At 72.1% G+C, this 56,743-nt stretch carries 48 protein-coding genes (1 of these 48 only partly in view); 19 read left to right on the forward strand and 29 right to left on the reverse strand.

The window, feature by feature from the left end:
* Nucleotides 1-446 precede the first annotated feature (446 nt).
* Nucleotides 447-1,739 (forward strand): M64 family metallopeptidase, encoded by a 1,293-nt coding sequence (locus tag ACWD4A_RS09365; RefSeq protein ID WP_451191482.1) that lies wholly within the window; start codon nucleotides 447-449, stop codon nucleotides 1,737-1,739.
* Between the two features lie 79 nt (nucleotides 1,740-1,818).
* Here the strand turns inward: ACWD4A_RS09365 and ACWD4A_RS09370 are convergent, their stop codons facing one another.
* Nucleotides 1,819-3,156 (reverse strand): alpha/beta fold hydrolase, encoded by a 1,338-nt coding sequence (locus ACWD4A_RS09370; RefSeq protein WP_451191484.1) that lies wholly within the window; start codon nucleotides 3,154-3,156, stop codon nucleotides 1,819-1,821.
* A 147-nt stretch (nucleotides 3,157-3,303) separates the two neighbouring features.
* Between ACWD4A_RS09370 and ACWD4A_RS09375 the strand changes: the two genes are divergently transcribed.
* The 3 genes from ACWD4A_RS09375 (at nucleotide 3,304) to ACWD4A_RS09385 (ending at nucleotide 6,851) form a co-directional block, all read left to right on the forward strand.
* Nucleotides 3,304-4,677 (forward strand): helix-turn-helix domain-containing protein, encoded by a 1,374-nt coding sequence (locus ACWD4A_RS09375; RefSeq protein WP_451191485.1) that lies wholly within the window; start codon nucleotides 3,304-3,306, stop codon nucleotides 4,675-4,677.
* 324 nt (nucleotides 4,678-5,001) lie between these two features.
* Nucleotides 5,002-5,709 (forward strand): response regulator, encoded by a 708-nt coding sequence (locus ACWD4A_RS09380; RefSeq protein ID WP_451191486.1) that lies wholly within the window; start codon nucleotides 5,002-5,004, stop codon nucleotides 5,707-5,709.
* The gene (locus ACWD4A_RS09385; RefSeq protein WP_451191572.1) at nucleotides 5,709-6,851 is read left to right on the forward strand and encodes a sensor histidine kinase; all 1,143 of its coding nucleotides are present in this window, start codon (nucleotides 5,709-5,711) and stop codon (nucleotides 6,849-6,851) included. The genes ACWD4A_RS09380 and ACWD4A_RS09385 overlap by 1 nt, the downstream gene beginning before the upstream one ends.
* A gap of 11 nt (nucleotides 6,852-6,862) precedes the next feature.
* Here ACWD4A_RS09385 and ACWD4A_RS09390 read toward each other — a convergent pair whose 3' ends face one another.
* Nucleotides 6,863-7,231, reverse strand: coding sequence for an STAS domain-containing protein (locus tag ACWD4A_RS09390; RefSeq protein ID WP_451191488.1), 369 nt, complete (start codon nucleotides 7,229-7,231; stop codon nucleotides 6,863-6,865).
* 434 nt (nucleotides 7,232-7,665) lie between these two features.
* Between ACWD4A_RS09390 and ACWD4A_RS09395 the strand changes: the two genes are divergently transcribed.
* Both ACWD4A_RS09395 and ACWD4A_RS09400 read left to right on the forward strand, forming a co-directional pair.
* Entirely contained in the window at nucleotides 7,666-8,226 is a 561-nt protein-coding gene (locus tag ACWD4A_RS09395; RefSeq protein WP_451191489.1) for a sigma-70 family RNA polymerase sigma factor, read from the forward strand.
* Nucleotides 8,223-9,341, forward strand: coding sequence for a zf-HC2 domain-containing protein (locus tag ACWD4A_RS09400; protein WP_451191491.1), 1,119 nt, complete (start codon nucleotides 8,223-8,225; stop codon nucleotides 9,339-9,341). The genes ACWD4A_RS09395 and ACWD4A_RS09400 overlap by 4 nt, the downstream gene beginning before the upstream one ends.
* Nucleotides 9,342-9,362: 21 nt before the next feature.
* Here the strand turns inward: ACWD4A_RS09400 and purU are convergent, their stop codons facing one another.
* The 3 genes from purU to ACWD4A_RS09415 all read right to left on the reverse strand — a co-directional run bounded on the left by purU (nucleotide 9,363) and on the right by ACWD4A_RS09415 (nucleotide 13,207).
* Nucleotides 9,363-10,244: a formyltetrahydrofolate deformylase gene (purU, locus tag ACWD4A_RS09405; protein ID WP_451191492.1), complete on the reverse strand. Its 882-nt coding sequence runs from the start codon at nucleotides 10,242-10,244 to the stop codon at nucleotides 9,363-9,365.
* 97 nt (nucleotides 10,245-10,341) lie between these two features.
* On the reverse strand, nucleotides 10,342-10,788 hold the full coding sequence (locus tag ACWD4A_RS09410) for an SCO4402 family protein (protein ID WP_451191575.1): 447 nt from the start codon (nucleotides 10,786-10,788) through the stop codon (nucleotides 10,342-10,344).
* An 844-nt stretch (nucleotides 10,789-11,632) separates the two neighbouring features.
* Nucleotides 11,633-13,207 (reverse strand): hypothetical protein, encoded by a 1,575-nt coding sequence (locus tag ACWD4A_RS09415; protein WP_451191494.1) that lies wholly within the window; start codon nucleotides 13,205-13,207, stop codon nucleotides 11,633-11,635.
* A gap of 904 nt (nucleotides 13,208-14,111) precedes the next feature.
* Here ACWD4A_RS09415 and ACWD4A_RS09420 point away from each other — a divergent pair.
* A complete protein-coding gene (locus ACWD4A_RS09420; RefSeq protein ID WP_451191496.1) occupies nucleotides 14,112-14,414 on the forward strand; it encodes a hypothetical protein in 303 nt (100 codons plus the stop codon).
* A gap of 190 nt (nucleotides 14,415-14,604) precedes the next feature.
* Here the strand turns inward: ACWD4A_RS09420 and ACWD4A_RS09425 are convergent, their stop codons facing one another.
* Nucleotides 14,605-15,984: a transcriptional regulator gene (locus ACWD4A_RS09425; RefSeq protein WP_451191498.1), complete on the reverse strand. Its 1,380-nt coding sequence runs from the start codon at nucleotides 15,982-15,984 to the stop codon at nucleotides 14,605-14,607.
* 316 nt (nucleotides 15,985-16,300) lie between these two features.
* On the opposite strand from ACWD4A_RS09425, the gene ACWD4A_RS09430 reads away from it, so the two are divergent.
* Nucleotides 16,301-16,981 carry a bifunctional DNA primase/polymerase gene (locus ACWD4A_RS09430; protein WP_451191500.1) on the forward strand — a complete coding sequence of 227 codons (681 nt, stop codon included), beginning with the start codon at nucleotides 16,301-16,303 and terminating at the stop codon, nucleotides 16,979-16,981.
* A 9-nt stretch (nucleotides 16,982-16,990) separates the two neighbouring features.
* Here ACWD4A_RS09430 and ACWD4A_RS09435 read toward each other — a convergent pair whose 3' ends face one another.
* The 3 genes from ACWD4A_RS09435 to ACWD4A_RS09445 all read right to left on the reverse strand — a co-directional run bounded on the left by ACWD4A_RS09435 (nucleotide 16,991) and on the right by ACWD4A_RS09445 (nucleotide 21,123).
* Nucleotides 16,991-18,427, reverse strand: a complete 1,437-nt coding sequence (locus tag ACWD4A_RS09435) for an FAD-dependent oxidoreductase (protein ID WP_451191501.1) — start codon at nucleotides 18,425-18,427, stop codon at nucleotides 16,991-16,993.
* 90 nt (nucleotides 18,428-18,517) lie between these two features.
* Nucleotides 18,518-19,402, reverse strand: coding sequence for an alpha/beta fold hydrolase (locus ACWD4A_RS09440; protein ID WP_451191503.1), 885 nt, complete (start codon nucleotides 19,400-19,402; stop codon nucleotides 18,518-18,520).
* Nucleotides 19,403-20,430: 1,028 nt separating this feature from the next.
* Nucleotides 20,431-21,123: a metal-dependent transcriptional regulator gene (locus ACWD4A_RS09445; RefSeq protein ID WP_451191505.1), complete on the reverse strand. Its 693-nt coding sequence runs from the start codon at nucleotides 21,121-21,123 to the stop codon at nucleotides 20,431-20,433.
* A gap of 197 nt (nucleotides 21,124-21,320) precedes the next feature.
* On the opposite strand from ACWD4A_RS09445, the gene ACWD4A_RS09450 reads away from it, so the two are divergent.
* Nucleotides 21,321-22,076 carry an SIS domain-containing protein gene (locus tag ACWD4A_RS09450; RefSeq protein ID WP_451191507.1) on the forward strand — a complete coding sequence of 252 codons (756 nt, stop codon included), beginning with the start codon at nucleotides 21,321-21,323 and terminating at the stop codon, nucleotides 22,074-22,076.
* A gap of 13 nt (nucleotides 22,077-22,089) precedes the next feature.
* Here ACWD4A_RS09450 and ACWD4A_RS09455 read toward each other — a convergent pair whose 3' ends face one another.
* Together ACWD4A_RS09455 and pdxH are read right to left on the reverse strand one after the other, a co-directional pair.
* Complete coding sequence (locus ACWD4A_RS09455; RefSeq protein ID WP_451191509.1) at nucleotides 22,090-23,487, reverse strand: PAS domain-containing protein; 1,398 nt, start codon at nucleotides 23,485-23,487, stop codon at nucleotides 22,090-22,092.
* A gap of 352 nt (nucleotides 23,488-23,839) precedes the next feature.
* Nucleotides 23,840-24,544 (reverse strand): pyridoxamine 5'-phosphate oxidase, encoded by a 705-nt coding sequence (gene pdxH, locus ACWD4A_RS09460; protein WP_451191510.1) that lies wholly within the window; start codon nucleotides 24,542-24,544, stop codon nucleotides 23,840-23,842.
* 363 nt (nucleotides 24,545-24,907) lie between these two features.
* Between pdxH and ACWD4A_RS09465 the strand changes: the two genes are divergently transcribed.
* Entirely contained in the window at nucleotides 24,908-26,020 is a 1,113-nt protein-coding gene (locus ACWD4A_RS09465; protein WP_451191512.1) for a citrate synthase 2, read from the forward strand.
* 301 nt (nucleotides 26,021-26,321) lie between these two features.
* Here the strand turns inward: ACWD4A_RS09465 and ACWD4A_RS09470 are convergent, their stop codons facing one another.
* Nucleotides 26,322-26,477, reverse strand: a complete 156-nt coding sequence (locus tag ACWD4A_RS09470) for a hypothetical protein (RefSeq protein WP_451191514.1) — start codon at nucleotides 26,475-26,477, stop codon at nucleotides 26,322-26,324.
* Nucleotides 26,478-26,836: 359 nt separating this feature from the next.
* Here ACWD4A_RS09470 and ACWD4A_RS09475 point away from each other — a divergent pair, with 359 nt between their 5' ends.
* Nucleotides 26,837-27,775: a helix-turn-helix domain-containing protein gene (locus ACWD4A_RS09475; RefSeq protein WP_451191515.1), complete on the forward strand. Its 939-nt coding sequence runs from the start codon at nucleotides 26,837-26,839 to the stop codon at nucleotides 27,773-27,775.
* The gene (locus ACWD4A_RS09480; protein ID WP_451191578.1) at nucleotides 27,717-27,842 is read left to right on the forward strand and encodes a DUF397 domain-containing protein; all 126 of its coding nucleotides are present in this window, start codon (nucleotides 27,717-27,719) and stop codon (nucleotides 27,840-27,842) included. The genes ACWD4A_RS09475 and ACWD4A_RS09480 overlap by 59 nt, the downstream gene beginning before the upstream one ends.
* Nucleotides 27,843-27,860: 18 nt before the next feature.
* On the opposite strand, the gene ACWD4A_RS09485 is transcribed toward ACWD4A_RS09480, so the two are convergent.
* The gene (locus ACWD4A_RS09485) at nucleotides 27,861-28,346 is read right to left on the reverse strand and encodes an RICIN domain-containing protein (RefSeq protein ID WP_451191517.1); all 486 of its coding nucleotides are present in this window, start codon (nucleotides 28,344-28,346) and stop codon (nucleotides 27,861-27,863) included.
* A 214-nt stretch (nucleotides 28,347-28,560) separates the two neighbouring features.
* Between ACWD4A_RS09485 and ACWD4A_RS09490 the strand changes: the two genes are divergently transcribed.
* Nucleotides 28,561-28,953: a hypothetical protein gene (locus tag ACWD4A_RS09490; protein ID WP_451191518.1), complete on the forward strand. Its 393-nt coding sequence runs from the start codon at nucleotides 28,561-28,563 to the stop codon at nucleotides 28,951-28,953.
* Nucleotides 28,954-28,962: 9 nt separating this feature from the next.
* Here ACWD4A_RS09490 and ACWD4A_RS09495 read toward each other — a convergent pair whose 3' ends face one another.
* Both ACWD4A_RS09495 and ACWD4A_RS09500 read right to left on the reverse strand, forming a co-directional pair.
* Nucleotides 28,963-30,078 (reverse strand): serine/threonine protein kinase, encoded by a 1,116-nt coding sequence (locus ACWD4A_RS09495; protein ID WP_451191520.1) that lies wholly within the window; start codon nucleotides 30,076-30,078, stop codon nucleotides 28,963-28,965.
* A gap of 208 nt (nucleotides 30,079-30,286) precedes the next feature.
* A complete protein-coding gene (locus tag ACWD4A_RS09500) occupies nucleotides 30,287-31,096 on the reverse strand; it encodes an alpha/beta fold hydrolase (protein ID WP_451191521.1) in 810 nt (269 codons plus the stop codon).
* A gap of 58 nt (nucleotides 31,097-31,154) precedes the next feature.
* Here ACWD4A_RS09500 and ACWD4A_RS09505 point away from each other — a divergent pair, with 58 nt between their 5' ends.
* Complete coding sequence (locus ACWD4A_RS09505) at nucleotides 31,155-32,048, forward strand: AraC family transcriptional regulator (protein WP_451191523.1); 894 nt, start codon at nucleotides 31,155-31,157, stop codon at nucleotides 32,046-32,048.
* A 266-nt stretch (nucleotides 32,049-32,314) separates the two neighbouring features.
* Here the strand turns inward: ACWD4A_RS09505 and ACWD4A_RS09510 are convergent, their stop codons facing one another.
* From ACWD4A_RS09510 to ACWD4A_RS09545, 8 genes are all read right to left on the reverse strand, one after another.
* Nucleotides 32,315-32,653: a hypothetical protein gene (locus ACWD4A_RS09510; protein ID WP_451191525.1), complete on the reverse strand. Its 339-nt coding sequence runs from the start codon at nucleotides 32,651-32,653 to the stop codon at nucleotides 32,315-32,317.
* 73 nt (nucleotides 32,654-32,726) lie between these two features.
* Complete coding sequence (locus tag ACWD4A_RS09515; protein ID WP_451191527.1) at nucleotides 32,727-33,365, reverse strand: TetR/AcrR family transcriptional regulator; 639 nt, start codon at nucleotides 33,363-33,365, stop codon at nucleotides 32,727-32,729.
* Complete coding sequence (locus tag ACWD4A_RS09520; protein WP_451191529.1) at nucleotides 33,353-34,117, reverse strand: enoyl-CoA hydratase family protein; 765 nt, start codon at nucleotides 34,115-34,117, stop codon at nucleotides 33,353-33,355. Before ACWD4A_RS09520 ends, ACWD4A_RS09515 begins: the two co-directional genes overlap by 13 nt.
* 17 nt (nucleotides 34,118-34,134) lie before the next feature.
* Nucleotides 34,135-35,319, reverse strand: a complete 1,185-nt coding sequence (locus tag ACWD4A_RS09525) for an acyl-CoA dehydrogenase family protein (protein ID WP_451191530.1) — start codon at nucleotides 35,317-35,319, stop codon at nucleotides 34,135-34,137.
* Nucleotides 35,316-37,319: an acetyl/propionyl/methylcrotonyl-CoA carboxylase subunit alpha gene (locus tag ACWD4A_RS09530; RefSeq protein ID WP_451191533.1), complete on the reverse strand. Its 2,004-nt coding sequence runs from the start codon at nucleotides 37,317-37,319 to the stop codon at nucleotides 35,316-35,318. Before ACWD4A_RS09530 ends, ACWD4A_RS09525 begins: the two co-directional genes overlap by 4 nt.
* 44 nt (nucleotides 37,320-37,363) lie before the next feature.
* Nucleotides 37,364-38,965 (reverse strand): acyl-CoA carboxylase subunit beta, encoded by a 1,602-nt coding sequence (locus tag ACWD4A_RS09535; protein WP_451191534.1) that lies wholly within the window; start codon nucleotides 38,963-38,965, stop codon nucleotides 37,364-37,366.
* Entirely contained in the window at nucleotides 38,962-41,250 is a 2,289-nt protein-coding gene (locus tag ACWD4A_RS09540) for an acyclic terpene utilization AtuA family protein (RefSeq protein ID WP_451191536.1), read from the reverse strand. Before ACWD4A_RS09540 ends, ACWD4A_RS09535 begins: the two co-directional genes overlap by 4 nt.
* 87 nt (nucleotides 41,251-41,337) lie before the next feature.
* The gene (locus tag ACWD4A_RS09545; RefSeq protein ID WP_451191538.1) at nucleotides 41,338-44,376 is read right to left on the reverse strand and encodes an FAD-linked oxidase C-terminal domain-containing protein; all 3,039 of its coding nucleotides are present in this window, start codon (nucleotides 44,374-44,376) and stop codon (nucleotides 41,338-41,340) included.
* A gap of 454 nt (nucleotides 44,377-44,830) precedes the next feature.
* Here ACWD4A_RS09545 and serC point away from each other — a divergent pair, with 454 nt between their 5' ends.
* Together serC and ACWD4A_RS09555 are read left to right on the forward strand one after the other, a co-directional pair.
* Nucleotides 44,831-45,949, forward strand: coding sequence for a phosphoserine transaminase (gene serC, locus ACWD4A_RS09550; protein ID WP_451191539.1), 1,119 nt, complete (start codon nucleotides 44,831-44,833; stop codon nucleotides 45,947-45,949).
* A 60-nt stretch (nucleotides 45,950-46,009) separates the two neighbouring features.
* On the forward strand, nucleotides 46,010-46,417 hold the full coding sequence (locus tag ACWD4A_RS09555; protein WP_451191541.1) for a TIGR03668 family PPOX class F420-dependent oxidoreductase: 408 nt from the start codon (nucleotides 46,010-46,012) through the stop codon (nucleotides 46,415-46,417).
* Here the strand turns inward: ACWD4A_RS09555 and ACWD4A_RS09560 are convergent.
* Nucleotides 46,375-47,556, reverse strand: coding sequence for a helix-turn-helix domain-containing protein (locus tag ACWD4A_RS09560; RefSeq protein ID WP_451191543.1), 1,182 nt, complete (start codon nucleotides 47,554-47,556; stop codon nucleotides 46,375-46,377). The genes ACWD4A_RS09555 and ACWD4A_RS09560 overlap by 43 nt on opposite strands.
* 539 nt (nucleotides 47,557-48,095) lie before the next feature.
* Here ACWD4A_RS09560 and ACWD4A_RS09565 point away from each other — a divergent pair.
* Nucleotides 48,096-48,239 carry a hypothetical protein gene (locus ACWD4A_RS09565; RefSeq protein ID WP_451191545.1) on the forward strand — a complete coding sequence of 48 codons (144 nt, stop codon included), beginning with the start codon at nucleotides 48,096-48,098 and terminating at the stop codon, nucleotides 48,237-48,239.
* A gap of 570 nt (nucleotides 48,240-48,809) precedes the next feature.
* On the opposite strand, the gene ACWD4A_RS09570 is transcribed toward ACWD4A_RS09565, so the two are convergent.
* Nucleotides 48,810-50,066, reverse strand: coding sequence for an MFS transporter (locus ACWD4A_RS09570; RefSeq protein ID WP_451191548.1), 1,257 nt, complete (start codon nucleotides 50,064-50,066; stop codon nucleotides 48,810-48,812).
* Between the two features lie 26 nt (nucleotides 50,067-50,092).
* Complete coding sequence (locus ACWD4A_RS09575) at nucleotides 50,093-51,136, reverse strand: iron-containing redox enzyme family protein (protein WP_451191550.1); 1,044 nt, start codon at nucleotides 51,134-51,136, stop codon at nucleotides 50,093-50,095.
* Between the two features lie 632 nt (nucleotides 51,137-51,768).
* On the opposite strand from ACWD4A_RS09575, the gene ACWD4A_RS09580 reads away from it, so the two are divergent.
* Nucleotides 51,769-52,458 carry a GDSL-type esterase/lipase family protein gene (locus ACWD4A_RS09580; protein ID WP_451191552.1) on the forward strand — a complete coding sequence of 230 codons (690 nt, stop codon included), beginning with the start codon at nucleotides 51,769-51,771 and terminating at the stop codon, nucleotides 52,456-52,458.
* 71 nt (nucleotides 52,459-52,529) lie between these two features.
* Nucleotides 52,530-53,504: an aldo/keto reductase gene (locus ACWD4A_RS09585; protein WP_451191554.1), complete on the forward strand. Its 975-nt coding sequence runs from the start codon at nucleotides 52,530-52,532 to the stop codon at nucleotides 53,502-53,504.
* Nucleotides 53,505-53,579: 75 nt separating this feature from the next.
* Here the strand turns inward: ACWD4A_RS09585 and ACWD4A_RS09590 are convergent, their stop codons facing one another.
* The 3 genes in view from ACWD4A_RS09590 to ACWD4A_RS09600 are tightly spaced (at most 54 nt apart) and all read right to left on the reverse strand, a layout consistent with a single transcriptional unit that may run on beyond the window.
* Complete coding sequence (locus tag ACWD4A_RS09590) at nucleotides 53,580-54,431, reverse strand: geranyl diphosphate 2-C-methyltransferase (RefSeq protein WP_451191556.1); 852 nt, start codon at nucleotides 54,429-54,431, stop codon at nucleotides 53,580-53,582.
* A gap of 54 nt (nucleotides 54,432-54,485) precedes the next feature.
* The gene (locus ACWD4A_RS09595) at nucleotides 54,486-55,646 is read right to left on the reverse strand and encodes a family 2 encapsulin nanocompartment cargo protein terpene cyclase (RefSeq protein ID WP_451191558.1); all 1,161 of its coding nucleotides are present in this window, start codon (nucleotides 55,644-55,646) and stop codon (nucleotides 54,486-54,488) included.
* 11 nt (nucleotides 55,647-55,657) lie between these two features.
* On the reverse strand, nucleotides 55,658-56,743 hold the 3' portion of the coding sequence (locus tag ACWD4A_RS09600; protein ID WP_451191561.1) for a family 2B encapsulin nanocompartment shell protein. 336 nt of this gene lie beyond the right edge of the window; the window shows 1,086 of its 1,422 coding nt (coding positions 337-1,422); its start codon lies off the right edge, out of view; it ends in the stop codon at nucleotides 55,658-55,660.

Raw genomic sequence — 56,743 nt, forward strand, 5'->3', positions numbered from 1 at the left:
CCGCGGGCTCCCGCCCGCACTCCCACGGTCACACCGCGGCCCGGTTCGCACGGGGCTCCGCCCCGGACCCCGCACCACGCTCCGCGCGGTGTCCTCAAACGCCGGACGGGCTGAATTGCGCGGACCGTGGCAGCGAATGCGCGGGCCGGACCCGCAGACTCATGGCCTCGGCCGGCAAAACCAGCCCGTCCTGGGGGCACCTCCCAGCGGTAGCTGGGGGAGCTTGAGGACGCGGCCGCAGGCCGCCCCCGCCGCAGACGGCAGACGGCAGACGGCAGACGGCAGACGGCAGAGCACCTTGGCCCCGGCCCGGCCAGGGCCCCGCCGACCAGGGAAATCCCCCTCGGCCATTGCCCGTCGTCTCCCCAAGCCCTACGTTGAGCCGCGCCTCAACTGGACTTGACTCGCCGCTTAACAAGAGCCGCGAGGACTCGGGAGGACCCCCCATGCACAGACGAATATCCCTCGCGCTCAGCGCGACCCTGACGGCGGCGCTGGCCGCCGCGACCGCGCCCGCGGCCTTCGGCGACACACCGCCGGGGAGCCAACGGACGCAGCACGTCGAGTACTTCACCGGCCCCGACGGCCACCCCCGCCACACCACCGTCCCCGCGTCCCCCACGCCACCGCACGCCCTGCGGCCCTCCGTCCGCGGTGACGGCGATGTGACCCCGATCGTGCGGAACGGCCCGGTCGCCGACAAGTTGGACGTCGTGTTCATCGGCGACGGCTACACGGCGGGCCAGCAGGGCGACTTCCACGCGGCCGTCCGCGCCAAGTGGGCGAAGATGTCCGCCGTCGAGCCCTACGCCTCGTACCGGAATCTCTTCAACGTGTGGGCCGTCGACGCCGTCTCCCGCGAGTCGGGCGTCTCCGGGGACCCGGGCAAGGAGGTCACCAAGGACACCGCCCTGCACTCCGGCTTCTTCTGCGACGGCATCGAGCGGCTGCTCTGCGTCGACACCGGCAGGGTCGAGTCGTACGCGGCCCAGGCGCCCGCCGCCGACCTCGTCGTGGTCCTCGCCAACTCCACCAAGTACGGCGGCGCGGGCTACAACGACATCGTCTCCAAGGTCGGTTACGACGGCATCGCCACCGCCTCCTCGGACCACGCCAAGTCCGACCAGATCGCCGTCCACGAGACCGGCCACTCCCTCGGGAAGCTCGCCGACGAGTACCAGTACGACGAGTACGGCACCTACACCGGCGCCGAACCGGGCCAGGCCAACATCACCGAGCTGACCGCCGCCGAGATGACCGCCCAACGGCAGAAGTGGTACCGCTGGATCGGCCGGACCTCGCCGGACGGCGGGACGGTCGGCGCGTACGAGGGCGGCGGCTACTACCCCAAGGGGCTCTTCCGCCCCACCGACAACTCGATCATGCGGACCCTGGGGCGCGAGTTCAATCTGCCCGGCAGGGAGGCGATGATCGCGGGCTTCTACCGGCACGCGAAGGCGCTGACGAGCGACCGCCGCACGGACGCCGAGGTCGGCCGGAGCGAGCGGATCGCGGTCCGGCCGCCCGCCGACAGCGTGGTGGTGCGGTGGTACGTCGACGGGCGCGAGGTCCAGGACGCGCGCGGCCGGGTCTCGGTCACGCCCCGCTCGCTCGGCGTCCCGGCGGACGGCCACCCGCACCGGGTGACGGCGAAGGCGGCCGACACGACGCCGGCGGTACGGGACCCGGAGCTGCGGGACCGCATGCGGACCTCGCTGACCTGGCAAACGGCACGCTGACCCGGCACTGACGGAAGCGCCCCCGCGCGCACCCCCGCGCCCCCGCGCGCCCCCGCGCGCCCCCCCGCACCCCCTCGCGTCACGCCTCGTCGCGTACCAGGCGCAGCAAGTGGTCCAGCACCGCTCCCCCGCCCGCCCGTACCCCGTCGTGCTCGTACTCGTTCGTCACCCACGTGCGCAGGCCGCGGATGGTCCGCGCGGTCCGCAGTGAGTGTTCCGTGTCGACGTAGAGGTCGTCGTGGTAGACGGCGGCTGCGACGGGGACGGTGTTGCGGGCGAGCCGTTCCGGGTCGTACAGGCGCGGCCAGCCCTTGCGCTCGGCGAGGAGTTCGGCGGTGTGGCGCAGGGGGCGCAGGGCCGGGTGGGTGCGGAGCATCCAGGGGTGGACGGTCTCGCCGGTGAAGAGGAAGCGCGCGCCGGGCTCGAAGTGGCGGTCGAACTGGGGGAATTCGGCCCGTACGCGTTCGGCGGACCAGTGCGTCGCCTGCCCGTCCTGGGCATAAATGGCCTCATGGAGGATCGCGTAGAGCGGGCAGTGGGCGCGGGAGAGCACCGTGGCGACCGCCTCGGCGAACGCGTCGGACAGCCGCGGGCCCGCGACGGTGTCCACGAAGGCGTCCTCCAGGAGGTAGTGCAGCCGGTGCGAGCCGTCGCCGGTGCCGAGGAGGATGCCGAGCTGCTGGAAGGCCTCGACGGAGAGCAGCGTGCCGTCGGGGAGCACCTCCTCGCGGGTGGCGAGGTGGGCGGCGATGCGCCGGGCCGCCTCCTCGTCGCCGGGGTAACGCGCGTAGTGGGCGAGGGTCTTGTGCTCCATGCGGGGGTAGGCGGCGCGGTAGACGGTGTCCGCGTCGGCGTCGAGCGAGGGCAGGCCGCCGGTGATGAGCACCTCCGTCAGCCCTTCGGGTGCGTACGAGAGGTAGGTGACGGCGCAGAAGCCGCCGAAGCTCTGTCCGAGGACGGTCCAGGGGCGGCCGCCGGTGAGCCGGGCGCGGATCAGCTCGCAGTCGCGGACGATGGAGTCGGCCCGGAAGTGGGCGAGGTAGTCGGCCTGTTGGGCGGGGGTGCCGCGGAGCGGGAGCGTCTGCCGGTCCGCGGGGGTGGAGCGTCCGGTTCCGCGCTGGTCGAGGAGGAGGACGCGGTAGTCCTCCAGGGCGCGGTCGAGCCAGTTCTCGCGGCCGACCGGGCGGCCCGCGGCGAAGCCGGGTCCGCCCTGGAGGTAGACCAGCCAGGGCAGGTCGTCGTGTTCGCGGCGGGTGGCGACGACCTCGCGGGCGTAGACCCGGATGGTCTCGCCGCCGGGCTCGGCGTGGTCGAGCGGCAGGTCGAAGTGGTGATCGGTGAGGACGAGGCCGGGCTGACGGAGGACCGTCCCGCCGGTGCTCGTCGTGACGGCCGCCTCGCCGACGGTCTCCGGCATGGTTTCCACCCTGGTGTGCGCGGGCCCGGCCTGATGTCGGACGGACATCGGACAGGCATCAGTAAGACATCGAACCGCCGTGGACGGGCCCGGACGGGTTTGACTCACGGCGTGCATCGCTCGGCGTCAACCTATCGAGGGGCGGCAGTGGCGGAGAACAGCACCCACGGCACACGGGCGGACGAGCCCGCCGACATAGGCCGGCGCGTGCTGCGGCTGCGTACGGAGAAGGGCCTCACGCAGCGGCAGCTGGCGGAGCCCGCCTACACGGCCGCGTATGTGTCCACCCTGGAGGCCGGGCGGGTGCGCCCCTCGGAGAACGCCCTGCGCCACCTCGCGGAGCGTCTCGGCACCACGGTGGAGGAGCTCGCCACGGGCCGCCCGCCGCATCTGGCGACGGGGCTGCGGATGCGGCTGACGGACGCCCGCCGGACGCTGGCCACGGGGGCGGCGGAGGACGCCGCCGCGCTGTTCCGGGCGCTGCGGGACGAGGCCGCCGGGCTGGAGCTGGTGTCCGAGCAGGCGGCCGCGCTGCTCGGGCTCGGGGACTGCGCCCTGGAGACGGGCGATCTCGTGGCGGCCCGCGAGCACTTCGCCGCGGCGGAGCAGCTCCTGGCGGACGAGCCGCTGCCGCGCCGCGTCCCCGCGCTCCGGGGGCGCGCCACCGCCCACCTGCTCGCGGGGGAACTGCGTTATGCCTGCTATCTGCTGGAGACCGCGGTCGATGAACTGAACGCGTCGGGGATGCACGACCCGGACGCGCTGCTGCTGCTCTACACGGCGTCCATCGCGCCCTATATGGACATGGGGGCGCATGTACGGGCCGCGCACGCCGCGGAGCTGGCGCTGGCGCTCGCGCCCCAGGTGGACGATCCGGCGCTCGTCGCGAGGATGCACCGGGGGGTGGCCCGTACGCTCATCGCCGAGGGGCGCATCGCCGAGGCCGACGCGTCCCTGGCCAAGGCGCAGGAGCTCTACCGGCAGCTGCAGATCCGTACGGAACTGGCCCACTGCCACTGGATGCGCGGCTATGTCCGCGCGCAGGACGGCGATCTGGAAGGCGCGGAGAGCGAGTTGCGCACGGCCCGGGACATGCTGGCGTCCAAACGGGCCGCGCTGTTCACCGTGCAGGTGGAGGTGGAGCTGGCGGACGTGCTCCGGCGGCGCGGCAAGACGGACGAGGCGGAGCGGCTGCTGCGGCCGCTGCTGGCGCCCTCCGCGCTGGGTGCCGAGCGCGGTGCGGTCCACGCGGGCGGTGCGCACCGGCTGCTGGGCCTGATCGCGGAGGAACGCGGCGAGAACGAGACGGCGGAGGAGCACTACTGCTCGGCGCTGTCGCTGCTGGAACGGACGGGGGCGGCCGGCGATCTCGCGGACCTGTGCCGGCTGCTGGGGGACCTGCTGCGGCGCACCGGACGGATCGAGGCGGCGCTGGACGCGTACCGCACGGGGCTCGGGCACCGCGCGGCTCCGGGCACCACGACGCTGGGGCCCGCCCCGAAGGAACCGCCGTCGTTCTGACGCGCCGGACCTCGCCACGGACCCGGCCGGACCTCGCCACGGGCCCCGCCGGGCGGGGCCCCTCCGTGGAAGAAGCCGTCGCTTGTGGGGGACGCGGCGGAGTCCGCCACGGAGGGGCGGCACCAGGACTGTGCCCTGCCCGCGCCCCGCGCGCCATCCGTCCTGAGTCCGAAGCGACCCCCTCCGGTCGGCGGGGGTGCGTCATGGAGCGGACAAACCAGCGAGTGGAGCCTTACGCTCCGTTTCTATCCGCCTCTGTCGGGGCGGTGCGGCAGTCTGGAGACCCTCCGGACGGCAGAAGCGGACAGGAAGAGGTAGCGGTCGGTGATCCGTGTTGCGGTGGTGGACGACGAGCAGCTCGTCCGGTCCGGGCTGCGGATGATCCTGGGCACGGCCCCGGACATCGAGGTCGTCGCGGACTGCGGCGGGGGCGAAGCCGTGGACACCGTGCTCGGCTCCGCCCCGGACGTCGTCCTGCTCGACATCCGGATGCCGGACGTCGACGGGCTGACCGTCCTGCGCGCCCTGCGCGAGCTGCCCCGGCCGCCCGCCGTCGCCATGCTCACCACCTTCGACGCCAACGAGTACCTCGCCGCCGCACTGCGCGGCGGGGCCACCGGCTTCCTGCTGAAGGACACGGACCCGGAGCAGCTCGTCCAGGCGGTGCGGACGCTCGCGGCCGGGGGCAGCGTCCTCGACCCCGGGGTGACGCGGGCGGTCATCGGCGGCTATCTCGCCGCGGAGGCGGAGTCGACGGCCGCGCGGGCGGTGGCCGCGCTGACCCCGCGCGAGCGCGAGGTCCTCGGCCACCTGGGCGCGGGCCTGGCCAACCCGCAGATCGCCGAACGCATGGGCCTGGCCCCCAGCACCGTCAAGGACCACGTGCGCGCCGTCCTCGGCAAGCTGGGCGGCCTCAACCGGGTGCAGGCCGCGATCATCGCCGACCGCGCCGGGCTGGTCGCGACGCCCCGGCCGGCGGGCGGCCGGCCCGGGGGCCCGCCCGGCGGGCCCGCCCAGGGCGGCCCGCAGTGATCCGGCGCGCCCGCAGGGCGCTCACGGGCCGGGTGCCGTCCCGGGTGCGGGACGGCGCGCCGGTCGTCGTGCCCGCGCTGCTGGCCGCGGTGGACGCGCTGCTCGTCAACGGGGCCGGGCTGGGCACCGGCATGGGGGTGTCGCTGCTCGCGGCGGCGGCGCTGCTGTGGCGGCGCAGGTTCCCCGTGCTCGTCTTCCTGGTCACGCTGCCGGGCATCTACATCGGCTACATCTGGTTCGCGCCGATGATCGCGCTCTACACGGTGGCCACGCTCCGCACCGACAGGCGCCTGCTGGGCGCGATGGCACTGCTGCTGACCACCGCGCACTTCCTGCCGTACCCCCTCTCCGATTTCTCCCTGGAGGACCGCCGCGAGAACGCGCTGCTGTTCGTCGACGCCCTCGCCACCGCGGCGGCCCCCGTCGCCTTCGGGCTGCTCGCCCGCACCCGCCGCGAACTCGCCGCCCGGCTCGACGAATTGACCCGCAGCCGCGCCCGCGAGGACCGGCTCCTCGCCGACCAGGTGCTGGCCACGGAACGCGCCCGGCTCGCCCGGGAGATGCACGACGTCGTCGCCCACCAGGTCAGCCTGATCAGCCTCCAGGCGGGCGCCGTGCAGATCAGCACCCAGGACGAGCGGGCGCGCGAAGGGGCCACGAAGATCCGTGAACTGTCCGTGCGCACCCTGGAGGAACTCCGGCACATGGTGGGCATCCTGCGTGCCGCCGGCGCGGACACCGAGGAGCTCACCCCGCAGCCGAGCCTCGCCGACCTGCCGCGGCTGATCGGCCTGTGCGCCATGGACGTCGCGTACGAGAGCACATGCGACCCGGCGGCGGAGCGCTCGGAGCCCGTGGAGCGCGCGGCGTTCCGCACCGTGCAGGAGGCACTGACCAACGCCCGCAAGCACGCGCCCGGCGCGCGCGTGAGCGTGCGCGTGGCGGAGACGGCGGCCGGGCTGCTGGTCGAGGTCCGCAACGGGCCGCCGGACGCGGCGGCACCGGCCCCGGGTCTGCCCGGCGGCGGTCACGGCCTGGTGGGCCTGCGCGAGCGCGCGCAGAGCCTGGGGGGAACGCTCACCGCCCACGGCACGGACGACGGCGGCTTCGTCGTACGGGCGGAACTTCCCCTGGAAGGGTGAACCGTCCGGCGCTACGCGGACAGCGGCTTCTCGTGGGTGGCCGTCGCCAGGTCGGGATAGATGTCGAACAGCCGCCGCACCCCGAGTGCCGCGAGCACCCTGTTGACGTGCGAGCCGTCCGGGCCGCCCTGCGCCGGCAGGATGAGTCTCAGCCGCCCCTGACAGGAGCGCATCAAGCGGCGGGCGGCGATCAGCACGCCGACGCCGCTGGAGTCGCAGAAGCGCACTTCCGCGAGATCGAGCACCAGGCTCCGGCGCCCTTCCGCGACCGCGTCGTGCACGCGTTGCCGGACCACCGGCGACGTCACCAGGTCCATCTCGCCGGAGACAAGGAGGACTGCCCAGTCCCCCCGCTCGGCGTCCTTCACCTTCAGCGTCACGCGCTCGAAGCCCCTTCGCTCGGTCCCTCGTTCACCGGAACGGACCCTTCCGCGGTTGCGGGTGCCCGATCGCTCCCGCGTGAAACGCACAGCGGCAACCGGCCCTCATCGAGCCTATGCCCAGCTCGAACCCTCGATTCTCCTAGTTCCGGTCACACCCGCATAACACATCGGCACATTCGCGCACTCACGATCCATAACGATCGGACAATGGTGCGGAAAGTGACCGCGGCAATACCATCCGCACCCGATCACGGGGTGCGTTTGCCGCAAACGCGGCTGCGCTGTCAGACCCGGCGACTACATTCGGAAAGCATGTGACGCCGAGCACAAGCACGAGCGATCATCGGTACGTCGTACGCGCTTGCGGTATGCCGGTCCGGGGCACGCACGGCAGGGCGCACAGGACGCACAGGACGCACGGAGGGGGCGGCATGGCGGACGCACCACCCAAGTGGGACCGCAAGATGCAACAGCGGCTCGCGCACGGTGAGGCGGCCGCGCTCGGCGAGCTCTACGACCGTTTCGCCTCCCTCGTCCACTCCCAGGCCCACCGGGTGCTCGGCTGCGAGAGCGGCGCCGACCGCGTCACGCGCGAGGTCTTCGCCTACGTCTGGGAGCACCCCGGCGCCTTCGACCCGAAGCAGGGCTCCCTGCGCTCGTGGATGGCCGACCTCACCCACCACCGGGCCGTGGAGCGGCTACGGCAGTCGCAGGACGACGGGCGGAGCACCCCCGAGGAGATCGAGGAGAAGGTCGGCGCGGCCTCCGCCGCCGCCCGCGCCGACTACATCGCGACCTCCATGCCCGCCCCGCTGCGCGCCGCGCTGGACCTCGCCTACCGGCGCCGCCTCGACTACCGCCAGGCCGCCGCCCGCCTCGGCGTCACCGAGGACGAGGCCCGCCGCAGGCTGCGGCTCGGGCTGCAGTTGCTGTCCACCGCGCACCGCGGCCCCCGGACGGCATCCCCGCGCACCCACGGGAGCGTGCGATGAGCGAGGCGGCGCGGAGCCACGGGGTGCTCAAGTCCCTGCTCGGGGCCTGGGCCCTGGCCGCCTGTTCCGGCGCCGAGACGGCCGCCGTCGAGGAGCACCTGACCGACTGCGCCTCCTGCGCGGACGAGGCCGTACGGCTGCGGGACGCGGTCGCGCTGCTGCACCCGGAGGACAGCCTCGACCTCGACCCCAGGCTGCGCTCCCGGGTGCTCGCCTCCTGCCTGGGGCGGCGTCCCGCCCGCATCCCCGTGCCGGACTGGGCCGCGCCGTACGACGCGGAGACGGCGCGGCTCGACGCCCTGCTCCGCGACATCGGCGAGGCCGAGTGGCGGGCGCCGGTGCGGCTGCGGTGGTTCGACGGCGAGCGGTCCATGGCGCGGGACATCAGCGCGGCCGCGGTGATCGGCCACCTCCGGGCCGTCGACGGCCTGGTCGCCACCGGGCTCGGGCTGCCGGATCCGCTGGGGCCCGGGGCGGGAGAGGGCGGTTCGCCCGAGGAACGCACCGAGGCCCTCTGGGCGCGCGACCCCGACGGGCAGACGCCCGGCGCGGCGCACAGCGCCTGGCGCGAGCAGAGCACGGCGATGGTCCGGGGCGTGTCGTTCGCCGGTGGCGACGCGGCGGATCTGCCGGTGCCGTACGGCCCGTTCAGCCTGCCCCTGCGGGACTCCTTCGTCGACCGTGCCTTCGAGTGCTGGGTGCACGCCACGGACATCGCGGACGCCGTCGACTATCCCTACGACCCGCCCGCGCCCGGCCACCTCCGGCACATGGTGGGCCTGGCGGCCCGGATGCTCCCGGCGGCCCTGGCGGGGCGCCGTCGCGCCGGGCTCGCGCCGCCGGCCCGCACCCTGGTCGCGGCGGGCACCCCGGGCCGCGCGCTCCACCTGGAGGTCGAGGGCAGCGGCGGCGGCCACTGGTACATCCCGCTGGACTCCCCCGGCGCCCTCGCGTCGCCGGAGGGGACGGTGGCCCATGTGGCGCTCGACGGCATCGAGTTCTGCCGACTGGCCGCGGGCCACATACCCCCGGAGGACGCGGCCGTCGGCCGGAACGGCGACGGCCAGGCCATCCGCGACGTCCTCCTGGCGACCGCGTCCCTGTCCCGGCTGTGACGGCCGGGACAGGACCGGCCCCTAGGCGAAGACGACCGTCCGCCGGCCGTTGAGGAGGACGCGGTGCTCGCTGTGCCACTTCACGGCACGGGCCAGCGCCTGGCACTCCACGTCGCGGCCGATGGCGACCAGCTGGTCGGGGGTGACGCCGTGGCCGACCCGCTCGACCTCCTGCTCGATGATCGGGCCCTCGTCGAGGTCGGCCGTCACATAGTGCGCGGTGGCGCCGATCAGCTTCACACCGCGCGCGTGCGCCTGGTGGTACGGGCGGGCGCCCTTGAAACTCGGCAGGAAGGAGTGGTGAATGTTGATGATCCTGCCGGAGAGGACCTTGCAGAGGTCGTCGGAGAGGACCTGCATATAGCGGGCCAGCACGACCAGTTCGACGTTCTCCGCCTGGACGAGCTCCAGCAGACGCGCCTCGGCCTCCGCCTTGTTCTCCTTCGTCACCGGGATGTGGTGGAAGGGGACGCCGTACGAGCCGACCAGCTCGGCGAAGTCGGTGTGGTTGGAGACGACCGCCGCGATCTCGACCGGCAGGGCGCCGATCCGTGAGCGGAACAGCAGGTCGTTGAGGCAGTGCCCGAACTTGGACACCATCAGGACGATGCGCATCTTCTCGTCGGCCCGGTGGATCTGCCAGTCCATCCGGAAGCTGTCGCCGATCGCCGCGAAGCTGGCCCGCAGCTTCTCCAGCGTCACCGGGGCGTCCGCACCGAAGTGCACCCGCATGAAGAAGAGCCCGGTGTCACGGTCGCCGAACTGCTGGCTGTCCTCGATGTTGCAGCCGGTCATGAAGAGATAGCTGGACACCGCGTGCACGATGCCCTTCTTGTCCGGGCAGGAGAGAGTGAGGACGTACTGTTCCGGGGCCCCTTCGGTGGGGGACTGCGAGGCGTTCATAGCCCAATAGCGTCGCACATCCGGCGACCCCCTCCCGACCGCGCCGGCCGGCGGCCGCCTCAGCGGGCGCCGGTCGCCTCAGCGGGCGCCGGTCGCCTCAGCGGGCGCCGGTCGCCAGGGCCAGGACGTCCAGCGGGCGGGGCGGTACGTCCGGGTCGTCACCGTCGCTCGCCGCCAGCCGCACGTGGGCCTCGCGGGCCGCCCGTACGGCTTCCGGCCAGCCGTGGTGGTCCAGGTACGCGGAGACCGGGGCGTCGGGCCCGACCTGGTGCATGATCCGCAGCACCCGGAGCACGGCGACGTCGACGACGGCGGCCTCGGCGGAGTCCCGGAAGATCGTTCCGATGTACTTCTCGGCCGACCAGTTGTCCAGCCAGGTGTCCTCGACCAGGCGGTAGACGGCGTCGGTCACGTCCCCGAAGCCCTCGTGCCCGATGAGCCAGCGCTCCTGCTGGAAGACCGGGTCCGAGAGCATGTGCAGCGCGGAGCGCACGTTCGCGCGCCAGCGCCACCACGGCATGTCATTGAGCGGCATGCCGTCCATGGTGGTCGAGCGGCGGCCGCGGCGGGAAGACTTCTCGGAAGCTGCTTGCACGGTCTCGATCGTACGTTCCCCCTCTGCGTCCGCAGGCGGGGGTCTGACCGGTCGCCACCACCTCGCCCACCCGCCCGCCCGATCACCCGGAAGGGGTCCGCACCCCACCCCCTGCCGCCCACCCGCCGTCGGCGTCGCACGGCCGCGCCACCACGACACCCACCCGCCCACCCGATCACCCGGGAGAGGGTCGGCACCCCACCCCCCCGCCATCCACTCGCCATCGGCGTCACACGGCCGTCACCACAGCGCCCGCTCGCACAGCCGCGACCGGTCACGAGGCGTTCGCACCCCTCCATCTGCCACCCGTCGTTGGCGTCGCACGGCCACGCCACCACGACACCCACCCGCCCACCCGATCACCCGGGAGAGGGCTGGCACCCCACCCCCCGCCATCCACTCGCCATCGGCGTCACACGGCCGTCACCACAGCGCCCGCTCGATCGGTCACGAGGGGCCGCGCTTCTCCATCTGCCACCCGCCGTCGCCACGACACCGTCCGATTGCCCAGGAGGGGTGCCCCGATCGCCGTCGGCGTCGTGCGGCCGTCACCACGGCGGCCCCCTGCCCGCCCGGCTGATCGTTCGGAAGGGGAGCGTGGAGCCCGCCACCTGCCACCCACTCACCATCGCCGTCACAACGACGCCCGCCCGCCCGGCTGATCGTTCAGAAGGGGCCGAGCGCCCTCACCCTCTGCCGCCCGATTGCCGTCGGCGTCATGCGGCCGTCGCCGCAGCGCTCTCTCCGCCCGGCCAACGGTCCCGGAGGGGCTGCGCCATTACTCCGGCGAGGGCTAGAGCTGGGTCCACTTGTGGGGGGTCAGGTGGTACTTCTTCGCTATGGGGTTCCAGAGGTCGGCCGCCTTTTTCTTGGCTGCCGTGGCGTCGTCGCTCGCCTTGTCGGCCGCCGCGCCGTCCGCGGTCGGTTTGGGGTGGCCCTTGGTGCAGCCGCCCTTGGCGCCTGCCTGACCCGCCCACGTCGCGTAGTGGCTGTCCGCCGAGGAGGACGACTGCCACGCCTTCGTCAGCTGCGCCGACAGGTCGGCGTTGTTGGGAAGCTTGTCGATGGTCGTCTGCTGAAGGCGGGTCACCAGGCCGTCGCGCTGCTTCGCCGCGTCCCGGAGGTCGTTGGCCGACGTGTCGAGGTCCTTGCAGCTCCTGATCGAGTCGACGGCCTTGACGACGGCGTCACGGCTGTTGTTGCTGTCCTTCAGCAGCGCGTCCAGCGCCTTCGCCTGGGCGAGTGCCGGGTCGTCGGCCTTGGCCGACGGCTCCTTCTTCGCGTCCTCGGGCTGCTTCGCGTCCGTGCTGGGGGCCGTCGAACTCGCCGCGGTGTTCTGCTGGTCGCTCTTCTGGTCGCCGCCACCGCCGCTGAGCAGCGCGCCGGCGCCGAGCCCGGCCGCCGCGCAGGCCGCGACGACGATGCCGACGATCGCGGGGGTCGGCAGCTTCTTCCGGGACCGGGACGGTTCCTGGGGCTGAGGCTGTGGCGGCGGGCCCGCCTGGGGGCCGCGGGGCGGTGGCGCCTGCCGCCGCTGTCCGGGCTGCTGTCCGGGCTGCGCCCCCGGCTGCGCGAAGCCCTGCGTCTTCCGCTCGGCGGCCGCGCTGCTCTCACGGAACAACCCGTCGAATTCGGCCGGCGGCGGCCGCTCCCCCGACTGCGCGAAGGACGCACCGCCGGCCGGGGATATGTGCGGAAGCGCCGAAACCGGAGCCGGAGGCACCGGCGGCAGGTACTGCGTGGCGGCCTCGTCCCGTACGGACGGCCCGTCCGCCACCGGGGGCAGGTACTGCGTCGCGGGACCGTCCTGCACCGGCGGCAGGTACTGCGGGAGTTCCGTTCCGCCCGACTGCGGAGGCAGGAGCTGGGTGGCCTCGCCCGGCCCGCCCGCGGGCACGGGCGGCAGGTACTGCGTAGCGGCCTCGTCCCGTACGGACGGCCCGCCCGTCACCGGGGGTATGTACCGCGTCGCGTCCGTCGACGCGTACGGCGCGGGTGGCATCGGCGCGCCGGGGACGGGGCCGTTGCCGACAGGCGGCAGGTACTGGGTGGCGGCCGAAGCGGGGTCCGGCATTCCGGGGTCGGTGCCGTTGCCCAGCACCGGCGGCAGGTACTGGGTGGCCTCGGAGTCGCCCGGCTGCCGCCGGACACCGGGTGCGTGGGCGGGCGGGAGCGGTGCGCCGGGCGGGGCCTCCGGGGGGAGTGGCGCGCGCTGCGCGTCCGGACCCCAGGGCTGACCCCAGGGGCGGCCGGGGGCGGGCGCGTCGGCGGCCCACCGGTCGGCCTCCGGCTGAGCGGGCAGCACGACACCCTCGCGCGGTGGCTGCGCGGGAGGCCGCGGCGCGTTTCCCTGTCCGCTCTGCGTCACCGGGACTCCTCAAGCTGTAACGGGACTTTACGGAAGCGTCGGCTCACGCTACCGGGTCGCCGCGGCGCCGTGCCATGTGCTTCGGGTGGGGCACGGGTGCACGAGGTGAGAGCGAGTGTCCGCATCGGCCGGCAAAGACCCGTGTACCGCCGACGGCACGACACCAACGGCGGGCGGCAGATGGAGAGCAGACGGAGAAGCGCGAACCCCTCGTGACCGATCGGGTGGGCGAGCGGGCGCTGTGGTGACGGCCGTGCGATGCCGATGGCGATCGGGGCACCCCTCCTGGGCAATCGGACGGCGTCGTGGCGACGGCGGGTGGCAGATGGAGAAGCGCGAACCCCTCGTGACCGATCGAGCGGGCGCTGTGGTGGCGGCCGTGTGACGCCGATGGCGAGTGGATGGCGGGGGGTGGGGTGCCAGCCCTCTCCCGGGTGATCGGGCGGGCGGGTGGGTGTCGTGGTGGCGTGGCCGTGCGACGCCAACGACGGGTGGCAGATGGAGGGGTGCGAACGCCTCGTGACCGGTCGCGGCTGTGCGAGCGGGCGCTGTGGTGACGGCCGTGTGACGCCGATGGCGAGTGGATGACGGGGGGTGGGGTGCCGACCCTCTCCCGGGTGATCGGGCGGGCGGGTGGGTGTCGTGGTGGCGCGGCCGTGCGACGCCGACGGCGGGTGGGCGGCAGGGGGAGGGGTGCGGACCCCTTCCGGGTGATCGGGCGGGCGGGTGGGCGAGGTACGTACCGGGTACGCCCCCGGCACCAGGTCCGAGTCCGCTCTCCGTCGTACGGCCCCGGCCCCCGGAAGGCCGTCCGCCGGCTTGTCAAGCGGGCGTGCGCGCCTCTGCTCCGTGCCCTACGGTGCTCCCAAGTAACCAGGAAATCATGGGCAGAAGGAGGGGAAGAGTGGACGAGGAGGAAGACCGTCGGCTGCGGGCGATCGCACCGGAGATCTCGCACACCACGATCGGCCTGATGCGTACGGTCGTCGGCCTCGAACCGGCCGAGCGCGTGCCCGAGGAGGCCATGAAGGTCGCCGACGCGGTGCTCGCCAAGCACGGCACGGACGGGCTGCGCGTGCTCATCATGAGCCTGTCGGGCTGGATGGCGGTCGGCATCGAGAACGTCGCCCAACTCACCCACCAGACGCACGAGGCGGTCATCGACAGCATCGAACTGACCTGCCTGGAGGCCAACCCCGACGGCTGAGCCACCGCTGAGCCGTCACTGAGCCGCCGCGGCCGGGAGGGGTGGGGCCGCAAGGGAGGCCCCACCCCGGCACCGCACCGTGCCGCTCCCGAACGCCCGCACCCGCACGCGTCCCCAATGGCATCGCGCCCACTGGCCGCATCCGTTGAAATACGGGCACCCCACGACAAATCGCTCCCCCAGTGGCGGCCTACGCCGCCTGCACCTCCAGCCGCGCCCCGAACTCCCGTACCACCGGCTCCTCCCGGTAGGGCGCCAGCCGCTGCTGGAAGTCCTCCAGGTACTCCGCCCCCCTGTTGGAGCGCAGCGTTCCGAGCAGTTCCAGCGCCCGCGTGCCCGTGGCGCACGCCTCGTCCACGTCGCGCTGCTGCACCTGTGCCGTGGCCAGCAGCAGCATCCCGATGGCACGGCGGCGCACCCGCTCCTCCGGGTGGCCCGCGATGGCGTCCTCCGCCTGGCGGCGCGCCTGGTCGGCCTGGCCGAGGTCGCGGTGGCAGTGGGCGAGTTCGTCGGCGAGGTAGGCGTGGTCGAAGTGCCGGATCCACGCCGGGTCGTCACCGGTGCCATTCGCCTGTTCGAGGCTGTTCAGGGCCCGCCCGGCGGCGGCCTGGAAGGCCCGCGCGTCGCCCATGAGCGCGTGCCCGCGGGCCTCGGCGGCGCAGAACATCGCCTCGGCGCGCGGGGTGACCTGGCCCCGCGCCCCTTCCTGCGCGGCCTTGGCGAGTTGGGCGATCTCGCGCGGGTTGCCGAGGGACGCGGCGAGGTGGCTCATCCCGGCGGCCAGCACATAGCCGCCGTAGCCGCGGTCCCCGGCGGCCTGCGCGAGCCGCAGGGCCTGGATGTAGTAGCGCTGCGCGAGCCCCGGCTGGCCCGTGTCGACGGCCATGTACCCGGCGAGCTCCGTCAACCGGGCGACGGCGGCGAAGAGTTCCCGTCCGACGGATTCCCGGTACGAGCCGGCGAGCAGCCCGGAGACGACGCTGTTGAGGTAGTGGACGACGACGGGCCGTACGTGCCCGCTGCCGTAGCGGTGGTCGAGCTCGACCAGGGCATCGGTGGTGGCCCGCACGGCGTCGACGTCGGAGGAGCCGACGCGGGCGCCCGCGTTCCGCGCGACCTGGGGGTCGGCGCCGGTGATCAGCCAGTCGCGGCTGGGTTCCACCAGCGCGGAGGACGCCACGGAGGTCCCGCTGAGGAAATCCCTCCGGCCGACGTCGCTGCGCCACAGTTCGCAGACCTGCTCGATGGCCCCGAGCACGGTCGGGGAGAACTGGAGACCGACGCCGGAGGCGAGGTTCTTGCCGTTGGCCATGCCGATCTCGTCGATGGTGACCGTGCGTCCGAGCTTGCGGCCGAGCGCCTCGGCGATGATGCCCGGCGCGCGGCCGCGGGGTTGCTGGCCACGGAGCCAGCGTGCTACGGACGTCTTGTCGTAGCGAAGGTCGAGGCCGTGCTCGGCACCGCACATGTTGACGCGGCGCGCCAGTCCGGCGTTGGAGCAGGCGGCTTCCTGGATGAGTGCTTGCAACCGTTCGTTCGGCTGCCGCGCCACGAGTGGCCGTGCGGCCATGCTGTACCCCCTGGGACTGCTAAGCGTTCGCGGCCTGCGCCGCGAGTTGCGGAGAAGCTGAGGCAGTTGAGAGCGCCTTCCCCTGTGATCTTTGCCCCCTGAATGTCCGGAGAATGCGGACTTAACGGTAATGACAGCAAAGGCGGTAATGGCCAAACAATGACTGTCTCGCCCTATCGCCTGGCAGTGGCTACCCAGCCTCGGCGGGGAACCCGCACCTGCGCCCCCGTACATGCATCCGTGCGCCCCGTGTGCATATCCGACCGCGACGGACAAGCATGACCCTGAGCCGTAACCCCTCGTGACGAGGGGAGTTGTGCTGGACGTGGAAGAGACCATCGGAGTTGTAGGAGCGCCGCTCATCCCCCAACGGCGAGGCGAGCAGCTGCTCGACGCTGCTGTCCGGTACGCGGAAGAACGGCACTGGGACGTTTTCGCGGGCACATGGCTGGAGGTCGAGGAGGGCAGGGAGCGCTGCTCGTGCGGCGAACTCGGCTGCCCGGCCCCGGGCGCGCATCCCGCCCGGCCCGACTGGGCGACGCAGGCCACCGGGAGTTCCGTCGCCGCCCGCCGGATGTGGGCGCGGCAGCCCGGCTCCTCGGTCCTGCTGCCGACCGGGCGCACCTTCGACGCGCTCGACGTGCCGGACACGGCGGGATGCCTGGCGCTCGCCCGTATGGAGCGGATGGGGACGCCGCTCGGCCCCGTCACCTGCACCCCGTACGGCCGGATGCTGTTCTTCGTGCTGCCCGGTGGCGCGTTGAAGGTCATGGACCTGGCGCGGAAGCTGGGCTGGCACCCCTCCTCGCTCGACCTGGTGGCGCGGGGCGAGGGGGATTACGTGGTCGCCCCGCCGACCCGGATGGGATCGCGCGGTTCGGTGCTGTGGGTGCGCGAGCCGACCGCCGCCAACCGCTGGCTGCCGGACGCGGAGGAGCTGGTCAGCTCGCTGGCGTACGCGTGCGGCCGGGACGCGGCGGACGCCCGGCGCCGGTGACGCCCGCTCTCACGCCTTCCACGCGGGGCGGGGCTCCGCTGCTTCGGCCACATACCCGTCCGGCCGCACGAGCAGGTTCAGCGGGAGGGCGTCGGCGCGGGTGACCGTGATGACGCCCGGTTCGGGCTCCGCCTTCGCACCGCGCGGCAGGACGCGCACGTGCGTACCGGCGCGCAGGGCCTCGTACAGCCTGGACGGGCCGTCGGCGGTTTCGGCCAGGGGCAGGTCGGGGGCGCGGCGGCCGGTCATGGTGTGGGCGCCGGGCGGTGCGGGGTAGTCGATGCCGACGCCGGAGACCAGGCCGATGCCGCGGGACGTGGCGAACGGCAGCGAGCCGACGGCCACGGCGGCGGCGTCACGCAGACCGCGGCCGACGGGCGAGCCGACCAGGGCGGCACGGACGATGCCGTGGCTGACACGGAGGACCATCCGGCCGACCGGGTGCCGCTCGTCGTGGTAGCTGTCGAGCAGCGCCTCCCCTGCCCGGCCCTGGAGAACGGCGGCGAGCTTCCAGCCGAGGTTGGCGGCGTCCTGGATACCGGCGTTCATGCCCATGCCCCCGGCGGGCGAGTGGACGTGCGCGGCGTCCCCGGCGAGGAGGACGCGGCCCTCGCGGTAGCGCGGCACCTGGCGCTCGTCGCTGTGGAAGCGGGAGCTCCAGCGGGCGTCGCGCATCCCGAAGTCCGTGCCGAAGACCGCGCGGGTGACGGCCCGCAGATTCTCCATGTCGACGGGGACGTCCGACGACAGGTCGCTGCCGCGCTCCCAGGCCATCGCGCGGAACCATCCGTCGCCGAAGGGCACCAGGAACGCGAAACCGGCGGGCCCGCTGTCGACCGTCACCTGCCCGGACGGCTCGGTGTCGAGGCGGACGTCGGCGAGCATCACGGACCGCAGGACGGACTTCCCGGGGAAGGGCATCCCCAGGGCCTGCCGGACGGCGCTGCGCACCCCGTCGGCCCCCACCACATAGGCGGCACGCAGGCGGTGGGTCTCCCCGCCCTCCTCGCGCACGTCGACGTCGACCCCGTCGGCGTCCTGGCGCAGCCCGGTGACCTCGCAGCCACGCCGGAGCTCGGCGCCGAGGGCGACGGCGCGCTCCTCCAGCACCCGCTCCGTCTCGTACTGCGGTGTCATCAGGACGCCCGGGAAGCGGGAGGGCAGTCGGGAGAGGTCGATGCGGACCCGGCCGAAGAACTGCAGGGACGACAGGAACGGGCCCGTGGCCAGCAGCCGCTCGGCGATCCCCCGCGCGTCGAACTGCTCCAGCGTGCGCGCGTGCACCGCGAACGCCCGGGTCAGATTGGACTCGCGGGCCCGCTTCTCCAGCAGCACGACCCGCACTCCGGCGGCGGCGAGATCCCCGGCGAGCAGCAGCCCGGTGGGACCGGCGCCGACCACGAGGACATCGGCGGACAGGGACACGGAAGACGGCTGGGAGGACATGACATCTCCTCGGGAGGGTGCACGAGCAATGCTCGACGATCCGTACTGCCAGTGCACACCCGGCGCCGAATTATGTCAACGCTTGTTGAATTAACGTGTGGGGCTCTCGGCGGGCAGGGCCGTCCCGAGGAAGCGCTCGATCACGCGGCGCCAGTCGTCGGGCTGGTCGTAGTGGACGAAGTGGCCCGCGTCGTGGACCTCGGCGTAGGTGCCGCGCGGGAGGACGCGGACCATCTCCTGGGCCTCGGCGCGGCCCAGCTCGCCGTCGAGCCCCCGGACGACGAGGGTGGGGCACTCGACCTGGGCGAGCTCCTCCCAGTGGGCGTCGCGGACGTAGGTCTCACGGGCGAGGAGCATCTGGCGGCGGGAGAAGGCCGGGCGCCAGCCGTCGGAGCGCTCCACCATCACCTCGGCATAGAAATCGCCGCGGGCCGGCTTGGGGCGCTCCAGCAGCGGGTCGTCCTCGCCGAACCACTTGCGGACGTCGGCCAGGGTGGCGAAGGGCACGGGCCAGGACCTGAACCACTCGCCCCACTCCCGCCGCCCGGCCGCACCCAGCGCGGAGGCCCGCATCTCGCAGATCACCAGCGCACGGACGAGATCGGGGCGGCGGGCCGCGAGCTGCCAGGCGGTGAGGGCGCCCATGGCGTGGCCGATGAGGGTGACGGGCGCGAGGCCGAGGCCCTCGACGGCGGCCTGCGCGTCGGCCACATAGGCCTCGCGGGTGAACGGGCCCTCCGCGGGGCGCGCGCTGCGGCCGTGGCCCCGCATGTCGAGGGCGACCGTGCGGTGACTGGCGGAGAGCCAGCGGGCCGTCTCCGCCCAGTGCGCGGCGCGGCCCATCAGCCCGTGGAGCAGCAGCACCCCGCCGGGGGCGGCCGCGCCGTCAGGGCCGGACGCCGTCGGCGGGTCGGCGAACTCCCAGGCCGCGAGCCGCACTCCGCCGCTTCCGCTCACGTCGATACGCCGCACCATGAGCCTGGCACCCCCTTTTCTCCCCGATCAGCTCCACTGTATAGAACTCACATTCGAACACCCGGTCGTTGCGGACAACACCCCTCGTTCGAGTGACCTTGCAGAAGGGTTGACCGGCGGCGGCCAGGGGAGTAATCGACCTGGGCGTGGACCGCTCGGGGAAGAAGGTCCACGGGGCGGACCCTGGGAGCTCGGGGCTCCGGGTCGCCACGGGGGTTATATGGGGAGGCAGGGCCCCGGCCGCTCGCAAGGGCGCCGGGGCCTCGCCATGACCACCCACCGACCTCATGCCACCCTCCCTCCGGGGCAGACGCGCCACCCCCTCCGGGGCGGACGCGCATATGCCTCAGCGTGGCACGCGTGGGGGCGCCTCGCGCCCCATATCCCCCGACTCCGGCCGGATCCAAGGAAGTTGGGCACGCCGCGCCCGGCATCCGGGCGGCCCGTCGGCCGCGTACGGGACGCGGACCCGCGCGGCGGAAGCCGCGAGCGGACGGGCAGGGGCAGGCCCCACGCGGCGGAGCCGCACACCGGGACGCCACGGAAGCCCCGAGCAGGGACAGGACACGACAGCAAGGGCCCGCACCGGCATACGGCTTCCCCGGCGGACGCCGCGTACCAGGCACGACGGCGGTACCGCGTCCGCGACGGCATGCGGGCCCCCACATGGCGAGCCAGGCATCGGGACGCCGCAGAAGCCCCGAACAGGGACGGGACGCGATGACAAGGCGCCCGCACCGGCGCACGGCTTCCCACTGCGGAGCCGCGTACCGGGCACGACGGCGCTGCCACAACAGCGCGCGGGCCCGCGCGGCGGAACCGCGCAGCGGACACCGTGGGCGGACGGGCCGGAACGGCCCTACGCAGCGAAGCTGCACACTGGCCTGGCGGGGCCGCGCCCGCGACGGCATGCGGGCCCACATGGCGGAGCCGCGCCCGCACCGCCGTGCGGACCGGAGGCCGCGGACGCGTCGCGGGCAGGCGCACGGGGGGGCGCGCCCCGTCCGGTCACTGCCGGCGTCAGTCGGCTACCGCTTGGCGACGAACACGTGCGTCGCGATGTCCGCCTCCAGCTCGGCGGCCTCGCCGCCGCTGCCGACGAGCACTCCGCCCGCCGACTCCGTGACGCTGACGACCGCGCCCGGCTGCACTCCGGCCCGGCGCAGCGTGTACATCAGCTGGGGGTCGGTCTGGATGGGCTCGCCGATGCGCCGGACGACCACGGTCTTGCCGTCGGTGCCGGGCTCCAGGTCCATCAGGCTGACCATGCCGTCGTTGAGGAACGGGTCGGGCTCGGGCTTCTCGCCCAGCTCCTCCAGGCCCGGGATGGGGTTGCCGTACGGCGACTCGGTGGGGTGGCGGAGCAGCTCCAGCACGCGGCGCTCCACGGCCTCGCTCATCACGTGCTCCCAGCGGCAGGCCTCGGCGTGCACCTGCTCCCACTCCAGGCCGATGACGTCGACGAGCAGGCACTCCGCGAGCCGGTGCTTGCGCATCACGCGCGTGGCCAGCCGGCGGCCCTCCTCCGTCAGCTCCAGGTGCCGGTCGCCCGCGACCGAGACCAGGCCGTCACGCTCCATGCGCGCCACCGTCTGGCTCACCGTCGGACCGCTCTGGTCGAGCCGCTCGGCGATGCGGGCACGCATGGGGACCACACCCTCCTCCTCGAGCTCGAGAATGGTGCGGAGATACATCTCCGTGGTGTCGATCAGTCCGGACATGCGTGCCCCTTGATAAGTCGTGCGCTGGCCCTGGACTCAATTCTGACGCATATCACCGACAACGGTGCCGCGGACGGCCGCACCCGGCGCCCCCGTATTGACAGGGCCCTGGTCCAGACCGCAACGTGATCCGCGCCACGAGCGTACGCCCAGACCCGTACGCGCCACCGGATCCCCAGCCAAGGAGCCCCGCAGCGATGAGCGAGAACAAGCTGGCCGGCCAGTTCTTCGACGCCGCGATCGGGCTGCTCCAGCGGGTGCGCGACGAGGAGGCGGAGCACATCGCCGCCGCGGGGGCCCTGCTCGCGGACACCGTGGCGGACGGCGGGCGGCTCTTCGTCTTCGGCGCCGGGCACTCCTCGCTGCCCGCGCAGGACGTCTTCTACCGCGCGGGCGGGCTCGCGCTGATCAATCTGCTCGCCGTCCCCGGCGTCATCGGCCTCGACGTCATGCCCGCCACCCTGGGCAGCGCCCTGGAGCGGGTCGACGGGCTCGCGGGGGCAGTCCTGGACACCAGCCCGGTACGGCCCGGCGACGTATTGATCATCATCTCGCTGTCCGGCCGCAATTCACTCCCCGTGGAAATGGCGATGAACGCCCGCGCGCTCGGGCTCAAGGTCATCGGCGTCACGTCGCTCGCCTACGCCGAGCACACCCGGTCCCGGCACACGTCCGGAACGTTCTTGAAGGACCACTGCGACCTGGTCGTCGACAGCAAGATCGGCATCGGGGACGCGGAACTGACCGCCGACGGCATCGCCGCGCCGTTCGGCCCGGCGTCCACGGTGGTGACGAGCGCCCTGATGCAGGCGATCGTGGCGACGGCCGCCGGGGAACTCGCCGCCCGGGGCATCGACCCGCCGATGCTGCGCTCCGGGAACGTCGACGGAGGCCACGAGTGGAACGGCCGCGTCATGGACGAGTACGGCGACCGCATCTTCTTCCGGCACTAGCCGCCGGAGCCCTTCACTCCCCCGCCGCGACCGCCAGGTCGACCGACGCCGCGACCCGGGAGGCGATGTCCTCCGCGTACGTCGCGTCCGAGCGGTCGAACGGGCGGCGGGACGGTCCGCGCAGGAAGGTCACCACGCCCACCGTGCGGCCGCGGCTGCGCAGGGTCGTGGCGAGGGCGTGGACCGTGCCGTCCGGCCATTTGCGGGCGGCGGCCCAGCCCTCGTTGCAGTCCGAGACGGCCCGTACCGAGCCGCAGCGCTCGACCGCCTGGAGCGCCGGGTGGCCCTCGCCGTACGGCACCGGGATGCCGCGGCGGACCTCCGCCGGGGAGACGGTCGGCGCGGGCGTGCCGGACGGTGTCGCCGCCGCCCGCACCAGCCGTACGGGCTCGCGGGGGGTCGCCTGCGGCTCCGGCAGCAGGTCGACCAGGGCGTGGTCGGCGAAGCCCGCGAGGGCGAACTCCAGGTAGAGCGAGGCGGCCTCCATGGGGTCCTCGCACTCGGCGACCGCCCGGCCCGCACGGTGCAACTGGCTGCTGCGGAAGCGCAGCCGGGCGCTGTCCTGTTCCGCCAGCCGCGTCGCCGTCACGTCCAGGAACAGCCAGGCCACGCCCAGCGGAACCGGTTCCTCGGCGAGCGGCGAGGCCAGCTTCAGGAAGCCGCTGCGCCAGCAACGGCGCTCGGGCGGCGCACCCCCCTGGTCGCGCAGCGTCACCCACAGGTCGGTGGGCGCGGGCGGCTGGCCGGCGGCCAGGACGTGCTGAAGGGCGCCCTCGATCTCCTCCACGCCCTGGTCCAGCAGTTCACCCAGGGGGCGCCCCAGCAGTGCCGTGCGCCCGGAGCGCAGGGCGCGCGCCGCGTGCGCGTTGGCGAGCGCCGGGCGCAGGTCGGCATCGACGAGGACCACGCCCCAGGACGCGTCCCCGAACAGGGCCTCGCTCAGGGCGATGGACCGCTCCAGGTCGATCTGCGTGTGCACCTCGCTGAACGCGCAGTACGCGCCCGCGGTCCTGCCGTCCGCCCCGGGCACGGCCGACAGTTGGGTACGGACCAGGACGCGCCCGCCGTCCTTCGTCAGCAGCGCGAACTCGTGCACCTGGCGGCCGTGCGCGCGCATCGCGGCCATCAGCCGCGCCGTGACCTCCTCTGCGTCGGCCGCGCGCACCGCCCAGCCGGCCAGGCCGTGCCGCCCGACGGCCTCCGCCGCCGACCAGCCCAATATCCGTTCGGCCTCGCGGTTCCAGTGGGTGACCGTGCCGTCGGCGTCGAACGCGCACAGGGCCGCGTCCATGCCGTCGAGGAGCGCGGCGAGAAGGTCCGAGTCGTCGCAGTCGGCGCCGGGGGCGGAACCGGGGCCCGACCCCGCGGGGGCTTCCGGGCGGGCAGGGCCTGACTGGTGTGGTGCGGTCACGAGGTACCCCCAGCTGGACGCGTCTGCATGTCCTGCACGACGGGTCATTCAACTCGACCGTGCTGGGCACCACACCGTCTTCGGGGAAATCGTTGCCCACAGGAAATTCGGTTGTGGGGCCCCGGCGCGGTTCCTAGGGTGGGGCGCACACGAGAAGGGAGGTGGTTCGGAACATGATTTCCATCCGGACGCGTGAGGTGACTGCGGGCTAGGTGCCCGTCGTCGCGCCTTTGCGCAGCGCCGGCGTCGCGCCGGCCAATCCCGAGCAGTCACCCGATCCGTGGGCCGCCGAATCGTCCGATCGGCATCAACAGGCCCACGGATCGCTGCGTTTCTCCGCTACGAGCGGGCCCTACGGGCACAGCCGCTCCACCCGCCAGCCCGCGTCCGTCCTCCCGTACCGCAGGCGGTCGTGCAGGCGGTTCTCCCTCCCCTGCCAGAACTCGACCGCGTCCGCGGTCACCCGGAAGCCGCCCCAGCCCGTGGGGACGGGCACCGGCTCGCCCTCCGGGTAGCGCGCGGCCAGCCGCTCGTACGCCGCGTCGATCTCGTCCCGCGAGGAGACGACCGTCGACTGTTCGCTCGCCCACGCCCCGAGTTGCGAGCCGTGCGGCCGGGAGTGGAAGTAGGCGGCGGTCTCCTCGGGGGAGACGCGCCGCGCGGTGCCCGTGACGATGACCTGCCGGGTGAGCGGGTGCCAGGGGAAGAGCAGGGAGACATACGGGTTGCGGTCGATCTCACCGGCCTTGCGGGAGCCGTAGTTGGTGTAGAAGACGAAGCCCCGCTCGTCGTACCCCTTGAGGAGCACGGTCCGTGAGCTGGGCCGCCCGGTGGCGTCCGCGGTCGACAGGATCATGGCGTTGGGCTCCTGGAGCCCGCTCGCGACGGCCTCCGCGAACCAGACGGCGAACTGCTCGTACGGGCTCGCGGCCAGGTCCTCCTCGCTCAGGCCCGTGGACCCGTACTGCTCGCGCATGGCGGCGGGGTCGAGGGCGCCGGCGTGGAACTCCGGTACGTGGGACTCTTCGGCGTGGGTCACGCGCTCATCTTGCAACATCCCGCCCCGTCCCCCACTCGGGTGCAGCCGCTCAGTTTGCCCGGTGCCGCCCGTCGGCAACCCTCCGCTCCGGAAATCCCGCGGTGTGCCGGACATCACCCTTCCCCGCGTCTGTCCGGACACCCCAAAATCGCAGGGCGGGCAGCTGTGGAACCCGCACATCACCAGCTATCGTGTCCGGCCAGAATCCGGTGTCCGACGCCCGAGCAGGGGCCGGGAGCGGAACCCCGGGTGAAAGAAAGCCGCACGGGGCATGACCGGGTTGACCGATCCGGACCGCGAGCCGCGCCGAGCAGCCGTGTAACCGGCCCGGCCGCCGTCTGTCGCACACGTTCTGTCGCACACGTCATGAGGAGCCGCCTGATGTCCGACTTCGTACCCGGACTCGAAGGAGTCGTCGCGTTCGAGACGGAGATCGCAGAACCCGACAAGGAAGGCGGCTCCCTCCGCTACCGCGGTGTGGACATCGAGGACCTGGTCGGTCATGTGTCCTTCGGCAACGTCTGGGGTCTGCTGGTCGACGGATCGTTCAACCCCGGCCTGCCGCCCGCCGAACCGTTCCCGATCCCCGTGCACTCGGGCGACATCCGCGTCGACGTGCAGTCGGCGCTGGCGATGCTCGCCCCCGTCTGGGGCCTCAAGCCCCTCCTCGACATCGACGAGGCCACCGCCCGCGACAACCTCGCCCGCGCCGCCGTGATGGCCCTCTCCTACGTCGCCCAGTCGGCGCGCGGCCAGGGCCTGCCGATGGTCCCGCAGCGGGAGATCGACACGGCGGAGACCGTCGTCGAGCGCTTCATGAAACGGTGGCGCGGCGAGCCCGACCCCAAGCACGTCAAGGCCGTCGACGCCTACTGGACCTCCGCCGCCGAACACGGCATGAACGCCTCGACGTTCACCGCCCGCGTCATCGCCTCCACCGGCGCCGACGTGGCCGCCGCGCTGTCCGGCGCCGTCGGCGCGATGTCCGGCCCGCTGCACGGCGGCGCGCCGTCCCGCGTCCTCGGCATGATCGAGGAGATCGAGCGCACGGGCGACGCCACGGCGTACGTCCGACAGGCCCTCGACCGCGGCGAGCGCCTCATGGGCTTCGGCCACCGCGTCTACCGCGCCGAGGACCCCCGCGCCCGCGTCCTCCGGCGCACGGCCCGCGAGTTGGCCGCGCCCCGCTACGAGGTCGCCGAGGCCCTGGAGAAGGCGGCCCTGGAGGAACTCCACAACCGGCGCCCCGACCGCGTCCTCGCCACCAATGTCGAGTTCTGGGCGGCCATCGTCCTGGACTTCGCGGAGGTCCCGGCGCACATGTTCACCTCGATGTTCACCTGCGCCCGCACGGCGGGCTGGAGCGCGCACATCCTGGAACAGAAGCGGACGGGCCGACTGGTCCGGCCGTCGGCCCGCTATGTGGGGCCGGGGCCCCGCAACCCCCGCGAGGTGTCGGGCTACGACGACATCCCGGCGGTGACGGGGGCCTGACCGGCCACCCCGGCTACTTGCGGTGGCAGACGAACTGCCGGCTCCCGTCGTCCCCCGTCTGGATCACCGCACTCGCACACCCCTCCGGACACTGCGGCGGCTGAGCGTGGACGCTGCGCTCGCGTTCCGGAGGGAACCGGCACACCGAGCAGTACCACAGCGGTTTGTAGGGGTAGGTCACGTCCCACCACATCGGGTTGTGGCAGCTGGTGCACCTGACCAGAGGGGGACCGCTCCGACTGGCGTTCATCCCGGCATGCTCCCGTACGGGGTGCGGTGACGGGGCGCCCATGGGGCGCCCCTAACCCGTACGGGTAGCCTCCCGCTCCAAGCGGCGTAGTTCTTCGTACAGTTCCATCGCCCGGTGCGTGTCGCCGAGCCGCCAGGCGGCCAGGTAGCGCATGCGAAGGATTTCGACCTTCCGGTCGTGTTCCGGCGTCTCCGGTGAAGCGGTCATGGACGCCCCTCCCCGTGCGCCGCCCGCTTGTGCCGCGCCAGTTCGGCCAGGATCCGGTCCTCAGCCGGGCGGTTCCCGCGCTCCCACGCCCGTAGCCGGTCGTCTGTCAATCGCATGCACGTCTGGCAGGGCCGGCCTGTACCACGTGCCGGGGGGCCGGACGAATGGGGTACAGCGACGATGTCACCGATCTGTGGGATATAAACGTCGGTTTCCGTGTACGGCATGGGGGTCCTCGCGCATCATGGGCCAACGGCATCCACGCCGTAACTGCCCTGGGGAGTACCAGCGTTGTCCCTGTACGGATGGGGTTGCAACGCTCCCGGGGTTCCAAGGAATCTGGCACGAGGGAGTCCACTGTGAGCCGACGCACGACACATGCGAACGCGGGAGTCTTCGGCAGGCTGCTGAAGCACTTCCGCGAAGCGGCGGGCCTGACCCAGGAGGATCTCGGCAAGGACATTCCCTGCGATCGGTCCCTGATCGCGCGCATCGAGGCGGGGACCCGCATCCCCAAGGAGGATCTGGTCAAACGGTGCGATGAGCTACTGCCGACCGAGGGCGCACTTCATCTCTTGTGGGCGGAGATCGACTGGTCATCGCAGGAGGCCGTCTATCCGGACTGGTTCGACCGCCGGATCGCCATGGACGCGGAGGCTGTGTCCGTACACGCATATCAAACCCAGGTAATGCTGGGCCTGTTGCAGACGGAGGACTATGTACGCGCTCTGTTTTCACGCCCCTTCGGCATGGCGGAAGGAAACGTTCTGGAGGAGCGGGTGCGCGCTCGACTGAACAGGCAGCATCGCTTCCTTAACACTACAGAGCCACTCTTGGTGGCAGTGCTGGACGAGAGCTGCATCCGCAACGTACTCCACAGTCGCGAAGTGATGTACGGGCAATGCGCGCACCTCCTCTCTGTCGGACAGCGGCCCAACATCCGTATTCAGGTAGCACCGGCCCATGCCGAGAGCCTCGATCGACCGAAGACATCCCTGTCAATCATCAGGCTCCCGGACAGGCAGGACTGGGTCTACGCGGAGTCGCTGGAGCGCGGCCACTTCAGTGATGAGCCAGACGTCGTGGACAAGTACATGCGCGCCTATGATTTGCTCAGAGCTGACTGCCTGTCCGTCAGCGACTCCGCCGAACTGATCAGTGAAGCGATGGAAGGGTATCGGCGCCATGACCAACCATTGGGTCAAGTCCAGCTACAGCGACAAGGACGGCGGCGACTGCATCGAAACAGCCCTAGGTACCCCCGGCTGCGTACCGGTTCGCGACTCCAAGAACCCTGACGGGCCTCAGCTCGCCATCCCCGCAACCGCCTGGTCGTCCTTCATATCCACCCTCAAAATGGGCTGAACCACTCAGCCCAAAACGTCAACCCACGCGCCACTGCTGCTGCGCGCTCCCGTTGCAGTCCCACATCTGGACCGCCGCACCGTTCCAGCGGTTGGCGCCGGAGATGTCGAGGCACTTGCCGCCGTGACGGAGTTCGTTGCCGTTGAAGTACCACGTCTGGTAGCCGTTGCAGTCCCACATGTTGATGGCGGCACCGTTGTCACCGTTACCGTCCGCGACGTCCAGACAGCGGCCGTTGAGGTCGCTGACGAGCGACGACCCGCTGAACGACCAGCGCTGCTTCCCCGACCCCTCGCAGTCCCACATGGCCACGGATGCCCCGTTGCCCTGATTGCCACCGCGAATGTCCAGACAGCGGTTGTTCATCGAGGAGACGATCAGGAAACCGCTCTTGCTGCGTTCACCCTTCGGCTCGGCGGACGCCGCAGACGCGGTGGACAGCCCTGCCACCACCAGCCCCGCCGCTGCCAGTGCCGTCGTCAGCCGTCTCGATCTTCTTCTCATGGAGCCCTCCGGGTGATCAGGTGGACGAGCCCGTCACGTACACGGTGACACCCAACTTCCCCTGGCTTCACGGCACAAGGCCGGAAACAGCCACCCCGGGCCCGACCGTCGAAAGCGGCTTGCGCGGAGGCGTGTCTTTTCCGATTTTCGGAGGTTAGCGGGAGCGGACCGCGCAGGGCGGTCCGCTTGACTCAGGGGAAAGGGGCGATCACCCATGGCTCGTGGCAGCAGGTTCCTGGCCGTACTGGCACTCTCGGCGATCACCGTGTGCGGAGGCGGAAGCGCGGCCTACGCGAACGCGGACAAGGGCACGGGCGGTGAGGACATCGTGGGCGGTGTCCTGTCGGTGCTGGGCAGCAGCACCAGCACGGGGCACGCCAATCAGTGCGGAGCCCCCATCGGCAGCGTGGGAGTGAAGTCGGTCTGCCGGGCCAAGCACGACCACACCGACCATGACGGGTCGGGCGGCGAGCGGGTGGACAGTGGGCTGCTGTCCAATGTCGCCGCCTGGAACGCGACCGGGCACAGCAACAACTGCGGCAACCCGAACGTCGCCGTGTTCAGCGACACCACCTGCATCACCGAGGACGTGCATCACGGGCACTGACCCTCGGCCTCAGAACCGGCCGGACCGGCGGGGGAAGTAGTCCTCCAGCACGCCTTCGCGGTGGACGTCGAGCGTGGCGCAGTGCAGTCCGCCGCCGAAGGGGGCCACGTCCCAGAACGGCACCGGGACGACCTCGAAGCCCAGCCGGTCGAGCTGCTCCATCTGCGCGGTCTCACTCGCTTCCACGCAGACGGTCCCGGGGTCCAGCACCAGCACGTTCATCGACAGCCAGCAACTGCACGCGGACAGTGGCGGCGGCGCTTGTCGGCCGGGGGCGGCGGCCTGGACGACCTGCCAGTCGTTGACCTTGAGATGGTGCAGCAACTCCTCCTCGGCGGGCCGCTCGGCACAGTGCAGAACGAGTCCGGGGCGCAGCGGCACCCAGGTGGCGTCGATGTGCATGGGGTGCGCGTTGCCGAACGTCACCCCGTGCACACGGTGCTCCGGCAGGTGCTGCCGCAGCCAGCGGATCCCGGCCTCGTTCGTGGCGAGGGACCGCTGGACGAACAGGTCCCTGCCGCAGCGGGCGATGTCGGCGGCGTCGAAGAGCGGCTCGCCCTCGGTCAGCACCAGCTCCCCGGCCCTGACCCGGGCGATCTGCTCCTCAAACGGCAGGGCCTCGTACTCCTCCCGGAAGCCCGGCCGGTACGACGCCTCGGTCAGCCGGGGCTTGGGGGCCGCCTCCCAGCGCATGCCGGGGTCGGCGCGGAAGTAGGACTCGATCAACGGCCGGTGGGCCAGGTACTCGAACCAGCGGCTGCGGAACGACATGGTCGCCTCCAGCAGCTCGTTCCCGATCACCACCAGGACGTCCCGCACCGGCATGGCACCGAACATGCTCTGCTGCGTCCACTCAGGGGTGGCGACCGGTCGGCTGAAGTCCAGCGGACGGGGCCGGTCGACCCGGATGCCGCGCTGTTCGAGGATGCGGGCGAAGTTGTCCAGTTGCTCGTTGGCGGCAGCCGTCATCTCCTCGGGCAACGGCCCGTACGTTCCGCGCGGAAAGCCGTGTTCCGGCCAGTCCCGGACGACGGCCGGCTCGGGAGCCTGCACCATGGTGCCGTCCGCCCGGCCGACGATGACGTGCTTCAGTGGATCCCACTCGTTCCAGGAACCGACCTTCACCGATCCTCCCCCGGCATACGCCTGATCCAGCCCGATGCGGCCCGCTGCCCGAAGAGGGCCGGCGGTGAGAGGTCAGTCTGGCGTCTGCCCCGACCGCAGCACGAGAGGCAATCCGGGGGCGCACGAGGTGGCCAGGAGTCTCGCCGCTTCGCCGCGCGAGCGGGGGGCGGCGGGCATGCGTCTCCGCTCCCGCATCGGGCTGAACCGCTCAGCCCTCACCGGCAAAATCCTCCAGCGCCGCCGCGACCGCTTCGGGGGCCTCCAAAGGCAGCAAGTGGCCGCTGCCCGCGACGACTTCGAGCCGGGCGTGCGGGATGCTGGGCACGAGATGGCTGCGCAGGATCTGCGGCGGTTCGACCCGGTCGTGTTCACCGGCGAGGACGAGGACGGGGACGTCGATCGTCGTGGCGGCGGCCGTGACGTCCGTGGCGATGCCCCGCAGCGGCCACTCCCGGCGCGCGGCGTCGGCCGCGGCCAGGCTGTCCCGTACGGCAGCGGCCCGTACGGCCCCGGTCAGCGGCGCGGCGGTGAGGACGTGGTCGAGGGCCTGCTCGACGGACCGCGCCGAGTCGTAGGCGTGCGCGAGGGAGCGCCGGTACGCGGCGGTCACGGTGGCGGGCGGCTGCGGCGGTGCGGGGGCGAGCAGCGCCAGCCCGGCCAGGCCCGGAGGGCGGCGTGCGGCGGCGAGCAGGCTCACCTTGGCGCCCATCGAGTGCCCGACGAGGACGAACGGGCCGAGGCCCAGACCCGTGACGACGTCGACGAGATCGTCGGCGAGCCGGTCCAGGTGGTACGGGCCGGGCAGCGGCCGTGACGAGCCCCAGCCGCGCTGGTCGAAACGGACCGTGTCGCGATCGGCCGGGAGCCGCTCCACGACCGCGTTCCACGTGTCGGCGGAGCCGCCCCAGTAGTGCGCGAAGACGAGCGTGGGCCCGCGTCGGCCCTGTCGCCCCTGTCGACGGACGTCGACCGTACCGCCGTTGACGGGCACGCTGTGGATTGTGGTTTCTGTCGCCATGGCCGTCACGCTACTGTCGAGCGGCATCGGAGACCCGGTCGAAAGGCGCGAGCTTCTTGTGGAAAACGGTCAGCATCGTGAAGTCCTCCAGCTCGGCTACACACCGGCACCGGCCCCGGCCTCCGGGGCGGCGCTCGACGTCGAGGTCCTCAGCTTCGAGCGGCTGCGGCTCATGGACCCCGGCCGTCGCCGGACCCGCCCGCAGCGGCCGGACTTCCATGTCCTGGCCCTGGTCCGGTCGGGCGTCGGCCGGCACACCGCCGATTTCGTGGATCACGCTCTGCGGGAGCGGACCGTCGTGTGGATCCGTCCCGGGGTGGTGCACCGCTGGACCGATGTCGACGGCCTCGACGGCCCGTTGATCCTGTTCGCGCAGGGATTCCCGCCGTTTCCGGGGCCGGTGGCGCGGGCGACCGGGGATGTCTTCGCGCCCGCCTGCTGGCAACTGGAGCAGCGGGAATGGGAGTTGGCCCTACTGGCCGCCGACCACTTGGGGCGCGAGTACGCGGCGGCGGTGTCCGGTCCGCGACCGGACTCGGCGCCCTTGCTGGCCCACCTGCTGTCGGCCCTCGTACTGCGGGTACTGCCCGACGTACCGGGCTCGCGCCCGGCGGACACCACCCACGAGCACGCCGTCTTCCACAGCTTCCGGGCCGCTGTGGAAAAGGACTTCACCCGGCAGCACCACGTACGCGACTACGCCCCCGCCCTCGGCTACGACCCGCGCACCCTCACCCGGGCGACCCGCGCCGCGACGGGCCTGGGCGCCAAGCGGTTCCTGGACCAGCGGATCCTGCTGGAGGCCAAGCGGCTGCTCGCCCACACCGACCTGCCCGTGACCCGCTGCGCGGAGCGCCTCGGATTCCACGACGCCGCGAACTTCACCACGTTCTTCCAACGCCAGGCCGGCCTCACCCCCAGCCACTGGCGCACCCGGCACGGCGGCCGCTGATCGCCACCGGAAGAAGCCACTTCGTGAGCGTGTCTACGCGGTTCTCCGCGAGCTGGGGAGGTGGCTGACCGGACGGTGACCGGCAGTCCTCACAAACACTGAGGGCTGACGGTCACGAACCGTCCGATCATTTTCGGGGGCCCTCGTCGCGGACTCGTCCTCCGTGGCGGGGGTCTGCAAGGGCCGGGCGACCGGCCCCACGAATCAAGCTAGCAAATGCACCGCCGCCCCCGCACCTGTAACCGTGACACCGTCTCCGGCCGCGCCTACCCCCGCACCCGGTCGCGAGCAGCGCCGCCGGTGGCGGGAGCGTCGAGCACCCGCCGCAACTCCTCGATGGAAGGCGCTCCGTCGACCCGGCCGTCCGCGCCACGGTAGAGGCGGCAGGACACACTGGCCGCGGCGCCCGGGGCGGCGAACGGGTCGTGGCCGTCGACCAGCAGCGTGGGGGAACCGTGCATGCCGCGCCGTTCCGCCTCCGCCTGATCGTCGACCACGTGCTCGGTGAACTCCACGTCCGTACGGCCCGCGAGGGCGAGGGCCAGCCGTTCCCGCAGCACAGGGCCGTTCGGGCAGTCCGGGACGGTCAGCATCTCCACCCGCATCAGCGGCACCTCCAGATCACGCGGTCCGCACCTGACCTTCCACCGTACTGGAAGGTCAAGAGGTACCCCCCCCTCAGCGCAGCAGCTCCCCCAGCACCCCCGTCCAGTGCGCCACCACCCGCTCCCGCCGCGCGCTGTCGTCCGTCAGCAGGTTGGCCAGGCCCAGGCCGCGGGCCATGTCGAGGAAGCCCTGGACGGTCTCGCGTACGCCCGGCCGCTTCTCGTTCGCGCCGAGCAGTTCGATCGCCATGCGATGCACCTCGCGTCCCACCCGCGTCTCCAGGTCGGTCACCTGGGTGCGCAACTGCTCCTCGTTCGCGGCGGCCACCCATAGTTGGAGGGCCGCGCGGAAGAGCGGGCCGGTGAACATGCCGACGATTTCCTGGACGGCGCCGTACGTGCGCGCCGGGCCCACGATCAGCTGGATCGGGGCAAGAGCGTCCCGCAGCGCGGCCAAGCGCTGTTCGGCCACGTACTCGACCGCCGCCGTGAACAGGTCCTCGCGCGTACGGAAGTGATGCTGCGCGGCGCCCCGGGAGACGCCGGCCCGTTCGGCGACCACGGACACGGTCGAGCCCGCCCAGCCCTTCTCGGCGAGGCACGCGATGGCCGCCTCCAGCAGGCGCTGCCGGGTGGCGCGGCTGCGGTCCTGCTTGGGGAGCTTGGGGAGCTTGGCGGGCTCGGGGAGCTTGGGGGCGCTCACCGTGCCCATACGGGGTCCCGTCGCTCCAGGAACGCGGTCATGCCCTCGCGCGCCTCCTCCGATGCGAACAGCCGCGCCGACATGTCCGCCAACTCCTCGGTGTCACGGTCGAGTACGCGCCGCACCTCCGCCGTGACCAGCCGCTTGGACCCGGCGAGGCCCTGCGGGGAGCCGCGCCGCAGCCCGTCCAGCAGCGGAGCGAGTACCTCCGCCGGGTCCCCGGCCAGCGTGACCAGCCCGATGCGGGCGGCCTCCGCCGCGCCGAAGCGCTCGCCGGTGAGGTAGTAGCGGGCGGCGGCTCGCGCGTCCAGCCGGGGCAGCAGCACCATGGAGATCACCGCGGGCGCCAGCCCCAGCCGCGCCTCCGTGAACGCGAAGGTCGAGCCCTCCCCCGCCACGACGATGTCACAGGCCCCCAACAGCCCCAGCCCTCCCGCTCGCGCATGCCCGTCGACGACCGCGACGACCGGCTTGGGCAGCTCCACCACCGCGCGCATCAGCCGTACGAGCCCGAGCGGAGCCGACGCGTCCGTACCGGCCTCGCCACCGGACTCACTACCGGCCTCGCTCAGATCGGCACCCGCGCAGAAGGTGTTGCCGGTGTGCGTGAGAACGAGGGCGCGGGTTTCCGGGTCGGCCGCCTCCGCGGCGAGGGCGTCATGGAGCTCGCCGACGAGGCGCGCGGAAAGGGCATTGCGGTTGTGCGGGGAATCGAGCGTCAGGGTGGTTATCCCCTGCTCATGGGAACGACGGACGAGCATCCGGAAACCCACTTCTCTCAGTAGGACTTGGGGAGTCCCAGTGTGTGGTGCGAGACGTAGTTAAGAATCATCTCGCGGCTCACCGGAGCGATTCTCGCCACCCGGGAGGCCGTGATGAGCTGCGCGAGTCCGTACTCGCTGGAGAGGCCGTTTCCGCCGAGTGTGTGCACGGCCTGGTCGACGGTGCGGACGGCGGCCTCGGCGGCCGCGTATTTGGCCATGTTCGCCGCCTCGCCCGCGCCCTCGTCGTCGCCCGCGTCATAGAGGTGCGCGGCTTTCCGCATCATCAGCCGGGCGAGTTCGACCTCGATGTGCGACTGGGCGAGCGGGTGGGCTATGGCCTGATGCGCCCCGATGGGCTGCTTCCACACTTCACGCGTACGGGCGTAGTCAACGGCCCGTCCCAGCGCATACCGGGCCATGCCGATGGCGAACGCGGCGGTCATGATGCGCTCGGGGTTGAGCCCGGCGAAGAGCTGGAGCAGCCCGGCGTCCTCGTCCCCCACCAGCGCCTCCGCGGGCAGCCGCACATCGTCCATGACGAGCTCGAACTGCTTTTCCGCCGAGGCGAGTTCCATCGGAATGTGGTGGTACGAGAAACCGGGCGTCTCCCGCCCGACGATGAACAGGCAGGGCTTGAGCTTTCCCGTCCGGGCGTCCTCGGTGCGGCCGACGATCAGTGTGGCGTCGGCGATGTCGACACCGGAGATGAAGACCTTCCGCCCGTTCAGCACCCACTCGTCGCCGTCCCGCCGGGCGGTGGTGGTGATGCGGTGGGAATTCGACCCGGCGTCGGGCTCGGTGATGCCGAAGGCCATCCGGAGCGAGCCGGAGGCCAGGCCGGGCAGCCAGTGCTCTTTCTGCGCCTGCGTGCCGAAGCGGGATATCACGGTGCCGCAGATGGCGGGTGACACCACCAGCAGGAGCAGAGGGGAACCCGCCGCCCCCAATTCCTCCAGGACGATGGACAATTCCGTGATTCCCCCACCCCCTCCCCCGAATTCGACGGGCAGGTTCACGCCCAGATAGCCGAGCTTTCCGGCTTCCGCCCACAGCTCGTCCGGGTGCCTGCCCTCGCGGACGACCCGGGTGACGTACTCCCGCCCGTACCGCCGCCCCAGCGCGGCGACCGCCGCCCGCAGGTCCTGTTGCTGCTCGGTCTCGACCACGTTCATGGCGTTGCTGGCGTTGCTGGCGTTCATGACGTCGGCTCCTCTGTGACGACAGCGAGCAGGGCGCCGACCTCGACCTGATGACCGGGGACGGCGTGCAGTGCGGTGAGCGTGCCGTTGGCAGGCGCGACGACGCGGTGCTCCATCTTCATCGCCTCAAGCCACAGCAACGGCTGCCCGGCGGTGACGGCTTCACCCGCCCTGAGCCCCTCGGCGAGCCGCACGACGACCCCGGGCATGGGCGCCAGCAGCGATCCCGGCAGGGGCCGGGCCTCGGGAATCGGGTGACGCGGGAGGGCGACCAGGGTGTGCGGGCCCACGTAGGTGTGGTCGCCGTGGCGGGCGACGTCGTACGCGCGGCGGACGCCGCCGACTTCCAGGGCCACCTGCGCCGGGGTGGCGCTTATGAGCCGGACGGCGGCGAACCCATCGGCTCGCAGCCCGCCGCGGTCGATGCGGTACCGGATCTCGATCTCCTGCCCGGTGGGCTCGGTGCGGTAGCGCTTGACCTGGGGGTGGGAGGGGAGGTTGCGCCATCCGCCGAGCCTCCGGGGGGTGGGCCCGCCCCCATGCTTCGGGGGCTGCGGCGCGAGGACGCCCGGTCCTCGCGCCGCCGCGTCGGCGAGGGCCGCCACCAGAGCCGCGAGGCGGGTGGCATCTTCGTCGGGCGGTGGCAGGAGCGCGTCCTGGTTGCGGGAGAAGAAGTCGGTATCGACTCGCCCTCCGACGAAGTCGGGGTGCCGGAGGGAACGGACGAGTAGTTCCCTGTTCGTCACCGGGCCGTGGATCCGGGCGCGTTCCAATTCATGGGCGAGGCGACGGATCGCCTCGCTCCGGTCGGGTGCCCAGACGATGACCTTGGCGAGCAGCGGGTCGTAATGGACGCCGACGACGTCGCCGGCACCGACACCCGCGTCGACGCGCAGGAACGGTGACGACGCACCCCGAGTCCCGAACGTCTCTGCCCCTACGGACAATTCACGCACCACACCGGCCCAAGGCGCCCACCCCCGCGCCGGGTCCTCCGCGTAAAGGCGTGCCGAGACCGCGTGACCGTACGGGACCGGCGGCGACTCGTCCAGGGCCGCGCCCTCCGCCACCCGCAATTGCCATGCGACCAGGTCCACCCCGTACACGCATTCCGTCACCGGATGTTCCACCTGCAGGCGCGTGTTCATCTCCAGGAAGCACGGACGGCCGTCCCGTCCCACCAGGAATTCCACCGTCCCCGCGCCCACGTACCCGATGGCCCGCGCCGCGTCGACGGCCGCGTTCGACAGGACGGCCCGCAACTCCTCGGAGAGGCCCGGAGCCGGGGCCTCCTCGATCACTTTCTGGTGGCGCCGCTGAAGCGAACAGTCCCGGGTGCCCAATGCCCATACGGAGCCGTGCGCGTCGGCGAGTATCTGGACTTCGACGTGCCGCCCGCCCTCCACATACGGCTCGACGAAAACCTCGCCGTCGCCGAAGGCGGCAAGCGCCTCCGCACGGGCGGAAGCCAAGGCCTCGGCCAGTTCGGACAGGGCCCGGACCACCCGCATTCCCCGCCCGCCCCCGCCCGCCGCGGCCTTGACGAGCACGGGCAGATCGGCGGCGGTGATCCCCGCCGGCTCGAGGGCGGAAAGCAAGGGGACGCCCGCCGCCGCCATCAATTCCTTGGCCCGTGTCTTGGACGCCATCGCCTCGATCGCGGAAACCGGCGGCCCCACCCACACCAGTCCGGCATCCGTCACGGCGCGGGCGAAATCCGCGTTCTCGGAGAGGAAACCGTATCCGGGGTGCACAGCGTCGGCCCCGGCCGCGAGGGCGGCCTTCACCACCAGGTCGGCCCGCAGATAAGTATCGGCGGCGGCCGCCCCCGGCAGCCGGACGGCCGCATCGGCTTCCCGTACGTGCAGGGCGGAAGCGTCGGCGTCCGAATACACGGCCGCCGTGTCCATACCGAGTTCACGGCACGTACGGAAGATCCGGCACGCGATCTCGCCTCGGTTGGCGACCAGTACGGAACGAATCGTCGCAGTCGCAGGCACAGGAGCAATAGGAGCAATAGGAGCAACAGGAGTCACGGGTGTCCTCACATCCGAAAGACGCCGAAGCCGCCGCGCGCGCCCTCGACCGGTGCCGTGTGGAGGGCGGAAAGGCACAGCCCGAGTACGGTGCGCGTGTCGCGGGGATCGATGACCCCGTCGTCGTAGAGGCGCCCGGAGAGGAACATGGCCAGGGACTCCGCTTCGATCTGCCGTTCCACGGCGGCCCGCAGCGCGGCGTCGGCGTCCTCGTCGTAGGGCTGCCCTTTGGCCTCGGCGGAGGCGCGGGCGACGATCGACAGGACTCCGGCGAGTTGCTGGGGGCCCATGACAGCGGATTTCGCGGTGGGCCAGGAGAACAGGAAACGGGGGTCGTAGGCGCGCCCGCACATTCCGTAGTGCCCGGCGCCGTACGAGGCCCCCATGAGTACGGAGAGGTGCGGCACCCGGGAATTGGACACCGCGTTGATCATCATCGAGCCGTGTTTGATGATGCCGCCCTGCTCGTACTCCTGGCCCACCATGTAGCCGGTGGTGTTGTGCAGGAAGATCAGCGGGGTGTCGAGCCGATTGGCCAACTGGATGAACTGGGCGGCTTTTTGGGACTCGGCGCTGAACAGCACTCCCTGGGCATTGGCGAGGACACCCACGGGATATCCGTGCAGCCGGGCCCACCCGGTCACCAGGCTCGTCCCGTACAGCGGCTTGAACTCGTCGAAATCCGAGCCGTCGACGACGCGGGCGATGACCTCCCGGGGATCGAAGGGCACCTTGAGATCGCCGGGGACGATCCCGAGCAGCTCCTCCTCGTCGAAGAGGGGAGGTTCGACCGGCACTCCGGAATCCTCGGTGGATTTGCGCCAGTTGAGGCGGTGGACGATTCTCCTCGCCTGCCGCAGCGCGTCCATCTCGTCGACAGCGAAATAGTCGGCGAGCCCGGACACCCGGGCGTGCATCTCGGCACCGCCGAGAGCCTCGTCGTCCGCGTCCTCACCGGTGGCCATCTTGACCAGCGGCGGCCCGCCGAGGAACACCTTGGCCCGCTCCTTGACCATGACGACGTGATCGGACATGCCAGGCACGTACGCGCCACCGGCGGTCGAGTTCCCGAAGACGACGGCGATCGTCGGAATCCCGGCGGCGGAGAGCCGGGTGATGTCCTTGAACATCGCCCCGCCCGGAATGAAGATCTCCTTCTGGCTGGGGAGATCGGCACCGCCGGACTCGACGAGGGAAATACAGGGCAGCCGATTGGCGCGCGCGATCTCATGGGCGCGCAGGGCCTTCTTCAGCGTCCAGGGATTGCTGGCGCCACCGCGTACGGTCGGATCGTTCGCCGAGATCAGGCATTCCACGCCCTCGACCACGCCGATGCCGGTGACGAGGGACGCGCCGACCGCGTAGTCGCTGCCCCAGCCGGCCAGCGGCGACAGTTCCAGAAAAGGCGTGTCGGGGTCCAGCAGCCCTTCGATACGTTCCCGCGCGAGCAGTTTGCCGCGGGCGCGGTGCCGGGCGACGTATTTCTCCCCGCCGCCCGCGAGCACCTTCGCGTGTTCCGCGTCGAGTTCGGCGAGTTTGGCGAGCATGGCGGTGCGATGCGCGAGGTACTCGGGATCGGTGGGCCCGATCCTCGACGTCAGGGCCGTCACAGCAGCTCCTCGGGGATGTCCATGTGCCGTGCGCGGAGCCATTCGCCGAGGGCTTTGGCCTGGGGGTCGAAGCGGGCCTGCGAGGCGACGCCTTCGCCCAGCAGGCCGTCGATGGTGAAATTGAGTGCGCGGAGGTTGGGGAAGGGGTGGCGCTCTATCGCGAAGTCGGCCGTTTCGGGGAGCAGTTCCCTGAAACGGGCTGTGGTCAATTCATTGGCGAGCCACTGCCAGGCTCTGTCCGTGCGGACCCATATGCCGACGTTGGCGGTGCCGCCTTTGTCGCCGCTGCGGGCGCCGACGATTTCGCCTAGCGGCGCGCGACGGGTTTTTCGGGCCTCAGGTGGGTGGGTGGTTTTTTCCCCGGTGTCCCCGGTCCCGTCGGTGCCCCCGGTGCCACCGGTGCCCCCGGTCCCGTCGGTCCCGTCGGGTCCTCGCGCCGGACGGGCGGAGGCCGGGTCTTCGGCCGCGGGCCGGTCCGCGCCTGCGGCGGGCTTGTTCCCCACCCCGCCGGGTCCTCGCGCCGGACGGGCGAAGGCCGGGGTTTCGACTGCGGGCCGGTCCGCGCCTGCGGCGGGCTCCTCCCCCACCCCGCCCCTTCCCGGAACTGGGGGCAAGCCCCCAGAGCCCCCGACCCGGGGCTCCGCCCCCGTCCCCGCAACCCGGGGTTCCGCACCCGTCCCCCCGACTCGGGGCTCCGCCCCGGGCCCCGGACCGCGCTGGCGCGCGGTGTCCTCAATCGCCGGACGGGCTGGATCTGCCGGGCGATTGTCCGCAGGATCCCCGCCGTCGGGGAAACAATCCAGCCCGTCCGGCGATTGAGGACGCGGCCGCAGGCCGCCCCCGCCGCAGGCGGCCAACCGGCCCGCGGCCGGAGTCCCGGACGCACCCGGCACGGGACGGCCCCCGCCGCAGGCGGCAACGGTGGGACGGTCAAAGCCGTCCGGCAACAACCCGGCACACGCCGGGATCCGTACCCGCGTACCGTCCGGCAGGACGGCCACATGCCGTACCGCGAAGGCATCCACATACACGGCGTCGAAGACGCCGTACGGCATGCCCTTGCCCGGCGGAGCCGTGACATGGAAGCCGGGGTAGCTCGACAGCGCCAACTCCACGGCCGCGCCGCTGAGCGCGCGGCCCACCGCTTCGGGGTCGGGGTCGCGGACCACGAGGCGCAGGAAGGCGCTCGCCTCCTCCTGGACCGCCGCGTCGGGGTGGTCCGTACGGGCGAGGGTCCACCGGACCTCCGCGGGGCGCCGCCGGGACATGGCCGCTTCGAGCTGTTCGCGGACGAGCCCGGCCTTGGCCTCGATGTCGAGGCCGGTGAGGACGAACACGACCTCGTTGCGCCAGCCGCCCACACGCGTGAGGCCGGTCTTGAGGGAGGGCGGCGGCGCCTCGCCCCGTACACCGCTGATCCGTACCCGGTCCGGGCCGTCCTCGGTGAGCCGCACGGTGTCGAGCCGGGCCGTGACATCGGGGCCGAGGTAGCGCGGCCCCCCGGTCTCGTACAGCAGTTGGGCGGTGACCGTGCCGACGGTGACGGCGCCGCCCGTGCCCGGGTGCTTGGTGATCACGGCGGAGCCGTCGGCGTGGATCTCCGCGAGGGGGAAGCCGGGGCGGTGCGGGCCGTGTCCGGCGGGGAGTTCGCGGAAGAAGGAGTAGTTGCCGCCGGTGGCCTGCGTGCCGCACTCCAGGACGTGCCCGGCGACGACGGCGCCCGCGAGCCGGTCCAGGTCCCCGGCCAGCCAGCCGAAGTGCGCGGTGGCGGGCCCGGTGACGAGGGCGGCGTCGGTGACGCGGCCGGTCACCACGACGTCGGCCCCGGCGCGCAGGCAGGCGGCGATCCCGGCGCCGCCCAGATAGGCGTTGGCGGTGAGGACGCCCGGACCCCAGTCCCGCTCGGCGAGCAGGTCGTCGCCCTCGACGTGCGCGACGCGCACGGGGATGCCGAGGCGATCGGCGAGGGCACGGATCTCCTGGGCGAGCCCGGCCGGGTTGAGGCCGCCCGCGTTGGCGACGAGCTTCACCCCGCGGTCGACAGCGAGCCCGAGCCCCTCCTCCAACTGCGCGAGGAACGTCTTCGCATAGCCGCGCCGGGGGTCCTTCAGGCGGTCCCGGCCGAGGATGAGCATGGTCAGCTCGGCCAGATAGTCGCCGGTCAGGACGTCCAGCGGCCCTCCGGTGAGCATCTCGCGCAGCGCGTCGAAGCGGTCGCCGTAGAAACCGGAGGCGTTGCCTATGCGGAGGGGCTGCTCGGACGGTAACTCCACCGGGTCGACCACTGCGCACTCTCCCCTGAGACAAGGCGAATTGACCCCCGTCGGACCGAGCCTGGCAGTGGTCCCGGAAACAAGCAAGCGTGCTTGCCTTTATTTTTCGTCAGGGTTTCCCTCAGGGGCCAGCGCTTCCGCGAGGAGTTCCGCCAGGTGGCGGGCGCGGCGTCCGGTGAGCTGCTCCAGCTGCGTACGGCAGGAGAAGCCGTCGGCCAGCAGCCGGGCTTCGGGCGGGGCCTTCCGGACGGCGGGCAGCAGTTGCTCCTCGGCGCAGGTCACGGAGACGTCGTAGTGGCCGCGTTCGAAGCCGAAGTTCCCGGCGAGGCCGCAGCAGCCTCCGCTCAACTCGCCGTCAAGGCCCGCCTTTTCGCGGAGGTGGCGCTCCGCCGCATCACCCAGTACGGCGTGCTGGTGGCAGTGCGTCTGACCGACGACGGGCCGGTCGACGCGCGGCGGCCGCCAGCCGGGGGCGAGCTCTTCGAGGGTCTGGGCGAAGGTGCGGACGGAATCGGCGAGCCGCCTCGCCCGGGGATCGTCCGGGAGAAGCTCGGGGAGGTCCGTACGGAGAGCGGCGGCGCAGCTCGGCTCCAGGACCGTGACGGGGTGCCCTTGTGCGAGGGCCGGGGTCATCAGATCGAGGGTACGGCGCAGTACGCGGCGGGCGGTGGGGAGTTGGCCGGTGGTGATCCAGGTGAGGGCGCAGCATGGTGCTTTTGGGGGGAGCGTGATGTGGATCCCGGCGGCGTCCAGTACGGATACGGCGGCGTGGGCGATGTGCGGGGCGAGGTGGTTGGTGAAGGTGTCGGGCCAGAGAGTGGTTTCGCGCCTGCGGGGTCCTTGCGCCGGACGGGCGGAGGTCGGACCTTCGGCTGCGGGCCGGTCCGCGCCTGCGGCGGGCTCTTCCCCAATCCCGCCCCTTCCCGAACTGGGGGCAAGCCCCCAGACCCCCAGGGGGTGCAATTCAGCCCTTGGGGGTCCCCCCGGACGGAGTCTGGGGGAGTTTGAGGACAAGCGGCGGAGCCGCTTTGGGGGTCTGGGGGTCTCCCCCAGTTTCGGGAAGGGGCGGGATTGGGGAAAGAACGGCTCAGCCGGCAACACCGGCAGCGAACGTTCCGGCGCGACGCCGGCCACCCGCTTCGCCGGCCCGCCCAGCGGGCCCCGCGCCACCGCGTTGAAGGCGGGACCCGCCCGGAGGAAAGACACCAGCCGCAGCCACACCGGCAGCCACCCCATCGAGTAATGACCAGCGGGGCGCAAGCGCCCCGCGTAGTGGTGATGGAGGAATTCGGCCTTGTAGGTGGCCATGTCCACGCCCACAGGGCAATCGCTGCGGCAGCCCTTGCAGGAGAGGCAGAGGTCGAGAGCGTCCCGGACCTCCTCCGAGCGCCACCCGTCGCGTACCACCTCCCCCGCCAGCATCTCGTGCAGCAGACGTGCGCGCCCGCGTGTGGAGTGCTGTTCCTCGCCGGTCGCCCGGTACGAGGGGCACATCACCCCCGCACCGCCGGAGGCCGTCGTCTCGCGGCACTTGGCGACGCCGACGCAGCGCCGGACCGCCGCCGTGAAGTCGCCGCCGTCACCCGGATAGCTGAACTCGACCGGCACCGGGTGCTTGGGGAGGGGCGCGAAGCGGAGGTTCTCGTCCAGGCGGGCAGGGCGGGCGAGGATGCCGGGGTTGAGGCCGTGCGCGGGGTCCCAGAGGTCCTTGAAGCGTTCGAAGGACCGCACCAGCTCGGGCCCGTACATCCTCGGCAGGAGTTCGGCCCGCGCCTGGCCGTCGCCGTGCTCGCCGGACAGGGAGCCGCCGTGGGCCACGACCAGGTCCGCCAGCTCGCCGGAGAAGTCACGGAAGCGCCGCACGCCGTCCGCACTGATCAGGTCGAAGTCGATGCGGACATGGACGCAGCCGTCACCGAAGTGCCCGTACGGGGCGCCGCGCAGCCCGTGGCGCCCCAACAGGGCGCGGAATTCACGGAGGTACGCGCCGAGCCGGGCGGGCGGCACCGCGCAGTCCTCCCAGCCGGGCCAGGCCTCGGTGCCGTCCGGCATACGGGTGGCCGTGCCGGCCGCGTCGTCCCGTACGCGCCACAGGGCGCGCCGCGCCGCCGGTTCGGTGAGCACCGCGTGGCCGGTCGTTCCGGCGGCGGACGCCCGGACGATCTCCTCGGCGCGGGCGGCCGCCTCCGCCGGGGAGTCCCCGCCCGTCTCGACGAACAGCCAGGCCGCACCCTCAGGGAGGCCCGGCGCGTCACCGACGAGGTCGGCGGCCATGCCCTCGATCGTCAACGGCCCGTACGGGAGCAGGAGATGGGCCGCGTCCGCCGCGTCGCTCTCGTGCCCGTACCCCAGTACCGCCAGGGCGCGGGCGCGCGGCGCCGCCACCAGCCGTACGGTCGCCTCCGTCAGCACCCCGAGCGTGCCCTCGCTGCCGGTGAAGGCGCGGGCGACGTCGACGCGCTTCTCGGGGAGCAGCGCGTCGAGCGCGTAGCCCGAGATGCGGCGGGGCAGCTCCGGGAAGCCGGTGCGCAGCGACGCCAACCGCTCGTCGGTGAACGTCCGGAGCCCGGCGGCCAGTCGTGGCGGCAGTCCGTCGAGGCCCTGTCCGAGCCGGGCGCGCTCGCCCCCGTAGGTGAGGACCCGTAGATCGCATACGTTGTCGGCCGTGGTGCCCCAGGCGACGGAGTGCGCGCCGCACGCGTTGTTGCCGATCATCCCGCCGAGCGTGCAGCGGGCGTGCGTCGAGGGGTCGGGGCCGAACGTCAGACCGTGCGCGCCCGCCGCCGCGCGCAGCGTGTCGAGGACGACTCCCGGCTGTACCACGGCCGTTCGGGCCTCCGGGTCGATCCCGGCGATCGCGGCCATGTGCCGGGTGAAGTCCAGCACCACGCCCGTGCCGGTGGCCTGCCCGGCGATCGACGTACCACCGCCCCGCGGCACCACCGGGACGCCGTGCTCCCGGCAGACCGCGAGCGCGGCCTCGACGTCCTCGGCGTCGCGCGGGGCGACGACGCCGAGCGGGACCCGGCGGTAGTTCGAGGCGTCCATGGTCACGAGGGCACGACTCCCGGCGTCGAAGGCCACGCCGCCGCGCACCACGGCTCGCAGGGCCTGCTCGATGTCCCGCGTATCGCTCATGCCACACAGCGTGCCGTGTCCTGGTGCCGGACGGGCAGATACCGGACCTCTGGCTGCGGGTTCTTTTGACCGGGGCTGCGCCCCGGACCCCGAAGCACGCTTCGCGCGCTGTCCTCAAACGCCGGACGGGCTGAATTGCGCACCCCGAGACGCGAGGGGCCGGGACACGCAGGGGTGGCACGGCCCCGCACCAGGGCAACGGCGGACGAGCCCACAACCAGCCCGTCCGGCGATTGAGGCCACCCACCGCAGCCGCGACGGCCCAGCACCATCACAACGGCGAGCGGCGCAGCCAACCCGCACCGTCGCAACGGCGACAAGCCAAAACCAGCCCGTCCGGCGATTGAGGACGCGGCCGCAGGCCGCCCCCGCCGCAGGCGGCAACGGCGGACGCACCCGTCTCACCCGATGGACCAGGGGAGACCCCCGCCCGGCAGGGCACTAGGCTCAAGCCGTGGCTGATATCCAGATCCCCGCTGACATCAAGCCCGCCGATGGTCGCTTCGGCGCGGGCCCGTCCAAGGTGCGTACGGAGGCGCTCGGCGCCCTGGCTGCCACCGGAACCTCACTGCTCGGCACGTCCCACCGCCAGGCCCCGGTCAAGAAGCTGGTCGGCAAGGTGCGCGACGGCGTCCGTGATCTCTTCTCGCTGCCCGAGGGCTACGAGGTGATCCTCGGCAACGGCGGCTCGACCGCGTTCTGGGACATCGCGACGTACGGGCTGATCGAGTCCAAGTCGCAGCATCTCTCCTTCGGCGAGTTCTCCTCGAAGTTCGCGAAGGCGGCGCGGCTGGCGCCGTGGCTGCAGGAGCCCACGGTGATCTCCTCCGAGCCGGGGACGCACCCGGAGCCGCGGGCGGAGGCGGGCGTCGACGTCTACGCCTTCACCCACAACGAGACCTCGACCGGTGTCGCCGCGCCGGTCCGGCGTGTCGAGGGGGCCGACGCGGGTGCGCTCGTCCTGGTGGACGCGACCTCGGGCGCGGGCGGGCTGCCCGTGGACATCTCCCAGAGCGACGTCTACTACTTCGCCCCGCAGAAGTCCTTCGCGTCCGACGGCGGCCTGTGGCTGGCCGCGTTCTCCCCGGCGGCCCTGGAGCGCGCCGCGCGCGTCCACGCGTCCGGGCGGCACGTGCCCGAGTTCTTCTCGCTGCCGACCGCGATCGACAACTCGCTGAAGAACCAGACGTACAACACCCCCGCCCTCTCCACCCTCTTCCTGCTCAACGAGCAGCTGGAGTGGCTCAACGGCCAGGGCGGCCTGGACTGGGCGGTCGCCCGCACCGCCGACTCGTCCTCCCGCCTCTACACCTGGGCGGAGAAGTCCCCGTACGCGTCGCCCTTCGTCACCGACCCGGCCAAGCGGTCGCAGGTCATCGGCACGATCGACTTCTCCGACGACGTCGACGCGGCCGCCGTCGCCGCCACCCTCCGCGCCAACGGCATCGTCGACACCGAGCCGTACCGCAAGCTGGGCCGCAACCAGCTGCGCGTGGCGATGTTCCCGGCGATCGAGCCGACGGACGTCGAGGCGCTGACCGTCTGCATCGACCATGTGATCGAGCGGCTCTGATCCGACCGTGTCCCGTACCCGGGCGGGCCGTAGTTCGGCCCGCCCGGGTACGGTCGGCCCATGCAGCTCGCTTCCGCCGAGGCCCGGAAACGCTTCCAGGAATCACCGGTCGCCCGGCTCGCCACGGCCGACGCAACGGGACGGCCGCACGTGGTGCCCATCGTCTTCGCCTTGGGCGAGAACCTCCTGTACTTCGCCGTCGACCACAAGCCGAAGACCACGCAGAACCTGCGCCGCCTGCACAACATCCGGGAAAACCCCCGGGTCTCCGTCCTGGTCGACCACTACGCGGCCGACTGGACCACCCTGTGGTGGGCACGGGCGGACGGCCGGGCCGCCATCTGGACGGACCCCGCACAACGGCGCACCCCGGTCGACCTCCTGCGGGACAAGTACCCGCAGTACGCGGAACGTCCGGGACGGGCTCAGAGAGCGATCCCCGAGAGTTTCGAGAGCTTGAGCAGCTGAGGGTTGCTGCGTCGGTGCAGCGTGGCGAGCACGCGGAACACCTCTTGCCCCATGGGGTGGATGCGGGCCATCTGCGGGGCCGCGCTCCACGCGATGCCGAGGTTCTCCAACGCGCCGTCGCGGTCGCCCACATCGAGTTGCGCACGCGCGACGTTGATGTGCGTCGGTGCCACACGTGTCGCGGGAAGCCCCTCCAGCGCGGCGGCCAGGTTGTCCGTGAGCGTCAGGGCCTCGCGGGGCTTGCCCAGGTCCACGTTCGTGGCAAGCCTGTGCGTCAGGGTGTTCTGCGGCCCGAAGGTCAGGCCATGGATATCAAGGTCCGCCGTGAAGTGTTCAGATGCGGACAGCGCCGAACGGATATGCCGTCCGGCTTCCCTGACGGCCTCCCGCTTGTCCTCCAGCCGGCCTGCCAGGGTCATGCCGCGCAGGTTGAGAATGCCGACGGCGACGTCCCGTTCCGTCCCGCCGAGGGAAGCCTGCGCGACGGCGATCGCGCGGTCGATCAGGACCAGCCCCGTCTCACAGTCCCCGAAGTTCAGATACGTCCCGGCCCGGTCCCGTACGGCGATGGCCTCCGCAAGAGGATTCGGCTTCTGCCCGGCGGCCCACCCCTGCCGTGCCACGGCCAACTCCGCCAGGTCCATCCAGCGGTGCCGGGCCGCGAGCCAGTACGCGGCGCTGTAGACCTCCGCGAGCGCGGCCCAGCTCTCAGCGGTATTGGCCGTGTGGGCATGGGTGGTGGAGTCCCTGAGCAAGCCGGGCAGCAGCTTGAGCAGACTCGCGACGTCCACGCTGTCCCGGCACCGTCCCGCGATGGCGAGACCAGCGGCGATCCGCTCCTCCTCCACCGGCCGCCCGCCGGGAAGGTCGTAGTCCCGCATGGCCGAACGCAGCTCCGCCAGGAGCGTCTCGGCGTCATGCGCCACAGGAGCCCGGCCGAGAACTTCGGCCATGGACAGACCCATCGCCCGGCCGAGGGCCGTCGCCACGGCGGGCGTCAAGGCCCGGTCCCCGACCTCGATCTTGCTGAGCAGCGAGACGGAGACCACCGCGCGCTTGGCCAACTTGGCCTGGGACCAGCCACGGGCCTTGCGCAGCACCACGACATTCACGCCCGGGGCCGGAGGTGGAGTGCCCATGTGATCAATCTTCCCTGCGGAGGCGACCTTCCGCCCATGGTCGCAGGCCGTTCGCTTTGCCGCACGAACTGTGTGCAAACGGCGTGCAAGTTCCCGCACTTCCTGTGCCGTTGACTGATGCAGGCACGACACAAGAGACCCCGGCAGCCGCGCACACGGCCCCGGGGAGCGGCCAACCTGAAGGAAGCAGATCGACGATGCGTAACCCTATCGCCCGTTGGTTCGGCTGGGTGAGAGCGCTGTTCGCGCCCGTTGAAAGGGGGCGGGTCTCGCCCACCGCCCCGGCGACATGGACTCCCCCAGTGCCGCCCACAGCGCCCCCGGCGCCGAGAAGCCCCTTCGACCCTCCGCAGAACGACAGTCATCCGACGTTCCTGTGGGTCACAGCGCACGGCATCGACATCAGGTCCCGCCAGACCCTCGATACGGAAAGCGAGCGTCCACACCCAGTCCATCAAATTGCCCCGGTTGTCGGGACGTTCGTCGTCGACACCGTCGCCGGTGGCGCCGGGCGCGTAACGGCTGTGGACCGCGACGGAATGATCCGCATCCAGCACCCCAATGGCCACACCTGGAAGTCCTGCACCGTCCGACCCGCCGACCCGGTGGAGCGGCTCAACCTCCTCGCCGCCGACGCCAAGGCCGCGCGGCGCGCCGTCCAGTGGCCGGAAAGAAGGCCATGACGCGCATGCGGGTCGAATGGGCCGGGCTTCCCGAAGGGGTACGCGCCGCGGTGGTGCGGCGGAGTGGGGGCGTGCGGGCCGTCCGGGATATTCCGTACGGGATCACCTGTCGGTTCGCCGCGGCGCTGGACACGGCCTCCGGGCCGGTCTTCGTCAAGGGGGTACCGGTGGGCGACACATGGGGACAGACCGGGCAGGCGCGGGAAGCGGCCCTGGGCGGCGTCGTCCCCGGCGCCGTCGGGCCGCGGTTCCTGTGGCGGGTGGAGGCGGACGGCTGGGACGTGGTCGGGTTCGTGGGGGTGGAGGGGCGGCACGCCGACCTGTCCCCCGGGTCCGCCGATCTGCCGCTCGTCGCGGACGTCCTGCGCGAGGCGCAAGCGCTGCGCGCCCCGACCGCCGCCGTCCCGCTCCTCGCCGACCGTTGGCCGGAGTTGAGCGGTGCCGACCGGGCCCTGCTGGCCGGAGAGACCCTTTCGTGGCGGCGACGTGCCGGCAGTGGACGGCCAGGGTGGGGCCGCGGGACGCCCGCCCGGGCAACGAGCGATTTGCCACGCTGCTGTCTCCCGGTTGCTAAGGACGTAGCGCCCGCCGCAGCAGCGTCAGGGACACCAGGGACAGGGCCGTCACAAGGGCCGTCCCGCAGAGGAGGTAGGTGCGGCTGCCGCCGCCCGAGAGGGTGGTGAGGAGGCCGCCGGTCCAGGCGCCGATCGCCACGCCGCCGTAGGCGATGCCGCGGCAGATGCCCGAGATCCGCCCGGCGAGGCCGGGGCCGGCGACCTGCTGTCGCATGGCCCGCCACTGGACGTTGAAGATCACCGCGCCGCAGGTGCTGGCCATGAGGGCCAGGGCGACGACCACGGCGTGGCCGGGGAAGGCCATCAGGGCGCAGGCCGCCGCCAGGCCGGCCAGGCCGAGCGCCATCCCCGGGGCGTGGCCCAGGCGTTGGCCCAGCCGGGGCAGGACCGCGGCGGCCGCCAGGGCGAAGAGGCTCGAACCGGTCAGGATCAGGCCGACGGCGTGCGCGGAGGTGTGCAGGCCGTGCCGGAGGGAGTAGATCGCGTAGATGTCCAGGGAGCCGGTGCACAGGTTGGAGCCGGTGCTCAGGAGGATGCCGAGCCGGACGGGCCGCAGGTGCCACGCCTGCCGGAGGCCGTGCACGACGTCCGCCCGGAGCTGTCGCACCGGCGCCGGGGCGGCGGCGGGTTCGCCCCTCAGCTTCCGCATCGGGAGGACGAGGAGCGCGGCCGCGAAGAAGCTGAGGGCGTTGAGGCCGATCGCCGGGCCGCCGTTGCCGAAGCCGACCAGGACCCCGGCGAGGGCCGGGCCGGTGACCGCGCACAGGGTGCGGGTGGTCTCCAGGCGGGAATTCGCCTCCAGCAGCCGGGCCGCCGGAAGCAGCCGGGGGACGGCCGCCTCGTACGAGGAGAGCAGTACGGAGGCGGCACCGGCCGTCACGACCGTGATGACGCCGATGACCGGCACCCCGGCGGTGCCGGTGGCGATGAGCACGGCGAGTACGGCCATGAGGGTGCCCGCCAGGAGGGACGTCGTGACGAGGAGGCGGTACGGGCCCTGCCGGTCGGTCACGGCGCCGCCGAGGATCCCGGCCACGATGTGCGGCGCCATGGACAGGCCGAAGATCAGCGACATGGCCGCGGCGGAGCCGGTCACCGAATAGACCACGAGGGGAAGGGCGACGGTGTGCACCTCGTCGCCGAGCTGGCTGCTGGTCTGGGCCGCCCAGAAGCGGACGAACGCCCTGTCCCGCCGGAGCGGGACAGCGGCGCCGTCCGCGTTCATGGATGCCGTGGTGGCGTCGGTCGTCATCAGAAGTGTCAGCGGCCTCGGAGGCGTCAGAGGTGGAAGTAGTCGACCTTGATGCGCGGGATGTAGTTGGCGATGTCCGAGTAGTACTGGACGATCCCATCGTGGAACTGGTCGTACGAGTGCTTGAGGTCGTGCAGATTGTTCACGGCCCGGTGCGCCCGGTCGGCGGGTACGTCGCCGAGAATGTCGACGGCCTCGTCGAGGAGCCCGGCGTGCCCTGCCTCCACATCGATCCGCATATGCGTGATCAGCGGCTCCGCGCAGGCCTCGGGATATCCCGCGGTACGGGCGGCCTTGCGCAGGCTCTCGGCGCCCTCCTCGAAATCGTCGGCACGGGCCTCGAACAGCGTGGTGCAGGCGATATAGGAAAGGGTGTCCTGCCGGGCTATTTCGCAGAGGTTGTTGATGAGCGACCAGGTGCCGATGACGGGGTGCGCATCGAGGATGTGCTCCTTGGGCAGGCCCATTTTCTTGAGCGACTGCAGCAGCATTCCCGCGTGGTTGTACTCCTCGGTGAAATACCGGGAGAGCAGCGGTATCAGCCGGTCGTCGGTGCAGTGGGCAATGGCCGTGGCGATGTGCTTCGGTGCGGACTTCACATAGTGATAGGTCTCCAGGATCATTCCCATGAAGACCTCGCCGCGCAGTTCGCCGCTCTCCAGGCCCGCGAAGAGGTTGTGGAAGCCGATCTGCCTGCCCCACATGTCGCAACTGGCCTCGATCTGCTCCACGAACGCCGGGCCCGGCACGCAGGCCAGCGGCTCGGGCCGGTGGAGCAGCCCCAGTTCGTCGAAGGTCTCGGCGATCTGGCGCACGGACGCCTCGTCGACCCCGGTGCGCTCGACGATCCGGGCGATGGAGTGTCGGCCGTCGAAGTACCGCTTGATGCCGAGGAACTGCTCCCGGCTGCCGAACTCCTCCGTGAGTTCGAAGTACTCCTTGCCGACGATCATCAGCATGGGGGCGTCGTCGGATTCCCACTTGAAGGTGCAGTGACGCAGTCGCGGATATTCGACGCGGGCCTGCGCGGCAGAGAGGCCCGTCCGGTCGGTCGTGGGCACAACGGTCATGACGAGAAAAGCCTTTCTGGTTTCCTGGGCGCGGGGGGCGCCTGGCCGCCGAAGCGGCCGGGCGCCCCCGGCGTGCGGGCGTCAGCCGCAGGTGATAACGGAAGAGATCTTCGAACCCCCGGCGGGAGCCTCGACCTTCTTCACCGAGATCTTCACCATTTCGATGCACCTCCTTCAAGGTAATCCGGACGAGCCGCCGCGACGCCCTCCCGATTGGTTACCGGGGGAATTTCTCGGCGGCGGGATCATCTTGTTTCGGCGTTCACATCCCGGCAAGAAAACGCGCCTGTGGCACACACCACACGCGCGGCGCGTTTGACGGCGGCGATCCGCACGTCTCGCGAACATTCGGGCAGCCTTTCCCATTTCGCATTCCCTCGGCGACCACCGGGGGATTCCTTCGATGCGGAAGCGGCCGGCGCGCCGCGGCCTGCGATCGAGGGGGTGCGGGCCCGGCCTCGCGCGGGTGACGACAAAGGGACCAACTCAGTCCACGCAGACCCCACCAGACACACGGGCACCAGAAGATGCGGCTCCCCCAGGGCAAAGTTTCGGCCAACCCGCCTTCCGGACCACCGGGAACACTCGCCCCCGCGCCCGCCCGGGCCACCGCCGTCCGCGATGATGGCCCCATGCGCATCATGTTTGTCGGCGACTCGATGACCATCGGCAGCGCCGGCGACTTCACCTGGCGCTACCGCATGTGGCAGCACCTCAACGCCCATCACGGCGGCCCGTACAAGATCGTCGGGCCCCGCCGTCACCTCCACGACCCCGCCACCGACTCCCCCGGCTCGCTCGACTACGCCGACCCGGACTTCCCCGAGCGCGCGCGGGCGCACCTCGCGGGCTGGGGCGAGGGCTGGCTGCACATGGCGCCGCTGATCGGGGACGCCGTACGGGCCGGGCGGGCCGACACCCTGCTGGTCTCCCTCGGGCTCATCGACCTCGGCTTCTACACCGACGCCGAGCAGACCGCCGTCAACGTCCGCGGCTTCCTCGCCGCGGCCCGGGAGGCCAACCCCCGCGTGCGGGCCGTCCTGCTGCCGGTCATCCCCAACGTCCGCGCGGCCGGGGACCCCGCCTTCGCCGGCCAGGTCGAGCGCTTCAACGAGCTGCTCGGCAAGGCGGTCGCCGACCTCGACACCCCCGGCTCGCCCCTGCTCCTCGCCTCCCAGCCGCCCGGCTGGGAGATGGACCGCGACACGTACGACGGCACGCACCCCAGCCCGTCCGGGGAACACCGCATCGCCGCGGCCTTCGCCGACGCCATGTACCAGGCATGGGAGGTCGGGGACCCCTACGGGCTCCCGCGGCACTGACCGCGACTCTGACGCACCGTCAAGAGGGTGGGTCTTGATTGGAGTGCGCTCCAGGGCGTTGGCTAGCGGCCATGGAGTACACGCAGCTCGGACGCACAGGGCTCAAGGTCGGCCGGATCGTCCTCGGGACGATGAACTTCGGGCCCCGCACGGACGAGGCCGACAGTCACACCATCATGGACGCCGCGCTCGACGCGGGCATCAACCTCTTCGACACCGCCAACGTCTACGGGTTCGGCGAGAACAAGGGCCGCACCGAGGAGATCATCGGCAGCTGGTTCGCCAAGGGCGGCGAGCGGCGCGACAAGGTCGTCCTCGCCACCAAGGTGTTCGGTCACATGGGCCCCGACGGTCCCGTCTGGCCCAACCGGGACCATCTGTCCGCCCTCAACATCCGCCGCGCCGTCGACGCCAGCCTCAAGCGGCTGCAGACGGACCACATCGACCTCTACCAGTTCCACCACGTCGACCGCGGCACGCCGTGGGACGAGATCTGGCAAGCCGTCGACGTCCTCGTCCAGCAGGGCAAGATCCTCTACGCGGGCTCCTCCAACCACGCCGGGTGGCACATCGCCCAGGCCAACGAGGCGGCCCGGCGGCGCAACTCGCTGGGGCTGGTCAGCGAGCAGTGCCTGTACAACCTCGCCGAGCGGCGCGCCGAGATGGAGGTCGTCCCGGCCGCCGAGGCGTACGGGCTCGGCGTCATCCCCTGGTCGCCGCTGGCCGGCGGCCTCCTCGGCGGCGTCATCCGCTCCGGCACCACCTCGGGCCGGTCGGCGGACGCGCTCGCCAACACGAAGGTGCGGGAGCAGGTGCAGGCGTACGAGGACCTGCTCGACAAGCACGGGCTCGCCCCCGGCGAGGTGGCCCTCGCCTGGCTTCTCACCCGGCCCGGCGTGACCGGCCCCATCGTCGGGCCGCGGACGGCGGACCAGCTCTCGTCCGCGCTGCGCGCGGTGGAACTGAAGCTGCCGGAGGAGCTGCTGGCCGAACTGGACGCCATCTTCCCCGGCCCGGGTCCGTCGCCGGAGGCCTTCGCCTGGTGACGCCCCGGTACTGAGGGGTCCGGGGGCTCCACCCCCCGGACCCCGGCTCGGTGCGGCCGACGGTGTCGGATCCGGTCAGATCCGGTCGGCCGCTATCAGCAGATAGTGGAAGCTGCCTTCCTTGTACGCCGTGAGGAAGGGGTCCTCGACGCCCGTGGCGAGCGAGGACTTGGCCCGGAGCTCCCAGTAGGGGATGGCCGCGGGGGTGAGGTCGACGACGTTGATGGGGACGAGGCCATTGGCCGCCATGGCCTTGAAGTAGGCGCTGCGCGGGTGAATGTTGCAGGTGTAGTGCTCGTCGATGGCACTGACCGCCTTGGAGCGGCCACCGGTCACATCGTTGGAACAGCCGGTGATGACGACGTAACGGCCACCGCGGGCGAGCTGCCGGGCGTGCTCGGCGAAGAGCTCGCCCAGGTCCACGTACATGGTGGACTCGTTGTTCCAGATGCCCTGGAAGGCGCCGGCCGGGAAGCCGGTGTCCAGCATGTTGCGGAAGTGGTAGCGCACCTTGCCGTCCACGCCGCGCCTGCGGGCCTCGGCGTTGGCGAAGTCGACCTGCGCCTCGGAGATGGAGACGCCGTCGACCTGGCAGCCGAAGCGGGCGTTGGCCATGATGCTGCTGCCGCCCCGGCCGCAGCCCGCGTCGAGCAGCCGCTGACCGGGGGCGACGGGGCCGAGGTGGTCGAGAAGGACGTCGGCCTGGGCCGACTCCAGGCGGTGGAGCTCCTCGACGATGCGCGCGTCCCGGGTGTCCGCCGGCCCCTCCAGCACGGAGGGGTCGTAGTCGCCGAGCCCGTAGTGGTGGTGGTAGAGGTCGTCGACCTCGCCCAGCCGCAGGTTCACCGGGTCCTTCTCGTTGTTCCAGTAGTCGGCGACCGCCTGCTGGTACGCGGTGCGCAGGACGACCTCGGGGGTGGTGGTCATCGGGGGAATGCTCCTTACAGATGTGCGAAAAAGAGAGGCCGGGCGGGACCGGGCCTAGGCGTAACGGGCGCTGCCCGCGTGCCACTCGCGGTTGCCACCGAGCCAGGCCCACACCCCGGCGAGGAAGCGGACGAGCGCCGGGGAGCCGGCCGGGACGAGGGCGGCGGCCTCGTGCTCGAAGGTGCGCACCAGCTCGTCGTGGACGGCCACGCTGCGCTCGACCGCTTCCCGCAGCGAGCACCGCTCCTCGGCGGCGATCACCGTGGGGAGGCTGAACTCCACACCGCCGGAGTCCTGTTCCTTGGCCATGGAGTAGAGGTCGTTGACGAGCGTGGCGGCCGTACCGGCCATGGTCACGGCGCGCCGCACGCGCGGGTCCGCGTACTCCTCGGGGGACAGCCGGTAGCCCTCGACGACGTCGATCAGCGCGATGCAGGGCATGAAGCTGTTGACCTGCCGGTGGGCCAGGTACTCCCAGACGGCGGGCATCCGGCCGGTGCTCCGCCAGGAGCCCTCCTGCCCGTACCCGACGAAGAGGACGGTGATCTCGTGGCGCAGCCGGGCGGCCTGGGTCGCGTCGGCGTACGGCGCGAGGCGTGCGAAGGCGTCGCGCAGGGCGACCCGTACGGGGTCGGCGTCCAGCCCCTCGGCGACCGGGCGCGCGTAGCGGGCCGGCGGGTGGGAGGGGTCGGCCGAGGTGTACGCGAGTCCCAGGTGGGAACCGAGCAGCGCCGGACCGGCCCCCATCGTCTCGTCGTCGCAGTAGTGGTCGTCGGTGGCCCACTCGGCGAGCGCGCACCGGGCGGCGGCGAGAAGGCGCTCGGGGTCGGCCGTGCCGGGGTGGGCGAGCGTCATCAGACGGCCGAAGTCGGTGGCGCGGACGCGGTCGAGCCGGCCGGGGTAGATGCCCACCTCCTCGGCCCAGTCGACGAGCCGGTCGTTGACCTCGCGGGCGAGGGCAGGGTCGTCGCGTAGGGCCGGCGGGCAGTAGAGGTCCGGGAAGGCGTCCGGGGTCTCCCGGGGTTCGCGGCGTGCTTCGGGCGCACGGGGCGCGATCCGGAGGGCGGAGGTGCCCAGCCCCGTGGGCCCGGCGGGGACGCGGCCGGACAGGCCGGGCAGCGTGGTCGCGGCGCGGGGCCGGGCCAGCAGCCCGGCCACCGACCGCGCCATGTCGTCGGTGGCCGCGGGCGCGGTCATGCGGGACAGCAGTGACACGAGGTCTCTCCTCAGGCGCCGGAGGCGCGGAACACCTCGACGTTCTCCAGGACCCCGAGCGCGTCGGGAACGAGGACGGCGGCCGAGTAGTAGGTGCTCACCAGGTAGGAGATGATCGCCTGCTCGTTGATGCCCATGAACCGGACGTTGAGGCCGGGCTCGTACTCGTCGGGTATGCCGGTCTGGCGCAGGCCGACCACGCCCTGCTCCGCCTCACCGGTGCGCAGCGCGAGGACGGCGGAGGTGCCCGCCTCGGAGACCGGGATCTTCCCGCACGGCAGCAGGGGCACGCCGCGCCAGGACGGCACACTGCGGCCGTCGAACTCCGTCTCGCCGAAGGTGATGCCACGCTTGGTGCACTCGCGGCCGAAGGCGGTGATGGCACGCGGGTGGGCGAGGAACGCCTTGGTCCCGCGGCGCATGCTCAGCAGCTCGTCCATGTCGTCCGGGGTGGGCGGGCCGGAGTGGGTCGAGATCCGCTGGCTGTAGTCGGCGTTGTGCAGCAGGCCGAACTCGGGGTTGTTGACGAGCTCGTGCTCCTGGCGCTCGCGCAGGGCCTCGACGGTCAGCCGGAGCTGCTGCTCGATCTGGTCCATCGGGTCGTTGTAGAGGTCGGCGACCCGGCTGTGCACCCGCAGGACGGTCTGGGCTACGCTCAACTCGTACTCGCGCGGCCGGAGTTCGTAGTCCACGAAGGTGCCGGGGATCTCCGGCTCGCCCGTGTGCCCGGAGGCGAGCGCGATGTCGGCCTCACCGCGCCTGTTCCGCGGCCGCCCCTCCTCGGCGAGCCGGTGGCGGACGTGGGCGCGCAGGGCCTCGCTCCGCCCGGCGATCTCCTCGTACGCGGTGCGCGGCAGCGCCAGGACGACGCAGGAGGTCAGCGCCCGCGCGGTGCACTCCCAGGCGCCGGGCTCGCCCCCGGCGACCCGGCCGCCGAGGAAACCGCCGTCGGTGACCACACCGCGCCGGGCCTGCTCGCCGTACCTGTCGGCGCGGGTCTTCTCGACCTTGCCGTGCGCGACGAGCAGGACGCGGTCGGCGGGCCGCCCCTCCTCGGCGATCACCTGGCCGGGCGCGTACTCCCGCTGCTCGAACCG

This window comes from Streptomyces sp. NPDC002537, assembly GCF_053594975.1.

Bases quoted from the DNA above. Each gene is read 5' to 3' on its own strand.
- ACWD4A_RS09365 (WP_451191482.1), top strand. From the start codon at position 447: ATGCACAGACGAATATCCCTCGCGCTCAGCGCGACCCTGACGGCGGCG.
- ACWD4A_RS09370 (WP_451191484.1), bottom strand. From the start codon at position 3,156: ATGCCGGAGACCGTCGGCGAGGCGGCCGTCACGACGAGCACCGGCGGG.
- ACWD4A_RS09395 (WP_451191489.1), top strand. From the start codon at position 7,666: ATGGCGGACGCACCACCCAAGTGGGACCGCAAGATGCAACAGCGGCTC.
- ACWD4A_RS09400 (WP_451191491.1), top strand. From the start codon at position 8,223: ATGAGCGAGGCGGCGCGGAGCCACGGGGTGCTCAAGTCCCTGCTCGGG.
- purU (WP_451191492.1), bottom strand. From the start codon at position 10,244: ATGAACGCCTCGCAGTCCCCCACCGAAGGGGCCCCGGAACAGTACGTC.
- ACWD4A_RS09410 (WP_451191575.1), bottom strand. From the start codon at position 10,788: ATGGACGGCATGCCGCTCAATGACATGCCGTGGTGGCGCTGGCGCGCG.
- ACWD4A_RS09425 (WP_451191498.1), bottom strand. From the start codon at position 15,984: ATGGCCGCACGGCCACTCGTGGCGCGGCAGCCGAACGAACGGTTGCAA.
- ACWD4A_RS09435 (WP_451191501.1), bottom strand. From the start codon at position 18,427: ATGTCCTCCCAGCCGTCTTCCGTGTCCCTGTCCGCCGATGTCCTCGTG.
- ACWD4A_RS09440 (WP_451191503.1), bottom strand. From the start codon at position 19,402: ATGGTGCGGCGTATCGACGTGAGCGGAAGCGGCGGAGTGCGGCTCGCG.
- ACWD4A_RS09445 (WP_451191505.1), bottom strand. From the start codon at position 21,123: ATGTCCGGACTGATCGACACCACGGAGATGTATCTCCGCACCATTCTC.
- ACWD4A_RS09450 (WP_451191507.1), top strand. From the start codon at position 21,321: ATGAGCGAGAACAAGCTGGCCGGCCAGTTCTTCGACGCCGCGATCGGG.
- pdxH (WP_451191510.1), bottom strand. From the start codon at position 24,544: ATGTTGCAAGATGAGCGCGTGACCCACGCCGAAGAGTCCCACGTACCG.
- ACWD4A_RS09465 (WP_451191512.1), top strand. From the start codon at position 24,908: ATGTCCGACTTCGTACCCGGACTCGAAGGAGTCGTCGCGTTCGAGACG.
- ACWD4A_RS09470 (WP_451191514.1), bottom strand. From the start codon at position 26,477: ATGACCGCTTCACCGGAGACGCCGGAACACGACCGGAAGGTCGAAATC.
- ACWD4A_RS09485 (WP_451191517.1), bottom strand. From the start codon at position 28,346: ATGAGAAGAAGATCGAGACGGCTGACGACGGCACTGGCAGCGGCGGGG.
- ACWD4A_RS09490 (WP_451191518.1), top strand. From the start codon at position 28,561: ATGGCTCGTGGCAGCAGGTTCCTGGCCGTACTGGCACTCTCGGCGATC.
- ACWD4A_RS09500 (WP_451191521.1), bottom strand. From the start codon at position 31,096: ATGGCGACAGAAACCACAATCCACAGCGTGCCCGTCAACGGCGGTACG.
- ACWD4A_RS09510 (WP_451191525.1), bottom strand. From the start codon at position 32,653: ATGCGGGTGGAGATGCTGACCGTCCCGGACTGCCCGAACGGCCCTGTG.
- ACWD4A_RS09515 (WP_451191527.1), bottom strand. From the start codon at position 33,365: ATGGGCACGGTGAGCGCCCCCAAGCTCCCCGAGCCCGCCAAGCTCCCC.
- ACWD4A_RS09520 (WP_451191529.1), bottom strand. From the start codon at position 34,117: ATGCTCGTCCGTCGTTCCCATGAGCAGGGGATAACCACCCTGACGCTC.
- ACWD4A_RS09525 (WP_451191530.1), bottom strand. From the start codon at position 35,319: ATGAACGCCAGCAACGCCAGCAACGCCATGAACGTGGTCGAGACCGAG.
- ACWD4A_RS09545 (WP_451191538.1), bottom strand. From the start codon at position 44,376: ATGAGCGATACGCGGGACATCGAGCAGGCCCTGCGAGCCGTGGTGCGC.
- ACWD4A_RS09555 (WP_451191541.1), top strand. From the start codon at position 46,010: ATGCAGCTCGCTTCCGCCGAGGCCCGGAAACGCTTCCAGGAATCACCG.
- ACWD4A_RS09560 (WP_451191543.1), bottom strand. From the start codon at position 47,556: ATGGGCACTCCACCTCCGGCCCCGGGCGTGAATGTCGTGGTGCTGCGC.
- ACWD4A_RS09565 (WP_451191545.1), top strand. From the start codon at position 48,096: ATGATCCGCATCCAGCACCCCAATGGCCACACCTGGAAGTCCTGCACC.
- ACWD4A_RS09570 (WP_451191548.1), bottom strand. From the start codon at position 50,066: ATGACGACCGACGCCACCACGGCATCCATGAACGCGGACGGCGCCGCT.
- ACWD4A_RS09575 (WP_451191550.1), bottom strand. From the start codon at position 51,136: ATGACCGTTGTGCCCACGACCGACCGGACGGGCCTCTCTGCCGCGCAG.
- ACWD4A_RS09580 (WP_451191552.1), top strand. From the start codon at position 51,769: ATGCGCATCATGTTTGTCGGCGACTCGATGACCATCGGCAGCGCCGGC.
- ACWD4A_RS09585 (WP_451191554.1), top strand. From the start codon at position 52,530: ATGGAGTACACGCAGCTCGGACGCACAGGGCTCAAGGTCGGCCGGATC.
- ACWD4A_RS09590 (WP_451191556.1), bottom strand. From the start codon at position 54,431: ATGACCACCACCCCCGAGGTCGTCCTGCGCACCGCGTACCAGCAGGCG.